The organism is Chromobacterium sp. FG89, from assembly GCF_057808735.1.
Genome location: NZ_JBMDIQ010000003.1, coordinates 170587 through 223931 on the forward strand (window position 1 = coordinate 170587; position 53345 = coordinate 223931).

62 protein-coding genes (2 of these 62 only partly in view) are annotated in these 53345 nt (G+C 64.2%); 42 read left to right on the plus strand and 20 right to left on the minus strand.

From position 1 onward, the window contains the following. The 9 genes from ACODRW_RS04275 to ACODRW_RS04315 form a co-directional block, all read left to right on the plus strand. Positions 1-201, plus strand: the 3' end of a protein-coding gene (locus ACODRW_RS04275) for a serine endopeptidase (RefSeq protein WP_488905238.1). The gene continues 915 nt to the left of window position 1, outside the view; 201 of the gene's 1116 nt are visible here — the last part of the coding sequence; the start codon falls outside the window, past its left edge; it ends in the stop codon at positions 199-201. Next, positions 188-1363 (plus strand): phosphoglycerate kinase, encoded by a 1176-nt coding sequence (locus tag ACODRW_RS04280; RefSeq protein ID WP_488905239.1) that lies wholly within the window; start codon positions 188-190, stop codon positions 1361-1363. Before ACODRW_RS04275 ends, ACODRW_RS04280 begins: the two co-directional genes overlap by 14 nt. Before the next feature lie 90 nt (positions 1364-1453). Continuing rightward, positions 1454-2083 carry a LysE family translocator gene (locus ACODRW_RS04285; protein WP_107801294.1) on the plus strand — a complete coding sequence of 210 codons (630 nt, stop codon included), beginning with the start codon at positions 1454-1456 and terminating at the stop codon, positions 2081-2083. 86 nt (positions 2084-2169) lie between these two features. Next, the gene (gene fba / locus ACODRW_RS04290) at positions 2170-3234 is read left to right on the plus strand and encodes a class II fructose-bisphosphate aldolase (protein WP_107801293.1); all 1065 of its coding nucleotides are present in this window, start codon (positions 2170-2172) and stop codon (positions 3232-3234) included. Between the two features lie 118 nt (positions 3235-3352). Continuing rightward, complete coding sequence (locus ACODRW_RS04295) at positions 3353-4177, plus strand: arginase family protein (protein WP_107801292.1); 825 nt, start codon at positions 3353-3355, stop codon at positions 4175-4177. Between the two features lie 74 nt (positions 4178-4251). Then, a complete protein-coding gene (moaD, locus tag ACODRW_RS04300; RefSeq protein ID WP_107801291.1) occupies positions 4252-4503 on the plus strand; it encodes a molybdopterin converting factor subunit 1 in 252 nt (83 codons plus the stop codon). 2 nt (positions 4504-4505) lie between these two features. Continuing rightward, a complete protein-coding gene (gene moaE, locus ACODRW_RS04305) occupies positions 4506-4964 on the plus strand; it encodes a molybdopterin synthase catalytic subunit MoaE (protein ID WP_107801290.1) in 459 nt (152 codons plus the stop codon). Further along, the gene (mobA, locus tag ACODRW_RS04310; RefSeq protein ID WP_488905240.1) at positions 4961-5545 is read left to right on the plus strand and encodes a molybdenum cofactor guanylyltransferase MobA; all 585 of its coding nucleotides are present in this window, start codon (positions 4961-4963) and stop codon (positions 5543-5545) included. Before moaE ends, mobA begins: the two co-directional genes overlap by 4 nt. Positions 5546-5724: 179 nt before the next feature. After that, entirely contained in the window at positions 5725-7416 is a 1692-nt protein-coding gene (locus ACODRW_RS04315; RefSeq protein WP_488905241.1) for a bifunctional metallophosphatase/5'-nucleotidase, read from the plus strand. Between the two features lie 15 nt (positions 7417-7431). On the opposite strand, the gene ACODRW_RS04320 is transcribed toward ACODRW_RS04315, so the two are convergent. Continuing rightward, on the minus strand, positions 7432-8046 hold the full coding sequence (locus ACODRW_RS04320; protein WP_227105838.1) for a 3'-5' exonuclease: 615 nt from the start codon (positions 8044-8046) through the stop codon (positions 7432-7434). Positions 8047-8184: 138 nt separating this feature from the next. On the opposite strand from ACODRW_RS04320, the gene ACODRW_RS04325 reads away from it, so the two are divergent. After that, complete coding sequence (locus ACODRW_RS04325; protein WP_107801286.1) at positions 8185-8796, plus strand: EAL and HDOD domain-containing protein; 612 nt, start codon at positions 8185-8187, stop codon at positions 8794-8796. Positions 8797-8809: 13 nt separating this feature from the next. Here ACODRW_RS04325 and ACODRW_RS04330 read toward each other — a convergent pair whose 3' ends face one another. Together ACODRW_RS04330 and ACODRW_RS04335 are read right to left on the minus strand one after the other, a co-directional pair. Further along, positions 8810-9610: a substrate-binding periplasmic protein gene (locus ACODRW_RS04330; RefSeq protein ID WP_199225955.1), complete on the minus strand. Its 801-nt coding sequence runs from the start codon at positions 9608-9610 to the stop codon at positions 8810-8812. A gap of 476 nt (positions 9611-10086) precedes the next feature. Next, entirely contained in the window at positions 10087-11520 is a 1434-nt protein-coding gene (locus tag ACODRW_RS04335) for a DEAD/DEAH box helicase (RefSeq protein WP_235085632.1), read from the minus strand. A gap of 378 nt (positions 11521-11898) precedes the next feature. Here ACODRW_RS04335 and ACODRW_RS04340 point away from each other — a divergent pair, with 378 nt between their 5' ends. Both ACODRW_RS04340 and ACODRW_RS04345 read left to right on the plus strand, forming a co-directional pair. Then, positions 11899-12585 carry an MliC family protein gene (locus ACODRW_RS04340; protein WP_488905242.1) on the plus strand — a complete coding sequence of 229 codons (687 nt, stop codon included), beginning with the start codon at positions 11899-11901 and terminating at the stop codon, positions 12583-12585. A gap of 237 nt (positions 12586-12822) precedes the next feature. Next, positions 12823-13359 (plus strand): YaeQ family protein, encoded by a 537-nt coding sequence (locus ACODRW_RS04345; RefSeq protein WP_107801283.1) that lies wholly within the window; start codon positions 12823-12825, stop codon positions 13357-13359. Here the strand turns inward: ACODRW_RS04345 and ACODRW_RS04350 are convergent. The 3 genes from ACODRW_RS04350 to ACODRW_RS04360 form a co-directional block, all read right to left on the minus strand. Next, positions 13352-13513 carry a hypothetical protein gene (locus ACODRW_RS04350; protein ID WP_158274390.1) on the minus strand — a complete coding sequence of 54 codons (162 nt, stop codon included), beginning with the start codon at positions 13511-13513 and terminating at the stop codon, positions 13352-13354. The two genes, ACODRW_RS04345 and ACODRW_RS04350, sit on opposite strands and share 8 nt — an antisense overlap. Then, the gene (locus tag ACODRW_RS04355; protein WP_488905243.1) at positions 13510-13713 is read right to left on the minus strand and encodes a hypothetical protein; all 204 of its coding nucleotides are present in this window, start codon (positions 13711-13713) and stop codon (positions 13510-13512) included. The genes ACODRW_RS04350 and ACODRW_RS04355 overlap by 4 nt, the downstream gene beginning before the upstream one ends. Before the next feature lie 143 nt (positions 13714-13856). Continuing rightward, positions 13857-14162, minus strand: coding sequence for an antibiotic biosynthesis monooxygenase family protein (locus ACODRW_RS04360; protein WP_227105831.1), 306 nt, complete (start codon positions 14160-14162; stop codon positions 13857-13859). Between the two features lie 114 nt (positions 14163-14276). Here ACODRW_RS04360 and ACODRW_RS04365 point away from each other — a divergent pair, with 114 nt between their 5' ends. Further along, positions 14277-14804, plus strand: a complete 528-nt coding sequence (locus tag ACODRW_RS04365; RefSeq protein ID WP_488905244.1) for a GNAT family N-acetyltransferase — start codon at positions 14277-14279, stop codon at positions 14802-14804. Positions 14805-14858: 54 nt separating this feature from the next. Further along, on the plus strand, positions 14859-15356 hold the full coding sequence (locus ACODRW_RS04370) for a M48 metallopeptidase family protein (protein ID WP_488905245.1): 498 nt from the start codon (positions 14859-14861) through the stop codon (positions 15354-15356). A gap of 61 nt (positions 15357-15417) precedes the next feature. Here ACODRW_RS04370 and ACODRW_RS04375 read toward each other — a convergent pair whose 3' ends face one another. Further along, complete coding sequence (locus ACODRW_RS04375) at positions 15418-16416, minus strand: sulfate ABC transporter substrate-binding protein (protein WP_235085634.1); 999 nt, start codon at positions 16414-16416, stop codon at positions 15418-15420. 210 nt (positions 16417-16626) lie between these two features. On the opposite strand from ACODRW_RS04375, the gene ACODRW_RS04380 reads away from it, so the two are divergent. From ACODRW_RS04380 to ACODRW_RS04390, 3 genes are all read left to right on the plus strand, one after another. Then, positions 16627-17199 carry an RBBP9/YdeN family alpha/beta hydrolase gene (locus ACODRW_RS04380; protein ID WP_107801277.1) on the plus strand — a complete coding sequence of 191 codons (573 nt, stop codon included), beginning with the start codon at positions 16627-16629 and terminating at the stop codon, positions 17197-17199. Positions 17200-17370: 171 nt separating this feature from the next. Next, positions 17371-18321, plus strand: a complete 951-nt coding sequence (locus tag ACODRW_RS04385; RefSeq protein ID WP_253314731.1) for a substrate-binding domain-containing protein — start codon at positions 17371-17373, stop codon at positions 18319-18321. A gap of 113 nt (positions 18322-18434) precedes the next feature. Then, a complete protein-coding gene (locus ACODRW_RS04390) occupies positions 18435-18977 on the plus strand; it encodes a DUF2059 domain-containing protein (protein WP_107801275.1) in 543 nt (180 codons plus the stop codon). A gap of 89 nt (positions 18978-19066) precedes the next feature. Here ACODRW_RS04390 and ACODRW_RS04395 read toward each other — a convergent pair whose 3' ends face one another. Then, positions 19067-19291, minus strand: a complete 225-nt coding sequence (locus tag ACODRW_RS04395; RefSeq protein WP_107801274.1) for a hypothetical protein — start codon at positions 19289-19291, stop codon at positions 19067-19069. Positions 19292-19403: 112 nt separating this feature from the next. On the opposite strand from ACODRW_RS04395, the gene ACODRW_RS04400 reads away from it, so the two are divergent. From ACODRW_RS04400 to ACODRW_RS04410, 3 genes are all read left to right on the plus strand, one after another. Continuing rightward, positions 19404-20207, plus strand: coding sequence for a substrate-binding periplasmic protein (locus ACODRW_RS04400; protein WP_488905246.1), 804 nt, complete (start codon positions 19404-19406; stop codon positions 20205-20207). An 88-nt stretch (positions 20208-20295) separates the two neighbouring features. Further along, a complete protein-coding gene (locus ACODRW_RS04405; RefSeq protein ID WP_107801272.1) occupies positions 20296-21162 on the plus strand; it encodes an NYN domain-containing protein in 867 nt (288 codons plus the stop codon). A 239-nt stretch (positions 21163-21401) separates the two neighbouring features. Beyond that, positions 21402-21920: a GNAT family N-acetyltransferase gene (locus ACODRW_RS04410; RefSeq protein ID WP_107801271.1), complete on the plus strand. Its 519-nt coding sequence runs from the start codon at positions 21402-21404 to the stop codon at positions 21918-21920. Positions 21921-22025: 105 nt separating this feature from the next. On the opposite strand, the gene pyrI is transcribed toward ACODRW_RS04410, so the two are convergent. The 4 genes from pyrI to ACODRW_RS04430 all read right to left on the minus strand — a co-directional run bounded on the left by pyrI (position 22026) and on the right by ACODRW_RS04430 (position 26597). Beyond that, positions 22026-22484, minus strand: a complete 459-nt coding sequence (pyrI, locus tag ACODRW_RS04415) for an aspartate carbamoyltransferase regulatory subunit (protein ID WP_107801270.1) — start codon at positions 22482-22484, stop codon at positions 22026-22028. 20 nt (positions 22485-22504) lie between these two features. Next, a complete protein-coding gene (gene pyrB, locus ACODRW_RS04420; RefSeq protein WP_107801269.1) occupies positions 22505-23425 on the minus strand; it encodes an aspartate carbamoyltransferase in 921 nt (306 codons plus the stop codon). Between the two features lie 453 nt (positions 23426-23878). Continuing rightward, complete coding sequence (locus ACODRW_RS04425) at positions 23879-24493, minus strand: LysE family transporter (RefSeq protein WP_488876730.1); 615 nt, start codon at positions 24491-24493, stop codon at positions 23879-23881. Between the two features lie 28 nt (positions 24494-24521). Further along, entirely contained in the window at positions 24522-26597 is a 2076-nt protein-coding gene (locus ACODRW_RS04430; RefSeq protein WP_488905247.1) for a methyl-accepting chemotaxis protein, read from the minus strand. Between the two features lie 493 nt (positions 26598-27090). On the opposite strand from ACODRW_RS04430, the gene ACODRW_RS04435 reads away from it, so the two are divergent. Beyond that, positions 27091-28305, plus strand: a complete 1215-nt coding sequence (locus ACODRW_RS04435; protein WP_107801266.1) for an HD-GYP domain-containing protein — start codon at positions 27091-27093, stop codon at positions 28303-28305. 28 nt (positions 28306-28333) lie between these two features. Here ACODRW_RS04435 and ACODRW_RS04440 read toward each other — a convergent pair whose 3' ends face one another. Further along, the gene (locus ACODRW_RS04440) at positions 28334-29059 is read right to left on the minus strand and encodes a 16S rRNA (uracil(1498)-N(3))-methyltransferase (protein WP_227105810.1); all 726 of its coding nucleotides are present in this window, start codon (positions 29057-29059) and stop codon (positions 28334-28336) included. 90 nt (positions 29060-29149) lie between these two features. On the opposite strand from ACODRW_RS04440, the gene ACODRW_RS04445 reads away from it, so the two are divergent. Next, positions 29150-29941: an inositol monophosphatase family protein gene (locus tag ACODRW_RS04445; RefSeq protein ID WP_048408466.1), complete on the plus strand. Its 792-nt coding sequence runs from the start codon at positions 29150-29152 to the stop codon at positions 29939-29941. 6 nt (positions 29942-29947) lie between these two features. Here ACODRW_RS04445 and ACODRW_RS04450 read toward each other — a convergent pair whose 3' ends face one another. The 5 genes from ACODRW_RS04450 to ACODRW_RS04470 all read right to left on the minus strand — a co-directional run bounded on the left by ACODRW_RS04450 (position 29948) and on the right by ACODRW_RS04470 (position 34784). Further along, complete coding sequence (locus tag ACODRW_RS04450) at positions 29948-30295, minus strand: DMT family protein (protein WP_107801265.1); 348 nt, start codon at positions 30293-30295, stop codon at positions 29948-29950. Between the two features lie 9 nt (positions 30296-30304). Continuing rightward, positions 30305-30496, minus strand: coding sequence for a Lar family restriction alleviation protein (locus ACODRW_RS04455; protein ID WP_227105808.1), 192 nt, complete (start codon positions 30494-30496; stop codon positions 30305-30307). 72 nt (positions 30497-30568) lie between these two features. Then, positions 30569-31903: an SGNH/GDSL hydrolase family protein gene (locus tag ACODRW_RS04460; protein ID WP_488905248.1), complete on the minus strand. Its 1335-nt coding sequence runs from the start codon at positions 31901-31903 to the stop codon at positions 30569-30571. A gap of 261 nt (positions 31904-32164) precedes the next feature. Continuing rightward, on the minus strand, positions 32165-33178 hold the full coding sequence (locus ACODRW_RS04465; RefSeq protein WP_107801262.1) for a class I SAM-dependent rRNA methyltransferase: 1014 nt from the start codon (positions 33176-33178) through the stop codon (positions 32165-32167). Positions 33179-33425: 247 nt separating this feature from the next. Next, a complete protein-coding gene (locus tag ACODRW_RS04470) occupies positions 33426-34784 on the minus strand; it encodes an SGNH/GDSL hydrolase family protein (protein WP_488905249.1) in 1359 nt (452 codons plus the stop codon). A gap of 283 nt (positions 34785-35067) precedes the next feature. Here ACODRW_RS04470 and ACODRW_RS04475 point away from each other — a divergent pair, with 283 nt between their 5' ends. Both ACODRW_RS04475 and ACODRW_RS04480 read left to right on the plus strand, forming a co-directional pair. Continuing rightward, on the plus strand, positions 35068-35943 hold the full coding sequence (locus ACODRW_RS04475; RefSeq protein ID WP_107801261.1) for an HD domain-containing phosphohydrolase: 876 nt from the start codon (positions 35068-35070) through the stop codon (positions 35941-35943). Positions 35944-36267: 324 nt separating this feature from the next. Continuing rightward, on the plus strand, positions 36268-37203 hold the full coding sequence (locus tag ACODRW_RS04480) for an alpha/beta hydrolase (protein WP_235085665.1): 936 nt from the start codon (positions 36268-36270) through the stop codon (positions 37201-37203). Positions 37204-37349: 146 nt separating this feature from the next. Here the strand turns inward: ACODRW_RS04480 and ACODRW_RS04485 are convergent, their stop codons facing one another. Continuing rightward, on the minus strand, positions 37350-37934 hold the full coding sequence (locus ACODRW_RS04485) for an SIS domain-containing protein (protein WP_107801259.1): 585 nt from the start codon (positions 37932-37934) through the stop codon (positions 37350-37352). Between the two features lie 61 nt (positions 37935-37995). Continuing rightward, positions 37996-38715, minus strand: coding sequence for a S24 family peptidase (locus ACODRW_RS04490; RefSeq protein ID WP_158274387.1), 720 nt, complete (start codon positions 38713-38715; stop codon positions 37996-37998). 329 nt (positions 38716-39044) lie between these two features. On the opposite strand from ACODRW_RS04490, the gene ACODRW_RS04495 reads away from it, so the two are divergent. The 18 genes from ACODRW_RS04495 to ACODRW_RS04580 form a co-directional block, all read left to right on the plus strand. Further along, positions 39045-39458 (plus strand): Mor transcription activator family protein, encoded by a 414-nt coding sequence (locus ACODRW_RS04495; protein ID WP_048415913.1) that lies wholly within the window; start codon positions 39045-39047, stop codon positions 39456-39458. Positions 39459-39608: 150 nt separating this feature from the next. Beyond that, on the plus strand, positions 39609-40031 hold the full coding sequence (locus ACODRW_RS04500) for a M15 family metallopeptidase (protein ID WP_107801257.1): 423 nt from the start codon (positions 39609-39611) through the stop codon (positions 40029-40031). Beyond that, positions 40028-40252: a hypothetical protein gene (locus tag ACODRW_RS04505; RefSeq protein ID WP_227105798.1), complete on the plus strand. Its 225-nt coding sequence runs from the start codon at positions 40028-40030 to the stop codon at positions 40250-40252. Before ACODRW_RS04500 ends, ACODRW_RS04505 begins: the two co-directional genes overlap by 4 nt. Continuing rightward, positions 40252-40830: a hypothetical protein gene (locus ACODRW_RS04510; RefSeq protein WP_488905250.1), complete on the plus strand. Its 579-nt coding sequence runs from the start codon at positions 40252-40254 to the stop codon at positions 40828-40830. Before ACODRW_RS04505 ends, ACODRW_RS04510 begins: the two co-directional genes overlap by 1 nt. Continuing rightward, positions 40827-41024, plus strand: a complete 198-nt coding sequence (locus tag ACODRW_RS04515) for a TraR/DksA family transcriptional regulator (protein ID WP_043589247.1) — start codon at positions 40827-40829, stop codon at positions 41022-41024. The genes ACODRW_RS04510 and ACODRW_RS04515 overlap by 4 nt, the downstream gene beginning before the upstream one ends. Before the next feature lie 14 nt (positions 41025-41038). Further along, entirely contained in the window at positions 41039-41254 is a 216-nt protein-coding gene (locus ACODRW_RS04520; RefSeq protein WP_019102036.1) for a hypothetical protein, read from the plus strand. Between the two features lie 81 nt (positions 41255-41335). Next, positions 41336-41980 carry a phage tail protein gene (locus ACODRW_RS04525; RefSeq protein ID WP_488905251.1) on the plus strand — a complete coding sequence of 215 codons (645 nt, stop codon included), beginning with the start codon at positions 41336-41338 and terminating at the stop codon, positions 41978-41980. 116 nt (positions 41981-42096) lie between these two features. Continuing rightward, positions 42097-42795 carry a DUF1834 family protein gene (locus ACODRW_RS04530; RefSeq protein WP_107801254.1) on the plus strand — a complete coding sequence of 233 codons (699 nt, stop codon included), beginning with the start codon at positions 42097-42099 and terminating at the stop codon, positions 42793-42795. A 75-nt stretch (positions 42796-42870) separates the two neighbouring features. Further along, complete coding sequence (locus ACODRW_RS04535; protein WP_227105788.1) at positions 42871-44292, plus strand: phage tail sheath C-terminal domain-containing protein; 1422 nt, start codon at positions 42871-42873, stop codon at positions 44290-44292. A gap of 154 nt (positions 44293-44446) precedes the next feature. Then, positions 44447-44821: a hypothetical protein gene (locus tag ACODRW_RS04540; RefSeq protein WP_019104097.1), complete on the plus strand. Its 375-nt coding sequence runs from the start codon at positions 44447-44449 to the stop codon at positions 44819-44821. A 236-nt stretch (positions 44822-45057) separates the two neighbouring features. Further along, positions 45058-46920 (plus strand): hypothetical protein, encoded by a 1863-nt coding sequence (locus ACODRW_RS04545; RefSeq protein WP_488905252.1) that lies wholly within the window; start codon positions 45058-45060, stop codon positions 46918-46920. Beyond that, the gene (locus ACODRW_RS04550) at positions 46920-48227 is read left to right on the plus strand and encodes a DNA circularization protein (protein WP_488905253.1); all 1308 of its coding nucleotides are present in this window, start codon (positions 46920-46922) and stop codon (positions 48225-48227) included. Before ACODRW_RS04545 ends, ACODRW_RS04550 begins: the two co-directional genes overlap by 1 nt. Beyond that, a complete protein-coding gene (locus ACODRW_RS04555; RefSeq protein ID WP_227105782.1) occupies positions 48211-49269 on the plus strand; it encodes a phage baseplate assembly protein in 1059 nt (352 codons plus the stop codon). Before ACODRW_RS04550 ends, ACODRW_RS04555 begins: the two co-directional genes overlap by 17 nt. A 20-nt stretch (positions 49270-49289) precedes the next feature. Next, positions 49290-49889, plus strand: a complete 600-nt coding sequence (locus ACODRW_RS04560; protein ID WP_107801250.1) for a phage baseplate assembly protein V — start codon at positions 49290-49292, stop codon at positions 49887-49889. 106 nt (positions 49890-49995) lie between these two features. After that, on the plus strand, positions 49996-50346 hold the full coding sequence (locus tag ACODRW_RS04565; protein ID WP_107801249.1) for a phage GP46 family protein: 351 nt from the start codon (positions 49996-49998) through the stop codon (positions 50344-50346). Further along, positions 50346-51410 (plus strand): baseplate J/gp47 family protein, encoded by a 1065-nt coding sequence (locus tag ACODRW_RS04570; RefSeq protein WP_488905254.1) that lies wholly within the window; start codon positions 50346-50348, stop codon positions 51408-51410. Before ACODRW_RS04565 ends, ACODRW_RS04570 begins: the two co-directional genes overlap by 1 nt. Beyond that, positions 51407-51985, plus strand: coding sequence for a YmfQ family protein (locus ACODRW_RS04575; RefSeq protein ID WP_235085684.1), 579 nt, complete (start codon positions 51407-51409; stop codon positions 51983-51985). The genes ACODRW_RS04570 and ACODRW_RS04575 overlap by 4 nt, the downstream gene beginning before the upstream one ends. Positions 51986-52090: 105 nt before the next feature. Beyond that, positions 52091-53345, plus strand: the 5' portion of a protein-coding gene (locus ACODRW_RS04580; RefSeq protein ID WP_253315717.1) for a tail fiber protein. It continues 494 nt past the right edge of the window; only the first 1255 of its 1749 coding nucleotides appear in the window; the start codon lies at positions 52091-52093; the stop codon falls past the right edge of the window.

Below are 53345 nucleotides of genomic sequence, written 5' to 3' on the forward strand. Positions count from 1 at the left end.
AATATTGCCGGCGACGACGCCGACTACTGCGTGCACTGCGGCCTGCAGCTGTTCCGCGGCTGCGACTGCGGCGCGCGCAATTTCGCCTTTTTTCCGTACTGCAAAAAATGCGGCCGCCCCGGCGCCAAGCCGGAGTCTGCGCCGATGAATCAATCGACAAGCGAATCCAAACCCGAGCGAGCGAACGATGAAATTCAATAAACTTTCCGAACAGGCCCTGGCCGGCAAGCGCGTGCTGATCCGCGTGGACATGAACGTGCCGGTGAAAAACGGCGTCATCGGCGACGATACCCGCATCCGCGCCAGCCTGCCGTCCATCGAGCTGTGCCTGAAAGCCGGCGCCGGCGTGATCCTGATGACCCATCTGGGCCGCCCCACCGAGGGCGAGCCCAAGCCGGAAGACAGCCTGGCGCCGGTGGTGGAGCGCCTGTCCGGCCTGCTGGGCCGGCCGGTGCGCCTGGTGGCGGACTGGCAGTCCGGCCTCAGCGTGGCGCCCGGCGAAGTGGCGATGCTGGAAAACGTGCGCCTGAACAAGGGCGAGAAAAAGAACAACGCCGACCTGGGCCGCGCCTACGCCGCCTTGTGCGACGTGTTCGTCAACGACGCTTTCGGCACCGCCCACCGCGCCGAAGCCTCCACCCACGCGGTGGCCCAGTTCGCGCCGGCCGCCTGCGCCGGCGTGCTGCTCTCCGCCGAGCTGGAAGCGCTGGGCAAGGCCTTGCAAGCGCCGGCGCGGCCGCTGGTGGCCATTGTCGCCGGCTCCAAGGTGTCCACCAAGCTGACCATTCTGGAATCGCTGGCCGACAAGGTGGACCAGTTGATCGTCGGCGGCGGCATCGCCAACACCTTCTTGCTGGCCGAGGGCAAGGCCATAGGCAAATCGCTGGCCGAGGCCGAGCTGGTGGACGAGGCCAAAAAAGTGATCGCCAAGATTCGCGCCCGCGGCGGCGATGTGCCGTTGCCGGCTGACGTGGTCTGCGCCAAGGAGTTCGCCGAAACCGCCGCCGCCGTGACCAAGAGCGCGGCGGAGGTGGAGGCCGACGACATGATTCTGGACATCGGCCCGGATTCCGCGCAGGCCTTGGCCGCCATCATCGCCCAGGCCGGCACCGTGGTGTGGAACGGCCCGGTGGGCGTGTTCGAGTTCGAGCAGTTCGGCGGCGGCACCAAGACCCTGGCCCAGGCCATCGCGGCCTCGCCGGCCTTCTCCATCGCCGGCGGCGGCGACACCCTGGCGGCGATCGCCAAGTACGGCATCACCGACGACATCAGCTACATCTCCACCGGCGGCGGCGCCTTCCTGGAGTTCCTGGAAGGCAAGGAGTTGCCGGCGGTGGCCATCCTGGCCGAGTGCGCGGGCTGAGGGGAAAAAGGCTATCGGGATGAATGGCTTGCGTTACACTGGCGTATTCGCCGCCGTTTCATTCTGATGGCCCACCCGCCGGAGATATCCATGTCGCTCAATACCTGGTTGCTGTTCGTCACCACCGTGTTTTTCGTCTCGGCCACGCCCGGCCCCAATATGCTGCTGGCGATGACCCACGGCATTCACTACGGGGTGCGGCGCACGCTGATGACTTGTCTTGGCCTGATGACGGCGCTGGGTTTGATCATGTTCGGCTCCGCCGCCGGACTGGGCGCGGTGCTGGCCACCTCCGAACTGCTGTTTTCCTTGGTAAAATACGCCGGCGCCGCGTATTTGATCTATCTGGGGATCAAGACCTGGCGCAGCCAGCCGCAGCCGGTGGAGGAAATCCGCGAGGCGGCGGCCGGCAAGCACACGCCCTGGGGCATGTTCCGCACCGGCTTTCTGGTGGCGATGAGCAATCCCAAGGCCTTTATCTTTTTTACCGCGCTGTTCCCGCAGTTCATGAACGCGCAGCAGCCGCAGGGGCCGCAGTTGGCGATCCTGGCGGCGACGTTTTACGTGATCGAGGCGTCCTGGCAGCTGGCTTACGCCGGCGGCGGCGCGCGTTTGGCCGGCTGGCTGAACAGCGCGCGGCGCCTCAAGCTGGTCAACAAAGTGTCCGGCGGCGCTTTCGTCGGCGCCGGCCTGTTGTTGTCCGGCGTGTCCAGACACTGAATTGATGAATTCGCCTCGGGCCGCCGCGCGGTCCGGGCGCCAACCATGCTCCGCCCCGGCGGAGCAGTTTGCGGAGATTGAACACCATGGCTCTCGTTTCCATGCGTCAGCTGCTGGACCACGCAGCGGAATTCGGCTACGGCCTGCCGGCCTTCAACGTCAACAACCTGGAGCAGATGCGCGCCATCATGGAGGCCGCCGACAAGGTGAACGCCCCGGTGATCGTGCAGGCCTCCGCTGGCGCGCGCAAATACGCCGGCGCGCCCTTCCTGCGCCACATGATCCTGGCCGCGGTGGAAGAGTTTCCGCACATCCCGGTGGTGATGCACCAGGACCACGGCACCAGCCCGGACGTGTGCCAGCGTTCTATCCAGCTCGGCTTCTCCTCGGTGATGATGGACGGCTCGCTGAAAAGCGACGGCAAGACCCCGGCCGATTACGCCTACAACGTGGACGTGACCCGCACCGTGGTTAATTTCGCCCACGCCTGCGGCGTGTCGGTGGAAGGCGAGATCGGCTGCCTGGGCAGCCTGGAAACCGGGATGGCCGGCGAAGAAGACGGCGTGGGCGCCGAAGGCGTGCTGGACCACAGCCAGCTGCTGACCGATCCGGAAGAGGCCGCCCAGTTCGTCAAGGACACCGGCGTGGACGCGTTGGCCATCGCCATCGGCACCAGCCACGGCGCTTACAAATTCAGCAAGAAGCCCACCGGCGACGTGCTGCGCATCGACCGCATCAAGGAAATCCACGCCCGCATCCCCAACACCCACCTGGTGATGCACGGCTCCTCCAGCGTGCCGCAGGAATGGCTGCAGATCATCAACGAGTTCGGCGGCGATCTGGGCGAAACCTACGGCGTGCCGGTGGAAGAGATCGTGGAAGGCATCAAGCACGGCGTGCGCAAGGTCAATATCGACACCGACCTGCGCCTGGCCTCCACCGGCGCCATCCGCCGCTTCCTGGCCCAGCATCCGGCCGAATTCGATCCGCGCAAATACCTGAAAGTGTCCACCGACGCGATGCGCGACATCTGTATCGCCCGCTACGAAGCCTTCGGCTCCGCCGGTCAGGCCAGCAAGATCAAGGCGATCAACCTGGACGCCATGGCCAATAAATACCTGAAGGGCGAGCTGGCGCAGATCGTTAAGTAAGCGTCGCCGCATCGTGCATTCCTAAAGCCGCTCGTCAGAGCGGCTTTTTGCATTGCGCCATGACTTGTCCCCACCGGCGCATTAGGCTGGTTCTTTACTCTGGCGTCAGGAGGGGGCAATGGGGTATTTGGAAATCGTGTTTCCACAGTGGCAGGGGACTGGAGCGTGTCAGGCATTGGCGGAAGGCGCGATCCATGCGCAGCAGGCGGCGGGCTTGATCTCTGCGCAACGGGTGGCATTGACGGCGACGCCGGCAACGGAACGACAGGATGGCATCGATCATCTAGAGGCTTTGCTGGCGCAGCAGCAATCTTGCTGGCGGTTGCTGCAACAACGGCAGCCGGAGCGGCTCCTGGTTTGCGGCGGGGATTGCGGTGTAGAGGTGGCGCCGCTGGCTTATCTGAACCATTGTTTGCAGGGCCGGCTCAATGTGGTCTGGCTGGACGCGCATGGAGATTTGAATACCCCGGCCAGTTCGCCCAGCGGACACTTTCATGGCATGCCCTTGCGCTTGCTGATGGGAGAAGGGCACCCGTTGATGCTGGCGCTGCTGAGCACGAAGCTAGCATCGGAGCAAGTGATCCTGGCCGGTCAACGCAATTTGGACACCGCGGAACGGGATTGGATAGACGCTACGCGGCTGCGTTTGTTCAGCGTGGAGGCGATGGCGGAGAACCCCGGCTGCGTTGCAGAGGCGTTGAATCCCGGCTGGCCTTGTTATATCCACCTGGATTTGGATGTGTTAGACCCGGAAAGCCATCCTTGGGTGTGCTGTCCAACACCCGGGGGACTGGCCTTGGAAAGACTGCATCAGGTGATCGACGCGATTACTGAGCGTGTCACTCTAGTGGGGGCTGGCGTGACCGAGTGTACGGCGGGGCGTGTGGAGGATGCGGCGACCGCTGGTGCCTTGCTGCGGCGCTTGCGTTCCAGTCTGGCCTAGCCACCTTGACGTATTGGAGGCCCGGCGCGGATTGCTTACACTGCGGTATCCGCTCAACTGCGCAGAGGCAGGCGATGAAACTGAATCTTTTGTATTTTGCCCGCTTGCGGGACGAGTTCGGCCTGGAGAGCGAACATTTGGACAGCGACGCGGCCACGGTGGAGGAACTGCTGGTGGAGTTGCGGCTGCGCGGCGAGGCCTGGTCGCGGGAACTGGCCGCCGACCGGGTGTTCCGCGTGGCGGTGAACCAGCAGATGGCGCGCCTGGACTCCGTTCTGAGCGACGGCGACGAAGTGGCGGTGTTTCCGCCGGTGACCGGAGGATGAGCATGGACGCGTTCACGGTGCGGGTGCAGCCGCAGCGTTTCAGCGCCGGCGTGGAAATCGACGCGCTGTCCGGCAACCCGGCCTGCGGCGCGGTGGTCAGCTTCAGCGGGCTGGTGCGCGATTACGGCGACAGCCGCGATGTGACGGCGCTGGAGCTGGAGCATTATCCGGGCATGACCGAAAAGGCCTTGGAGGCCATCGTGGAGGAAGCGCGCCGGCGTTGGCCGCTGCAGGCGGCCACCGTCATCCATCGCGTGGGGCGGCTGGCGCTGGGCGAGCCCATCGTGCTGGTGGCGGTGGCCAGCAGCCACCGCCGCGACGCCTTCGCCGCCGCGGAATTCCTGATGGACTATCTGAAGCAGGACGCGCCGTTCTGGAAGAAGGAAATCCTGGCGGACGGCCGCGAGCGCTGGGTGGAGGCCAAACACAGCGACGCCCAGGCGGCGGAACGCTGGCAATGAGCCACCAGGCGCTGATTCTGGCCGGCGGCCGCGCCACGCGCATGGGCGGCGTCGACAAGGGCCTGGCGATATTGTCCGGGCGGCCGCTGCTGGCGCACGCCTTGTCCGCCTTGTCCGCGCAGACGCCGCCGCCCGAACGGGTGTGGATCTCGGCCAATCGCAATCTGGACGTGTACGCCGGCTTTGGCTGCCCGCTGCTGCCGGACAGCCTGCCGGATTATCCGGGGCCGCTGGCCGGGGTGCTGGCGGCCTTGGAGCGCGAGGACGGCGCGGTCTGGCTGGTGATGCCTTGCGACGCGGTGCGGCTGCCGGCCGATTTCTCGCGCCGGCTGCTGGCGGAAGTGGCGAGCGGCCGCCAGGCCGCCAGCGCGCGCGACCGCGAAGGCTGGCATCCCAGCCTGCTGGCGCTGGGGCCCGGCCTCCGCGCCGGGCTGGCCGCCTATCTGGCCGGCGGCGGCCGTTCCATCCGTGGTTGGCTGGCCGGTCTTAACCATGTCGAAGTCGGCTTCGACCATCTCTTTCCCAATCTCAACACCGCGGACGCGCTGGCGGCGCTGGAGGCGGAGCCGCGCGCCGACTGAGGCCGCATGGCGATTTGTTTCGCATCATGAAAGTTTTAACTCTTTGTCATTTTGTTTTGCTATAGTGCGCGCGATCGGAGCGTCCATCGCGGTCCATGGCAGTGGACGGACGTCTCCTCATTCGGTCGCGGCCGGCGGCGCCGGCGCGCGCGACAACAAACAAGACAAGGATGCGTTTCGTGAAACTGAAAACCATGAGCTTGTGCCTGGCGGCGAGCCTGGCGCTGTTCGGCTGTTCCGCCGGCTCCGGCGGCTGGGGGCCGGGCGACCAGAACACCGGCGTCTCGCGCCAGCCGGTGGCGGTGAAGATGATCGCCTTCAACGATTTCCACGGCAATCTGGACATGCCTGGCCAACTGACGGTGCCGGATCCGGCCGACCCGAGCAAGACGATCAAGATCAACGCCGGCGGCGTTGATTACCTGGCGGCCTGGGTGCAGGCGCTGCGCGCCAAATCGCCCAACACCGTGGTGGTGTCGGCCGGCGATCTGATCGGCGCCAGCCCGCTGGTGTCCGGCCTGTTCCACGACGAGCCCACCATCGAGGCGATGAATCTGCTGGGCCTGGACCTCAACGCCGTCGGCAACCATGAGTTCGACGACGGCCAGCAGGAATTGCTGCGCATGCAGAACGGCGGCTGCAAGACGGGCGCGCCCACCACCTCCTGCCAGAACGGCAAGTTCGCCGGCGCCAAGTTCAAGTTTCTGGCGGCCAACGTCAAGAAAAGCGACGGCGGCACCTTGTTCCCCGCTTACGAGATCAAGAAGTTCGGCGGCATCCCGGTGGCCTTCATCGGCATGACGCTGAAAGGCACGCCGGAAATCGTGTCGCCGGACGGCATCAAGGGGCTGAGCTTCCAGGACGAGGCGGCCACGGTGAACCAGCTGATTCCGCAACTGAAACGTCAGGGCGTGTCCGCCGTGGTGGTGGTGGTGCACGAGGGCGGCTATCAAAGCGGCAATTTCAATGAATGCAACGGCGTGTCCGGCCCCATCGTCGACATCGTCAAGAAGCTGGACCCGGCGGTGAAGCTGGTGGTCACCGGCCACACCCATCAGGCCTACAACTGCGTGATCGACGGCCGCCGGGTGACCAGCGCCAAGAACTACGGTCAGTTGTTCACCGAGATCGACTTCGTGCTGGACCCGGCCACCCGCGACGTCAAGCCCGGCTCCATCCAGGCGCAGAACCGGGTGGTGGCGCGCGACATCGCGCCGCTGGCCTCGGTCAGCAATCTGGTTAAGCTGTACAAGGACTTGGTGGCCCCGGTGGCCAACCGCGTGGTGGGCCAGGCGGCGGGCGCCCTGGACCGCACTCCGTCCGCAGCCGGCGAAACCGCGCTGGGCGACGTGGTGGCCGACGCGCAATTGGCGGCCGGCGCCGCCCAGGGCGCGGTGGTGGCCTTCATGAATCCGGGCGGCGTGCGCGCCGACATCCTTCCCGGCGTCGGCGGCGCTGTGACGTACAACCAATTGTTCACCACCCAGCCCTTCGGCAATGTGATGACCACGCTGACCCTGAGCGGCGCGCAGATCGACCAGCTGCTGGAGCAGCAATGGAGCGATCCGTCCAAGGTCAAGATTCTGCAAGTGTCCAAGGGATTCAGCTATAGCTGGAGCCAGTCGGCGCCGGCGGGCGCCAAGGTGGACATCGCCAGCATCAAGATCAACGGCGTGGCCATTGATCCGCAGGCCAGCTACCGGGTGCAGGTCAACAACTTCATCGCCGGCGGCGGCGACGGCTTCACCGTGCTGACCCAGGGGAGCAACCGGGTGGGCGGCGGCGTGGACGTGGACGTGCTGGAGAGCTATTTCGCCGCGGCTTCGCCAGTGGCGGTGCCGGCGCTGAACCGCATCACGCGGCTGCCTTGATGTTCCGGCGCGGCTTCAGCCGCCGCGCCGCAAACCGCCGCGGGCGTCCAGCTCGCGGTACACCCGCAGCGCCACCCAGGCGTCGTTGCCGGCGTAGGCTTGTTGCGCCGGCGTCAGCGGCAGTTTGGACCAGTTGGTGGTGGACAGCTTCTTGGATTTGCGAAAGTACTGGCCGAACAGCCGCGCCACCGCCTGCACCGCGCCGACGGTGATGCGCGCATCGTCGCTGGAGAAGTGGTCCACCAGGTCCAGCACCCGGCCGCAGCGGATGCCCAGCCGCTGTTGCAGCAGCGTCTGGTCCGAACTGAGCTCGAAGCCCACCAAGAGCCGCTGAGGGTCTTCCAGCAGGGTTTTCAGCTCCGGCGCGCACTGGCCGTCCTGCACCGGGAACAGCCAGGCGCGGTCGTCGCAGGCCAGCTGGACCAGGTGCGGACCGGTCGGTTTTTCGCCCTTGTGGAAAGTGGGGCGGGATTCGGTGTCGAAGCCCAGCTCCGCGCAGCCGGCCAGGTCCCGCAACGCGGCGGCGGCCAGCTCCGGCGTGGCGGCCAGCCGCACCTGTTCCGGCGTCAGGCCGGCGAACAGCGGCAGCGCCTTGATCTCCTCGCGGGGAATTTGTCGGGTTGGCAACATGGCGGACTCGCTGACTTGAGGGTAATTTGCAACCTTACCGCATTTAATGACGATGGTCAGGCATAAGCTGTCATATTTTTTGACGGCACCAGCAGGAGATGCCCAACAGCGGCGGCAATATCCTGTAGTATCGTCGGCATGCCTAATTCTTCACGTTATCTTGGCCGGCAGGCAATCGTCGACCGCCAGCAGCAGCTGGTGGCCTATGAACTATTGTTCCGTTCCAGCCCGGCCAATTTCGCCTTGGTGCGCGACGATCTGCTCGCCAGCGCCGAGGTGCTGCGCAACGCCTTCGGAGAGCTGGGCTGCGCGGATGTGTTGGGCCAGTTCCCCGGTTTCATCAACGCCAGCGCCGATTTGTTGCAAGATCCCATCCTGGACCAATTGCCGGCGGAGCGGCTGGTGTTGGAAATCCTGGAAACGGTGACCGTCACCCAGGACTTGCTGCAACGCATGGCCTTGTTGCGCCAGCGCGGCTTTCGCCTGGCGTTGGACGACGTGATCCACCTGGGGCCGGATCAGGCGGCGATGCTGCCGCTGGTGGACATCGTCAAAGTGGACGTGGCGGCGGTGGAAGCGGAACGCTTGCCGGAGCTGATGGCGCAATTGAGCGATTTCGACGGCATCCTGTTGGCGGAAAAGGTGGACAGCCGCGAGCAGTTCGAACGTTGCCGCGCGCTGGGCTTCCATTGGTTCCAGGGCTATTTTCACGGCCGGCCGGTGGTGTTGAGCAGCGCGGACGCGCCTTAGCGCCGTTTTCGCTTCACTGGGCCTTGATCGGTTTGTGGTAGGCCAGGCTGGCGGCGCGGGTCTCCGCCACGATGCGCTCGAACTCCCCGCTGTCCTGCAAGGCCTTCAGGCCGCGATTGAAACGTTCCACCAACTCCGGGCCCTGGCGGTGCTTGCGCCAGATCACCACGTGCAGCGGCGCCACCCAGAACGATTTGCTCTGCGGCTCCAATTGCTGGGCCAGCCGCGGCTGGAAGTTGCGGGCGATCAGGTATTGGCCCACTTCCACGTCGATGGGGAATAAGTCGATGCGGCCGGCCAGCAGCTTGCGCAGATTGGTGACGTCGTCCGGCGCCATGTCCGGAATCAGGTGGCCGGCCTTGACCTGCCGGTTGAACTCGTCGGAATAGAAGTTGCCGACCGTGACGCCCACCCGCGCGTGGCGCAGATTGGACAGATCGTTCCAGGGAAAACTGGCGCTGCGGCGCTGGAAAAACACCATGCGCGCATGCAACACTGGTTGGGTGAACAGCAGGTCCTGCTTGCGTTCCGGCGTCGGCGCCCAGCCGAAGCTGCCGTCCACGGTGCCGTTGCGCGCCGATTGCAGCGTGCGGTTGTTGGGGTAGTAACGGAAGGCGACGTCGACGTTGGCGCGGGCGAAGGCCTCTTTGACCAAACGCGACAAAATGCCGTCGTACGGCAGTTCCTTGCCCATATAGGGCGGCCACTCCTGGTTGGACAGGGTGATTTTCAGACGTGGCGCGGCCTGCGGCTGAGCTGCCGCCAGCAGGACTACAGCCAGGCTGCCCAGCAGCCAGCTGCGAAGTCTCATCATTTCCCCGAATCCTTGCTCGATCTGTGCGCGCGGCATGCGTGCTGCCCGTGCGGAGCGCGGCGCGCGCCGTCTCCGCTCGATATTGTTGTCGGCCCCAAGGGCCTATTGCTGAATCGTAGGCAGGTTTGGCGTCCGGCGTAAAGCGCTTCCATCGCCGCGGGGTCGGCGAAGAAGCGCGTCGGCGGCCGCGCCGCAAGGGCGCGGCGCCGCTTGCGCGGGCTTAGAGCCGCTAACAAAACCTCGCAGAGAACCTGAGCCAAGGCGCACCGACGTAGGCAGTACTAGTCGTACGACAAGGAGGCGCAACGCTGGATCAGGGGTTTTGTTAGCGGGTCTTAGAGCCTGTTCAAAGTCTCGCGAGCAAAGGCGGGACAAGGCGAAAACAAGCGAAAAAGCGGAATGTACACGTGGTACATGAGCATCTTGAGCTTGTTTTCAACGCCGTATCGCCGAAGCACAGCAGACTGAACTGGTTCTTAGCGGCCTTTCGGCGGGCTGAACAGCGCCGAGCTCGGACGCGAGGAGGCGGGCTTGCCGCGCTGGCCCTGACCCTGGCCTTGCGACGAGCGCTGACCCGGCTGGCCGTTTGTGGCGTTTTTGGCCTGACCCTGTCCTTGACCCTGGCGCGGCTTGGACGCCGGCGAGCGATGGCCGTGGCCAGTGGGCTTGCTGTCCGGCTGGTGGCGCGGTTTGCCGCCGCCGCCCTGGCGTTGCGGCTGGCCGCGGCGGTTGCCGCCGCCCATCGGGATGGGTTCCGGCTTCACCGACAGATCGGCCTCGAAGCCCGGCACCGCGAAGCGCTCGATCGATTGCTTGGTGAGCTTCTCGATGTCTTTCAGGAAGCTGAACTCGTCCACGCAGACCAGCGATACCGCCTCGCCCCTGCTGCCGGCGCGGCCGGTGCGGCCGATGCGGTGCACGTAGTCTTCCGGCACATTGGGCAGTTCGAAGTTGACCACGTGCGGCAGTTGGTCGATGTCCAGGCCGCGCGCGGCGATGTCGGTGGCGACCAGCACTTGCAATTCGCCGCTCTTGAAGTCGGCCAGCGCGCGGGTACGCGCGTTCTGGCTCTTGTTGCCGTGAATCGCGGCGGCGGGGATGCCGGTCTTGTCCAGTTTTTCCGCCAGACGGTTGGCGCCGTGCTTGGTGCGGGTGAACACCAGCGCCTGGAACCAGTTGTGTTCCTTGATCAGATGGATCAGCAGATCGGTTTTGCGGTCGCGGTCCACCAGGTGGATCTTCTGATCCACCAGCTCGTTGGTGGTGTTGCGGCGCGCCACTTCCACCAGCTTGGGGCTGTCCAGCAGACGATCGGCCAGGCCCTTGATCTCGTCGGAGAAGGTGGCGGAGAACAGCAGGTTCTGGCGCTTGGCCGGCAGCAGCGCCAGCACTTTGCGGATGTCGTGGATGAAGCCCATGTCCAGCATGCGGTCGGCTTCGTCCAGCACCAGGATCTCAACGCCGGACAAATCGATGTTGCGCTGGCCGGCGTGGTCCAGCAGGCGGCCGGGGGTGGCCACCAGGATGTCCAGCGGCTTGCGCAGCTCGCGGGTTTGCGGGTTGATGTTGACGCCGCCGAACATCACCATGGATTTGAGCGGCAGGTATTTCCCGTAGGTTTGCACCGACTCCTCCACCTGAGCGGCCAGCTCGCGGGTGGGCGTCAGCACCAGCGCGCGCGGACGGCCCGGCTGGGTGGACGGCTTGCCCATCAGCAGCTGCAGCAAGGGCAGGGTGAAGCCGGCGGTTTTGCCGGTGCCGGTCTGGGCCGCGGCCAGCAGATCGCCGCCTTGCAGCACTTGCGGGATGGCTTGGGCCTGGATCGGGGTGGGGGTGGTGTAACCGGTTTCGCTGACGGCGCGCAACAGGGATTCGGCCAGACCGAGGTCGGCAAAGGTGAGTGTGGACATGTTTGCTCCTGCGACGGCCTATCGCAGTATGTGCGAACCAATCCAGGCTGACGGGAAAAAGTTAGGGATGCGATGGGCGCTTCGGGATGAAGCGCGCGCGACGCGCAAAGATTGGAATTGCGCGCGAGAGGCCGAAGTTTACCTTCAAATTGTCGGTTTGGGAACTTGTCGCGGCATTGTCATATCCATTCCAACGGAATCCTGAGCCGCGAAAAGCCTTTTTGACGGCCGATATTATTAATAAATGCGAATGGGCGAACTGGTATCATGCTGTCACGTCGCCGGGGTTGAGCGCATCGGCCCGCGGCGGAGAGATGCCCTGTTTTGATGTGTCCGCCCGGCATGGGCGGCGAATAACGCAGTTCAGAGGAAATCGGTATGCCTGGATCCGCCCATAGGCTGGTCGGCTTGATCATATTGTGTCCGGCCTTGGCGCTGGCCGCCGGCAAGGGCGGGTCGGAAGGCGGCCACGGCCGCGCGGCGGAGAGTGGCAGGACCGTCGAGGACACGGCGGAGGCCAATCCGCCGGCGGCGACCGATTTCAATTGCGAAAAGCCGGGCAATCCGGTAGAGGCCATGGTGTGCCAGGACGACAGCCTGACCCGCCAGGACAATCGGCTGGAAAAGGTCTATGCCCTGGCGCTGGAACAGGCGCAGCAAGGCCGGCCGGGGGCCGAGGCCAAGCTGATCGCCGAGCAGCGCCGCTGGGTCAAAAGTCTGAAGGACTGCGTCAAGACCGAGGACATGCATATGTGTCTGGGCGACGTCTACATCATGCGCATCACCCAATTGCAGGCGGCCTGGGGGCTGGCGCCGTCGCTGACGCCCTTGCGCTATGTCTGCAAGGGCAACGCCACCCGCACCGTGCTGGCCACCTTCTATCGCACCCACCCGCCCACGGTGAAGCTGGAGTACAACGGCTCCACCGCCATTCTGCATCAGGGCCTGAGCGGCAGCGGCGCGCGTTACGCGGCGCCGGGGCTGGAACTGTGGATCAAGGGCCGCGAGGCCAGCATCACCTGGCGCGGCGAACCTTTGGACTGCTCCAGCCAGCCTTCGCCTTAAGAACCTGTTTACGATCTGCTGCGCGTCGTCAGACGTCACATGGTGAGTACCGCTTCGTACCGTGTGTACCCTCCGCTTTCTCATCCGTTTTCGCCTTGTCTCGCTCTAGCTTGCGAGATCGTAAACGCGTTCTAAGAGGCCGTTCATGGCGGCGCGCCCCGCCGTCTAGCGATTGAACGGGCGCAATGGCCGGCGGCCCCGTACAATGGCTTCTTTTTTCGCAAAGCCGGTTTCCGCATGGCCCTGTCCGCCACCATTTATAAAGCCAATCTCGCCGTATCCGACATGGATCGCGGCTATTACGCCAGTCATCAGCTGACGCTGGCCCAGCATCCGTCCGAAACCGTGGAACGCATGATGCTGCGTCTGGCCGCCTTTGCGCTCAACGCCAGCGAAACCCTGCAATTCAGCCGCGGTCTGAGCGCCGACGACGAGCCCGAGTTGTGGCAGAAAAACTATGCCGACGAGATCGAGCTGTGGGTGGAACTGGGCGAGCCGGACGAAAAACGGCTGAAGAAAGCGTGCAGCCGCGCCGAGCGCGTGGTGTTGTACAGCTACGGCGGCCGCGCCAGCGAAGTGTGGTGGCCGCAGATGGAGAACAAGCTGGCCCGGCTGGACAAGCTCAGCGTGTTTCGCGTCGAGACGGCCACGCTGGCGGAGCTGGTCGCCATCTGCCAGCGCAGCATGCAGTTGAGCGCCACCATCCAGGACGGTCAGATGTGGCTGGCCGACGAGTCCAACAATGTGCTGGTGGAGCCGCTGCGGCTCAAATAAGGCGTAGCCAGGCGCGCAGCCGCTGCAGCAAGCCCGTTTGGGCCGCGCGCGGCAGCCGCGTCTTGCGTTTGAGCCAGGGCCTATCCTGATGACGGGCCTGGGCGTAGGCGTGCAATAGCCGGCGGTGGCGCAGGGCGAGATCGCCGCGCTTCATCGCCGCGCGCTCACCAAGCGCCACCAGGCGCGCAAGGACGCTCGCCAGCCGCCATCGGACGGGGTCCGGGCGGATGCGGCCGGAAAGCGGGCGTTGAGAATATAACGGCGCAGCGCCAAGGGCGCCGCGTCATCGTCCGGCAGATAGTCGGGAATGCCGCGCGTCGGCAGCGCGCGGCGGACGGGTTTGCTTGCGCTCATTGGCAAGGGCCTCGCAGTGGGATCTTGGCTGCATGCTAGGCTCCGGCGCGTAAAAAGCGGCTAAAGAAAGCGCGGGCGCGGATAAAAAGCGGCTAGTCGCGCCGCGGTCCGGTTCCACGTGAAACAGCGCCATGCCGCGGACCTCAGTCTGACGCGTCCAAGGTCCATTCATAGCTGCGTTCGATACAGGCCACCTCCACCCGGTATTGCCGATACCAGCGCTCCCGTCCCAGTTGCTGCGCCAGCACGTGGTCGGCATGCGCCTTCCAGGCGCGGATGCTGTCGGCGTCCGGCCAGTAGGACAAGGCGATTTCCTGGCCGTCTTCACAGGCGGAAACAAAGGCGAGGCAGCCGAAGTGCTCCATGGCCAGCCGGCGCATCTGCTGGGCGACCGCGGAGTATTCCGCATCCAGTTGCCGCGTGGCGGCGCGAAAAATCACGACATGCATGGAAAGTCTTCCTCGCATAAGGTAGGCGGTATCGGTATTGTCTCGATTGCCGGCGGCCTTGGCCAGAGCCAGTTGGACCGCCGGTGTGGAACCACCGCGGCAAGGGGAGCGAACATGAATCAGGGTTTGTTGTTGCGAGCGGCCGACGCTCGGGACGCCGAGCGGATCGCGGCGCTGCATGTCGCCAGTTGGCAAGAGCATTATCGCGGCATCTTGCCGGACGAATATCTGGATTTGCGCGCCGCGGACGAACGCCTGGCCATGTGGCGGGAGCGCTTCGCCGCGCCGGGCGCGCTGTGGGTGCGGCTGGCGCTGTGGCAGGATGAGCCGGCGGGTTTTGTTTGCCTATTGCCGGACGAGGCGCCGGAGCGGGGCGTGTATCTGGATAATCTGCATGTGAAGGCCGGGCAGCAGGGACGCGGCATCGGCCGCGCGCTGATGGCGGCGGCGGCGACGGAGGCCTTGCGCGTCGCGCCGGGACGGCCCTTGTTTCTGTGGGCCTACCAGGCCAATCGGGACGCCTGCGCCTTTTACCGGGCGCTGGGCGGCGAGGCGTCCGCGCCTTGCGAGGTGGACACCGTCGGCGGCCGGCGCGCGCTGGCGCTCAGTTATCAGTGGGACGATCCGTCCTGCTTGCTGTAATGCCGGTTTGCGCCGCGGCAACACCTGATCGCGCAGTCGTTTTACAATGGCGCGATGTCTACCCTCAACTATTTGCAGCATTATCCCGCCGCCTTGCTCGGCCAGGTGCAGGCGCTGCTGGATTCCGGCCAGCTGGGCGCCTGGCTGGCGCGCAAGTATCCGGAAAGCCACGATGTGCAGACGGACAAGGCGCTGTATCAGTACGTGTCCGAGATCAAGCTGCGTTATCTGAAGAACGCCGCCTTGCCGGCCAAGGTGAGGTACGACAGCCAGCAGCACCCGGTCAAGGGCACGCTGGGCACCAATACCTTTGTGTCGCGGGTGCAGGGCGGCAAGCTGAAGACCAAGAACGAAATCCGCGTCGCCGCGCTGTTTCGCGACGCGCCCTTGCCCTTCCTGCGCATGATCGTGGTGCATGAGCTGGCCCACCTGAAGGAGAAGGACCACAACAAGGCCTTCTACCAGCTGTGCTGCCACATGGAGCCGGACTACCACCAGCTGGAGTTCGACATGCGGGTGTGGCTGACCTGGAGAGAAAGCCAGACGGCCTGATCCGCGTTTCCCGCATTGACAACAGCCCGGCTTTGCCGGGCTGTTCGCGTTGAGGGGCGGGTTATTTCTTGGTGATGAGCTGATCAAACACGCCGCCGTCGGCGAAGTGTTTGTGCTGGGCGCCGCGCCAATCGCCGAAAGTGTCTTTCAGCGTGAACAGCTTGACCTTGGGGAACTGGCCCGCGTATTGCGCGGCGATCTTGGCGTCGCGCGGCCGGTAGTAGTTCTGCGCGGCGATGGTCTGTCCCTGCGGGGTGTACAGGAACTTCAGATAGGCTTCGGCCAGCTTGCGATTGCCTTTCTTGTCGGCCACCTTGTCCACCACCGCCACCGGCGGTTCGGCCAGGATGGACAGCGAAGGGGTGACGATGTCGAATTTGTCCGGACCCAGTTCCTTCACCGCCAGCACCGCCTCGTTTTCCCAGGCCAGCAACACGTCGCCCAAGCCGCGCTGGGCGAAGGTCAGCGTCGCGCCGCGCGCGCCGGTGTCCAGCACCGGCACATGCTTGTACAGTTCGCCGACATAGGCGCGGGCCTTGGCCTCGTTGCCGCCGGGCTGTTTCAGCGCGTAGCCCCAGGCCGCCAGATAATTCCAGCGCGCGCCGCCGGAGGTTTTGGGATTGGGCGTGATCACCTGGATGCCGGGCTTGATCAGATCGCCCCAGTCGCGGATGCCCTTGGGGTTGCCCTTGCGCACCAGGAACACGATGGTGGAGGTGTAGGGCGAGCTATTGTCCGGCAGCCGGCTTTGCCAGTTCTTGGGCAGCAGGCCCTGGTCCGCTAGCACGTCGATGTCGTAGGCCAGCGCCAGCGTGGCCACATCGGCTTCCAGGCCGTGCTGGATGGCCAGCGATTGCTTGCCGGAGCCGCCGTGCGATTGCTTGATGGCGACGTCGCCGCCCTGTTTCTTCCATTGTTCGGCGAAAGCCTTGTTGACGTCCTGATACAGCTCGCGAGTGGGGTCGTAAGAAACGTTGAGCAGCTCGGCGGCCAGCAGCGGCGCGGCGGCGCCGAACAGGGCGAGAGACAGCAGGGCGTGGCGGAAGGTATGACGTGGCATGGCGGTGTCCTGAGGAGGCAAGCGATGAATGCATCTAATCAGAAATGTTTTAGCGCCAGAAGTGATTGTTTTTTATCTTTAAATTCCAAATAAGTCTATGTAATGGCGCGATCTTTTAGAGGAATAGGGAATAAGTTTCTCGTTCAATATCATTTCCAAGAATATCAAAGTCATTCTACAGTGCGAGTTCCCCCTTTGAGGAGCTGAGCGATGGAACCTTCGCTGGCGGATTTCGACTTGATCATTCAGCCCGGCTGGCGCAACTCCGGCCCGCGGCACTGGCAAAGCCATTGGCAACGCCGCTTGAACGCCGCGCGGGTGGAGGTGGGCGATTGGGACGCGCCGCAGCTGGACGACTGGCTGCGGGGCTTGGATCAGGCGCTGGATCGGACGCGCAAGCCGGTCATCGTCATCGCCCACAGCCTGGGTTGCGTGGCGGTGGCGCATTACGCCCAGCGCCATCCGCGGCGGATCGCCGGCGCCTTGCTGGTGGCGCCGGCGGACGTGGAGCGGCCCTTCGTGCCGCGCGAGCTGATGGGCTTCGCGCCGACGCCGCGCCAAGCCCTGCCGTTTCCCGCCAGAATGGTGGCGAGCAGCAACGATCCCTTTTGCAAGACCCCGCGCGCGGCGCGGCTGGCCGGTTACTGGCGCGCGCCCATCGCCTGGCTGCGCCAGGCCGGCCACATCAATGTGGAGTCCGGCCACGGGCAGTGGGAGGAGGGCTGGCTGCAGCTGGATTTGCTGGCGCAAAGGGTGAGGGCCAGCTTGAACCAGGCGGCTTGAGAAGCGGTTGACTGTCTGCCGCCTTGCGGCGGGCGATAGCGGGCTCGCCTATCCGCGGCTTCGGCCGCAAGGCCTTGCCTCGGCCTGGCTCGGCGGCGCCGAGTCCGGTTTCGTAGCGGGGTCGGCGTGATCTAAACTGGGGTGACACGCATCTAACCATCCTGGGTGGCCATGAGATCGAGCCGATTCCTTGCCTGTTGCTGGCTGTCCCTGGCCGGAGCCGTTTACGCCGCGCCCTTGAGCCGCATCGGCATCTCCGTGGGAGCGCTGGACAACCCTTTCTACCAGATCGTCGCGCGCGGCGCGCTGAACGAGGCGCGCGCGGTCAATCCCAATGCGCAAGTCACTACCCTGTCCGCCAATTTCAGCCTGGAGCGGCAGGAGGAACAAGTGCGGCAGCTGCTGCGCCAGCAGGTGGAGCTGATCCTGCTGGTGGCCGCGGACAGCAAGGCGGTGGCGCCGCTGGTGCGGCTGGCGCATCAGGCCGGGGTGCGGGTGGTGGCGGTGGACGTGGACGCGCCCGGCGCCGACGGCACGGTCAAATCGGACAATGTCCAGGCCGGCGCGCTGGCTTGCCGTTATCTGGCGGAGCGGATGCGCGGCCGCGGCGCGCTGGTGATTCAGAGCGGTCCGCCGGTGTCTTCGGTCTGGGACCGGGTGGCCGGCTGTCGCCGCAGTCTGGCCGCTTTCCCCAAGATCCGGCTGCTCAGCCATCAGGAGAGCGGCTTGGCGTCCAGCTGGGGCGGCAAGCGGCTGATGGAGCGGCATCTGCGGCGCTACCCGGAGATCAACGGCGTGTTCGCCAGCAACGACCGCCAGGCGCTGGGGGCGGAGCAGGCGGTGAGGGAGGCGGGGCGCAAGGAGGTGATGATAGCCGGCGTGGACGGTTCGCCGGACATCGAGAAGGCGCTGCGCGGCGATAGCCAGATCGTGGCGTCCTCCAGCCAGGCCCCGTACGCCATCGGCGTGGAGGCGGTGAAGCTGGGCCGTCAATTGCTGGACAATCCCAAAGCCAAGCCGCGCACGGTGACGGTGCCGGTGCAGCTGATCACCCGCGCCAATATCGGCGCCTATCAGGGTTGGCAGAGTCAGCTGCCGCCGGCGCCCGCGGCGGCGCGCTAGGAGACGGCTCCCGGTCTTTTTTGACCTGCGGCGGCGGCGGTGTCACACTGCCGGTGTTTCCGCGTCGGCCTGGCCGACGCCAGCTGTTTCCAACTCAAGCCAAAGGATTCCACATGTTCGCATCACGCCCGCTCAAAGCCGGCCTGGCCGCCCTGGCGCTGACTTTGCCGCTGCTGGCGCACGCCGACGCCGCCCAGGACGCCGCCGTCAAAGAGTTGTCCGCCACGCTGAACCTGAACAATATGCTGCCGGAGCTGGCGCAGCGCACCACCGCCAGCGCCATGCCGCTGCTGCAGGAATACTTCGTCAAGAACAAGATCAAGCTGAGCGAAGCCCAGCAGAAAAAAGCGCAGGAAGGCTTCAAGACCTACGGCGAGAACGTGCACAAGCTGGCCAGCGATTACTTCGGTTCCAGCGCGGCCAAGCAGCAGTTCGAACAGACCGTGGCCAAGGCCTACAGCGCTCAGTTCAGCGCCGACGAACTCAAGCAGATCAACGTGTTCTACAAGACCGCCGCCGGTCAGAAGCTGCTGAAGCAGCAGCCGCAGATCATCAACACCATCGCCGGCGATACGCTGAAGGCCGCCGAGCCGGTGCTGCTGCCCAAGATGCGCGCCGCGGCGGAAAGCTTCGGCAAGAGCGTCGCCAAGAAATAAGCGAAGACGCGTAGCGCGATCCAAGCCGCCCAAGGGCGGCTTTTTGCTTGTCCGCGCGCCAGCTTGGTGCCGCGGCGCACCATTCCGGTTCAGTTCAGCATCAGGCTGAGCCGGCGCGCGGTGTCCACCGCGGCCTCCGCTTGGCTGGATTCTTCCTGCCATACCCAGACATTGTGGGTCGGGTCCAGCGCCTCGACCAGCCACAGGCGGCCGCCGCCGCCCAGCGCCACCTGGCGCGCGCGCACCGGCCGGCGATAATTGAACATCACCACCTCGCTGGCGGCGGCGGGCGTTTGGCGCGAAAACAGTTTCATGGCGGGCCTCGCGGCGGGAGTGGACGATGCCTGCGACGCTGCAAGACTCGTGCCAACGCCTGGACGGCGCAGCGGCTATAACGTGTTTATCGACACGGATTATGTCATTCAAATGATCAGATCGGGCTTGTTGTTATGGTTGCTGGCCGGACTGGCGGCGGGCGCCGCCGCCGCGTCGCCGCGCCAGGTGGTGGTCTTGGTCGACAACGGCTATCCGCCGTATTCCTACGAGAAGGACGGCCGGGCGGAGGGCGTTTACAACGAGGTGCTGCGCGCGGCCTCGCAGCGTTTGAGCGACTATCGCATCGATCTGCGGCCGGTGCCGTGGAAGCGCGGCCTGTCCGAGCTGGAAGCCGGCCGCGCGCCGGCGCTGTCGCCGCCGTATTACCGGCCGGAGCGCGACTACATGGGATATTCGGCGCCGTTCTGGCAGGAGCAGCTGGCGGTGTATTGCCGGGCGGAGATCATGCGCGCGCCGCGTCCGCACTGGCCGGCGGACTTCCTGGGCCTGCGCTTCGGCAACAACGCCGGTTTCCGTCCCGGCGGCAAGGCGTTCTGGCTGGCGGTGCAGCGCGGCGACATCCAGCTGGACGAGGCGCCGGACACCCAGGGCAATCTGCTGAAGCTGATCAATGGCCGCACCGACTGTTATTTGAACGACAAGCTGTCCATTCTCTACGTGCTGGAGCGCTTGCAGCGGCGCGGCGCGATCAGCCCGGAGCAGCGCGGCGAACTGGTGGCGGCGGCCAGCCTGAACGGCGAGCAGGCCTATGTCGGTTTCACCAAGCACGGCCAGCAGCGTTTTCCCTATCTGGACGATTTCATCCGGCAGCTGAACGCCGTCTTGGAGCAGATGAAGCGCGAGGGGCGGATTGCCGCCATTGTGGAGCAGACGCTGCGCGCCGCGCCGCCGTAGCCGCGGTTCATCGCCGCGTCCGGCCGCCGGTTTTGACAGCCGCGACGGCCGGTTTTAGCATGGCTCGGTTGCCTAAGGGAAAGCAAGCATGGAAAACCGCAAACTGGCGGTATTGATCGATGCGGACAACGCGCAGTCGGCGCTGATCGCCGAGTTGCTGGCCGAGGTGGCCAAATACGGCACCGCCGTGGTCAAGCGCGCCTACGGCGACTGGACCACCAGCCAGCTGAAGGGCTGGAAGGAAGTGCTGCACCAGTACGCGATTTCGCCGATCCAGCAGTTCGCCTACACCAAGGGCAAGAATTCCACCGACTCCGCGCTGATCATAGACGCGATGGATCTGCTCTACACCGGCAATTTCGACGGCTTCTGCCTGGTGTCCTCCGACAGCGATTTCACTCGGCTGGCCACCCGGCTGCGCGAATCCGGGCTGATGGTGATCGGCCTGGGCGAACAGTCCAAGACGCCGCGGCCCTTCATCGCCGCCTGCGACAAATTCGTGTTCACCGAGATTCTGCGGCCGGAGCCGGCGGCGGCCAAGAGCGTGGCCGACAAACCCAAGACGCGCAGCGCGCGCAGCCGCGCCAAACCGCAGCCGGAGAAGGAGCGCCATCCGCTGCAGGACATGTTCACCAATGCGATCGAGGCGGTGTCGCGCGACAGCGGCTGGGCCGAGCTGTCGGTGGTGGGCACTTATCTGGCCAAGAACGACCCCTCGTTCGACCCGCGGGTTTACGGTCATTCCCGGCTGTCGCAGATGGTGAAAAAGCTGGACTTCCTGACGGTGCAGGAAAGCCGAAACGGCTCCAAACTGCATTGCGAGATCCGGCTCAAACAGGACGGGGAATCCGTGCTCGCGGCGCCCGTGATAACGCCGCCCGCGGCGGAGCCGACGCCGGAGACGCCGGTGCGCAAGAAGCGCAGCCCGCGCAAAAAGCCGGCTGCTGCCGGCTGAACCGGCTGCTGGTACACTGTTTGCATTCCTAAAGAACGTGTTTACGATCTCGCAAGCTAAGGCGAGACAAGGCGAAAACAGCTGAGAAAGCGGAATGTACAGGTGGTATATGAGCATTTCGAAGTTGGTTTCAACGCGGTATCGCCGACGCGTAGCAGATCGTAAATAGGTTCTAAGGATCCGCGTCGGCGTCCGTGCCCGCGATCCAAAAAACAAGCCACATCAGCAAGGGACAGAACATGATTATCCGCGACGCCACGCTGGAAGACCTGGCGGCGATACTCGATATCTACAACGAGGTCATCGCCACCACCACCGCCATCTACAACGACGATCCGCTGTCCGCCGGCGAGTTCGCCGTCTGGTTCCAGGACCGCACCGCCGCCGGTTATCCGGTGCTGTTGGCCGAGGAAAACGGCAAGATCCTGGGCTTTTCCAGCTTTGGCGATTTCCGCGTCAAGCCGGGCTACCGCTTCACCGTGGAACACAGCGTGCATCTGTCCGCCGACGCGCGCGGCAAGGGCATAGGCACCGCCTTGGTGCAAGCGCTGTTCCCGCGCGCCAAGGCGCTGGGCAAACACACCATGGTGGGCGCGGTGGACGCCGCCAACGCGGGTTCTATCCGCTTCCATGAAAAATTGGGTTTCCAGCAGGTGGGCATGCTGCCGCAGGTGGGATTCAAGTTCGGCCGCTGGCTGGACCTGGTGTTCTTGCAGCGCTTCATCGACGGCGCCAGCGAGGGCCCGGCGGCGTCCTGAGCCTGAAATGAGAAGCGCCGCAGATGACTGCGGCGCTTGCTCGTGCTTTTTACCACTGTCGAACGCAGTGTTTTCTTGATATTTCTCTATTCACCCTTGTACGACTTAGCGCACCTCTGCAACGATATCCCTACTGAACACCTTTTCGCAATACTTGCATTTCATTTTTGTGTCGCGCGCCTGGGGTTTGACGTAGAAAAAGCTGGTCACCGGCTCATTGTGCGAGACGCAATTGGAGTTGGGGCAGGAGAAGATGCCTTCGATGGTGTCCGGCAGCGCCAGCTTGTGTTTCTTCACCACTTCGAAATTGTCGATCACGTTGACGGTGGCCTGCGGCGCGAACAGCGCCAGCTCGTTGGCCTGCTCCTCCGATAGCGCGATGTTCTCCACCTTGATGATGTCCTTGGCGCCCATGTGGCGGCTGGACAGGTTCAGGCCCACGGTGACGCGCTCGCCGGTTTCGCTGAGCTTGAACAGGCGCAGGATGATTAGGCCCTGGCCGGCCGGGATGTGGTCGATGACGGTGCCTTGCTTCAGCGCTTCTACGGTGCGGGTGTATTGCATGATGGTTTCCTTTTCCTGAATCAGACGGTCTCGTTCAACACCAGCGACAGCAGCGCCTGGCGCGCGTAGACCCCGTTCTTGGCCTGTTCGAAGTAATAAGCGTGCGGCGTGGCGTCCACGCTGGTTTCGATCTCGTCGACGCGCGGCAGCGGGTGCAGAATCTTCATATTGGTGCGGGCGCTGTGCAGCATGTCGGCGCGCAGCACGAACTTGCCCTGGATTTTCTTGAACTCGGCCTCGTCGAAGCGCTCGCGCTGCACCCGGGTCATGTACAGCACGTCCACTTGCGGGATCACGTCGTCCAGGCTGCCGACCACGGTGTACTGAATGCCTTTTTCGTCCAGCTCTTCGCAGATGTAGTCCGGCATCGCCAACTGCTCCGGCGACACGAAGTAGAAGCGCGCGCCGAACAGCGACAGCGCCTGGGTCAACGAATGCACGGTGCGGCCGTATTTGAGGTCGCCGACGAAGGCGACGGTGAGGTTTTCCAGCGTGCCCTGGGTTTCGCGGATGGTGAACAGGTCCAGCAGGGTCTGGGTCGGGTGCTGGTTGGAGCCGTCGCCGCCGTTGATGATGGGCACGTCGGAGAATTCGCTGGCCAGCCGCGCCGCGCCTTCCTTGGGATGGCGCATCACCACCGCGTCGGTGTAGGACGCGATGATCTTGATCGAATCCGCCAGGGTTTCGCCCTTCTTGGCGCTGGTGTTGCCGCCGTCGGCGAAGCCGATGACGCTGCCGCCCAGCCGTTGCACCGCGGTCTCAAAGGACAGCCGGGTGCGGGTGGACGGTTCGAAGAAACAGCTGCCCACCAGCTTGTCCTTCAGCAGGTCGTTGCGCGGCTGTTGTTTCAGGCGGGCTGCCGTGGCCACCACCAGCTCCAGTTCCTCGCGGCTGAAGTCCGGTATGGAAATGATGTGTTTGCGGTAGAGGGGGTTGGCCATGGTCGCGTCCTTTCAATATTGGCTTTATGAGTCGCGGGTAAAAAAAAAGCCCCTGGCATCAGGAGCTTGTTTTATTACTGCGTCGGGGTCCGGGAACGGCAAGGCCTCGCGCCAACGCCAGATCGCCGCCGTGGCGGGCGGTGCGTCGTGCGGGAAGCGTCGTTGCGTGGTTCATTGCCTGTGGTCCGAACAAAATTGCGGGATTGTAATCCCAATTCCGGATCGACGGTAAGACCCGTGTCGCATTTATCGAAATTGATGGCAGAAAAGGGACACTTCCGCGCGCGGGCAAGCTGGAGCCCAGAGCCTGTTCAAAGTCTAGCGAGCTAGAGCGAGATAAGGCCTTGCGGCTGAGCAAGCGGAATGTACTCGTGGCAGATGAGCATTTCGAAGCCGGTTTCAACGCCCTTTTCCATCCATCCTGCCGACGCGCAGCAGACTGTGAACAGGGTCTCAGCGCAGCGCGTATTTGATCCCCAGGCTGAGAAAGCAGACGCCCAGCAAGCGCTTGAGCAGCAGGCGGCCGCCGGGGGCGAACGCGCGGCGGCGCAGATGGCCGGCCAGCCACACCAGCAGCGCCAGATAGAGCATATTGATCAGGCAGAACACCGCGGCCAGCTGAGCGAAGCCGGCCGGGCCGGCGCGGCCGGCGTCCAGGAATTGCGGGAAGAAGGCCATGAAGAACAGGATGGCCTTGGGGTTGGCCAGGGTAATCAACAGCGAGCGGCGGAAGCAGGCGCCGGCGCTGCGTTGATCCGTGGCGGTCACGGCCGCGGCACCGCCGTCGCGGCGGAACAGCAGCTTGGCGCCCAGCCAGGCCAGGTACAGCGCGCCGGCGTAGCGCAGCAGCTCGAACCAGCCTGGGTGGGCGGCCAGCAGCGCCGCCACGCCGCCGCCGGCCAGCGCGATCAGGATCAGGTCGCCGGCCAGCAGGCCGGCCTGGGCCGCGTAGCCGGCGCGCAGCCCGCCGCCGCTCAGCGCGCCGAGGATGGACAGGGTGCCGGCGCCCGGCGTCACCACCAGCAGCAGCGAGGCGGCGACAAACGGCCACCAGTCGATTGCCGTCATCAGGATTTTCCTTTCGCGGTCCGGAGGTTCAAGTGCGGAAATCGCCCACCAGCGCCTCCAGCCGCGCCGACAATTCGCGCAGATGGCCGACCGAGGCGGCCACCTGGCGCACCACGTCGCTATTGCTCTGCGCCATGCTGCTGATGCGCTCCACGTTCTGGGCGATCTCCAGGCTGGCGGCGGATTGCTCGCGGGTGGAGGAGGCGATGTCGACGATGCTGCCCACCAGGCCGTGGCTGCGGTCCAGCACGGTTTGCATCGCCTGATTGGCGTCTTCGGCGATGGCCACGCTATTGCCCACCAGCTGGCTGCTCTTTTGCACATCGCTGACCGCGTCGCGGGTTTCCTGGCCGATGGCGTTGACGATGCGGCTGATTTCCACCGTGGCCTCGGCGGTGCGGCCGGCCAGATTGCGCACCTCGTCCGCCACCACGGCGAAGCCGCGGCCCATTTCCCCGGCGCGCGCCGCTTCGATCGCCGCGTTCAGCGCCAAGAGATTGGTCTGGTCCGCGATGTCCTTGATCACGTTGACGATGGTGCTGACCTCGGCCGAACGCGCGCCCAGGCCGTTCACCCGCTCCGCCAGCGCGTGCATATTGTCGGTCATGCGGCGGATTTCGGCGGTGACCTGGTTGACGGTGGCGACGCTCTGCTCGGTCAGGCTGCCGGTTTCCCGCGCGGTGCTCTCCGCCAGTTGGGCGGTGTTGGCGATGTGCTGCACGCTGACGGTGACTTCCTCCACGCCGGCGGCGGTGGCGCTGGCGGCGTCCGATTGCGAGGCGGAGGCGCTTTCCACTTGGCGCGCGGACTCCTGCAGGGACACCGCCGCCGCGGTGACCGCCAGGCTTTGTTCGCGCACTTCCACGAACATGTCGCGCAGGCTGGCGATGAAGCGGTTGAAGGCGTCGGCGGTGCGGCCGATTTCGTCGCGGTTGCGGATCGGGATGCGTATGGTCAGATCGCCCTTGCCGGACGCCAGCTGTTCCATGGTGGCGGCCAGATGGTTCAGCGGCCGGGTCAGCGCGCGCACCACGCCGGCCAGCACCAGCAGGATCAGCGCCAGCGCCACTGCGCCGATCAGCACCGCGGTTAGGCTTTGCCTGCGCGCGTCGGCGGTGATGGCGGCGGTGGGAATGCTGACGCCCAGCGTCCAGAACTGGCCGGTATTGGCCACTTTGACCGGGTGGAAGAAGTGGGTGAAGCCGCCGGCCTCGTAGACGAAGTCCTCGCCTTGCTTGATCTTGGCCAGATAGGGCGTCAGCGGGCTGTCCTTGGGCGCGGGTTTGCCCAGCAGGCCGGCTTCCGGGTTCACCACATAGAGGCCGCCTTCGGACAGCATGCTGACGTAGCCGGTTTCATACAGCCGGATCTGGCCGAATTTTTTTTGCAGATCGTCCAGCGCGATGTCGGTGGCGGACACGCCCAGCATCTTGCCGGCGGCGTCCTTGATCACCACGGCCAGCGAGCTTTCCAGGATCTTGCGGTTCTGCACCTCGTAGGGGTAGGGCTCGGTGATGGTGTCGCGGCCGCGTTGCTTGGGCACGTAGTAGAAATCGCCCCAGCCCGGTTTTTCGTAGTCCGGCTGATAGCTTTCCGGATGCTCCTTGAACTTGGGGAACTCCTTGACCCGGTCCGCCGACATCATCACGTCCATCTGCGCCTTGCCCTTGTCGTTCTTGGTGACATAGGGCTGATAGCGGCCGGTGGGGTCGTGGCGCGGCCAGTCCATGCGGAAGCCGTTGTCGTTGCCGTCGAAGGCGTTGGGCTCCCACAGCATCCACAGGCCCACGGATTGCGGCGCGTTGTCCAGCATCTGCTGGATGGTGTTGTCGGTGTGCTTGCGGTCCGGGTGCGCGACGCGCTGTATGCCCTGCACCGCGTCGGCCAGATGGCGCGGCAGGGTGAAGTTGCGGGCGAAGTCGCTTTCCGCGTCCTTGGCGTAGCTACTGGCCTGTTCCGAGGCCAGCTTGTAGCCCTGGTCCACCGCCGAGCGATAGCTCTGCCAGGCGATCAGGCCGATCATGACGGCGAAGCCGACGGCGATGGCGGCCGCGGCCACCAGAATGATGCGGGTGCTCAGGCGGCCCCATTTCTGCTGTTCCATTCTTCTTTCCCCAATACCTTGCGAAGCTTGTTCTATGGCGGTCTGCCGCGGCCGCGCGCGAGCGGAGGCGAAGCCCGGCGTCTTGCCCTTATTTATAGACATTAAAGCCAGAGCCACGCACCGGTCCATGCCGACGCGCTAAAAGCGGGCAGCGAAGCGGCCGAACGTGGGGAGCGCGCCACAGCGGACGCGGCGGCAATATTTACAGCCGCGTGACAAGCGGCGGCGCGCTGCGTTATTTAGCAGGCTTTGCGCGAGTTTGACGGTGAATTCGCACGTCATGCGAAGCCGCTTGCCTGACCGACGGGCTAATGGAATACCTTGCAAATGCCGATAGTGGAGTTGATGCTGAAAGAAGGCGCGCCCGGGCGGCAAGGGGCGGGCCGGTCCATTTTCGCCGGCGACATCGGCCGGCGGGGTCTGGGTGACAGGATGGCGGAGACGCATGCGCGCGGCCGGCGGCACAGGCGCGCGGCGGGATAAAGAGCACAGAATGATCAAGTGCATAGAAGTGGCCGATCTCAAGGTGGGCATGTACATCCACGATCTGAACTGCGATTGGATGTCGCACCCCTTTTTGCTTAAGCGTTTTTTGATCAAGCACGAGGAAGAGATCCACAAGATCGCCGACTCCGGCATTCACGAGGTGTACATCGATACGCGCAAGGGCTTGGATCTGCCTTCCGCGCCGACCGCCACCGAGGTGAAGAAGCTGCTGGAGGAGCAGATCCGCGAGTTCGGCAGCAGCGAAACCATTTTGGAGCGGCAGGTGGAGGCCGGCGCCGAGTTCGGCCGCGCCCAGCTGATCCACAGCGAAGCCAACCAGATCATCCAGGGCATTCTCAAGGACGTGCGTCTGGGCAAGCAGGTGGAGCTGGAGATGGTGGAGCCCTCGGTGAGCAAGATGACCTCGTCCATCCTGCGCAACGGCGGCGCGCTGCTGTCGCTGTGCCGGATCAAGGACAAGGACAATTACACCTTCCAGCATTCGGTCAGCGTCGGCGCCTTGATGGTCAGCTTCTGCAACGCGATGGGGATGAGCAAGGAGGTGATTCATCACGCCGGCATCGGCGGCATGCTGCACGATATCGGCAAGATGAAGATTCCGGACCGCATCCTCAACAAGCCGGGCAAATTGACCGAGCAGGAGTTCTCGGTGATGAAGTGCCATGTGGTGGAGAGCAAGCAGATCCTGCTGCAAACCACCGGCATTTCCGAAACCGCGGTGCTGGTGGCGGCCCAGCACCATGAGCGCCACGACGGCAGCGGCTATCCGGCCGGGCTCAAGGGCGAGGAGATTTCACAACTGGGGCAGATGGCGGCCATCGTCGACGTCTACGACGCGCTGACCTCGGACCGCTGCTATCACAAGGGCATGGCGCCCACCGACGCCTTGCGCAAGATCTACGAGTGGTCGAAGTTCCACTTCAATCCGCAGCTGGTGCAGGCCTTTATGCGCAGCATAGGCATTTATCCTATCGGCACCCTGGTGCGGCTGGAGAGCGGCCGGCTGGGCGTGGTGGTGGAGCAGAACGAGAGCAATCTGATCTCGCCCAAGGTGAAGGTGTTTTTCAGCACCAAGAGCAATGTCTACATCCCCCCGGAGCTGGTGGACCTGTCGCGCGGCATGGGTTTCGGCGGCGGCGACCGCATCGTCAAACATGAGTCGCCGGACAAGTGGAAGATAGATCCGCTGCGTTTCCTATAGCGGGGCAGAGCGCCCCGCGCCGCTCGGGCTAGCGGTAATCCCCCCACACGGTCTGTATCGCCGCCACCGCGGCCAGCGCCGCGGTTTCGGTGCGCAGGATGCGCGGACCCAGTTTCAGCGGCGTCCAGCCGGCGCTTAGCGCCGCGGCTTCTTCGCGCGCGGAGTAACCGCCTTCCGGGCCGGCCATCAGCCAGGCGCGCGCCGGCGCGGCGGCGATGTCGGCCAGGCGCCGGGTGCCGGCCGGAGACAGAATCAGCCGCGCGTCGGCGTCCGGAGCCTGTTTCAGCCATTGCTCCAGCGACAGGATGGGCAATACTTGAGGAATGGCGTTGCGGCCGCTTTGTTCGCAGGCGGAAATCACGATCTCCTGCCAGCGGGCCACGCGCTTGTCGGCGCGCTCGCCGGACAACTTGACGATGGAGCGCTCCGCGGCGATGGGCTGGAACGCGGATATGCCCATTTCCACGCCTTTTTGCAGGGTGAACTCCATTTTGTCGCCGCCGGAAATGGCTTGGGCCAGGCCCAGCCAGATCGGCGTTTCACGTGAAACGTCGTCGAAGCCTTCGATGAGGCAATGCGCGTCGCGCTTCATCACCGCGTCCAGCGTGGCGGCGTACTCGCCGCCGCGGCCGTTGAACAAGGTGACGGCGTCGCCGGCGCCTAGCCGCAACACCTGGACATGGCGCACCACGGTGTCCGGCAGGGCCAGCGTTTGGCCGACGCTGAGGTCGGCGTCAATGTAAAACCTGGGCATGACGTATTGAAAGTCGCTGTTGATACCGGTATTTTGCTTTGTTTGCTGCGATTGCAGCAAATAGATTGCAGCGGCCTTGGGGGAAAACGAATGCAGGTGCTGGAACAGGTGATGCAGGTGCTCAGGGAAGTGGCGCGCGACGAGGTGATGCCGCGCTTTTTGCGAGTGGGCAAAAGCCGCAAGGACGACGGCACGCTGTTCACCGAGGCCGATATGGCTTGCCAGCAGGCTTTGCAGGCCGCCTTGCCCCGCATCCTGCCGCATCCGGTGCTGGGCGAGGAGATGGAATTGGCCGAGCAGGACCGGCTGTGGGCGGAAAATCAGGACGGTTTGTGGGTGGTGGACCCGATAGACGGCACCACTAACTTCGTCAACGGCCTGCCGTATTTCGCCATCTCAGTCGGCCTGATGGTGGGCGGCAAGAGCCGGCTGGGCGTGATCTACAACCCCGTGTCCCAGGAAATGTTCTACGCCAGCCGCGGCGAGGGCGCTTATCTGAACGGTCAGCGCCTGCCCCTGAAAACCGTGGTCAACACCATGTGCGACGCCATCGCCAGCGTGGAGGTCAAATACCTGCGCTCCGGCAAGCTGGCCGCGCGCATCGGCAGCACCTGCCCCTGCGGCAGCCTGCGCAATCTGGGTTCCAGCACGCTGGATTGGTGTTATCTGGCGGCCGGCCGCTACGATCTTTATCTTCATGGCGGCCAGCGGCTGTGGGATTACGCCGCCGGCGCGGTGATCCTGGAAGAAGCCGGCGGCCAGATCGCCAGCCTCAACAGCGACGATTACTGGAGCGATGTGATCTGGAAGCGTTCCGCCATCGCCGCGCTCAATCCGGAGTTGTTCTCCCAATGGCATCGCTGGGTGCGTGCCAACCAGTAGCCGGCTTCAGCCGCGGAACATGAAGTAGACCGCGCCCACCAGACACAGCCCGGCCCAGACATAGTCCCAGCGGAAGGGCTGGTTCATATAGAACACCGCGAACGGTATGAACACCGACAGCGATATCACTTCCTGAATGATCTTCAGCTGCGACAGCGTCATCGCGCCGTAGCCGACGCGGTTGGCCGGCACCTGCAGCAAATACTCGAACAAGGCGATGCCCCAGCTGGCCAGCGCGGCCAGCCACCAGGGCTTGGAAGACATGTCCTTCAGGTGGGCGTACCAGGCGAAGGTCATGAACACATTGGACAACACCAGCAGCAGCGGCGTCAGCAGATAGGGCGAGAGATTCATGGTGCGCGCTCAGCGGCCGGCGTTCCAGTTGGCGACGGCTTCTTTCTTGTTGTCGGCCTGGGCGCCGATGGCGCTGCAATTGCCGTTGTCCGGATAGCGGCTGCATTGCACCCAGAAGCGGCGGGAGCCGGCCTTGACCAGCAAGGCGGGCGCGCCGCATTTGGGGCAGGGTCTGAGGACGGTTTGCGGTGTCTGGCTCATGGCGGAAAGTCCGGCTGAAACCGGCATCTTACCCCAAGCCGCCGCGTGATGGCGGCGGCTTGGGGTCAGTGCTTAGCGGCGCGCCTTCAGCGCCGCCGCGGCGGAGACCGCCGGATCCGCGGCCTTGACGAAGTTGGCTACGTAGCCGCCCAACAGCTTATGCGTGTGGGTGGTGGGGTGCAGCACGTCCCAGAACACGAAGGCGTCTGGATTGCCGCATTCCGCGCGCGGCTTCTGCTCCCAGATATAGGGCAGGCTGGCGTTGCCGGCGATGTCCAGGCAGGACTGGGTGGCGTTGCTGACCTGGTACTTGGCCGGATGGTCGAGCAGGTCGTCGAACAAGGTGTTGCTGTCGAACAGATTCAGCTTCAGCGTGCTGCCGTACTTCTGCTGCAATTGCGTGATCAGCAGCGCCAGCTTGGCGTTGTAGTCGCGCACTTGCGGCGCCAGCGCGGCGGCCTTGCCGCTGGCCTGGGCCGCCGGGGTGCGGGCCAGATTGGGCAGGTTAAGCACCACGATATGACGCGCGCCGGCGGCGATGATGCGTTCCAGCGCCTTGCCCTGATCGCTTATCACCTGGTCCACGGTGCGACCGTAGTTGAGCAAGTCGTTGCCGCCTATCAGCATGGTGAACAGGGTGTTTTCCGGCCGGTAATTGGCGGCTTTCTGCATGTATTGCGACCATGATTCCACCTGCTGCAGCAAGCCCGGCACCACCAGGTGCTGATCGCCGGCGGAGCCGCCTATCGCCCAGTTGTAGATCGGCAGCTTCAGCTGCTCGGCCAGATATTCCACCCAGACCCGGTCGTTGCTGAAGCGGCCGATGAACCAGCTCTTGGCGTTGGGCAGCCGCCATTGCGAGGCGCCGTACATGTTCTGAGTGTCGGACAGGCTGTCGCCGAACACGATCAGCTTGTTGACGCCGGCCGGCTGGCTGGCGCTGTCCTGGCTCCAGATGGTGTGGTTGTAGGACATCTGGTTGTTGGCGGCGGCGTACAGCGCCACCGGGCGGTTGAGGCCCTTGGCCGCCAGCGTCTTCTGGCAGACGGCGGCCAGGGTGTCCTGGGCCACGTCGCTGTAGAACATATTCTTCAGCGCGACGATGCTGCCGGACCACCAGTAGCCGTTGACGCGGTAGTAATCGCCGCTGCTGGGGTCCAGCGCCCAGTGGTAATTGGTTTGCGGCTTGCCGGGGCTCATGTCCAGCCGGTAATAGCAGCGCAGATAGGTGTAGGTGGCGGCTCCCATCGCCACGGCCGGTTTGGCCGCCGCGGCCTTGACCTGGGCTTCGCTGAGCGGGCCGCCCGGGGACAGATAGTCCAGTTGCGGGTCCAGCTGGGCGTGAACCTGGCTGGCGGCGAACAGGCCGGCCGCGGCCAGCAGGCCGCGTAGCAGTTGAGGTTTCATAGAGACTTTCCCGATACGTGATTTGAGTCAAGCTGTCTGTTGTATGCCGTCTAGCGCGGCTGTAGCGGCGTGATGCCGTACCGGGATCTTTAAGTATTTACAGGTGAAAATAAACGGTAATTTTAAATCATCCGTAAAAATGCCATATGGTTCAAACGGTGTGGTTTTTCATGCAAAAACGCCCGCGCAAGGCGGGCGTTTAGCCAGATTGGATCTGGTTGCGGCAACTGGGGCGTAGCCTCAAGCCGTCAAGAGCACAGATCAGACGCTGAGCGCGACAATCTTCAAGGGATGTTTGCCGTCCGGGCTGGGGAAGTCCGCGTCCGGGCTTATCCATTCCGCCGCGCGCACTTCGCGGCCGGCCTTGGCCGCGCTGCGCTGGAGCGCTTCCAGCCAGGCGTCGCCGTCCACTTGCGCGACGTTGTTGCAGCAGATCAGCGTGCCGCCGGGCGCGGTGGCCAGCAGTGCCGGCTTGAACAGCGCCTGGTAGTCGTTGATCAGGTCCACCACGCCGAAGGGGCTCTTGGAGTAGCGCGGCGGGTCCAGGAACACCAGGTCGAACTGGCGCGCTTCCAGTTTGGGGAAGGGCGGCATTTTCTTGCCGCGCACGCGTTCCGGCTGGCCGATGCCGGACAGCTGGCGGAGGGCGGCGAACACATCGCTCTGCACGCAGCGCGGGCGGGTGGCCAGCAGATTGAGCTTGGCGTTGGCGCGGCCGATGCTGAGGCTGGATTCGGCGAAGTCGACGTTCATCACGAAGCTGGCGCCGGCCTTGGCCGCGGCCACGCCGACGCCGCAAGTGTAGGCGAACAGATTGAGCACGCTCTTGCCGGCCGCCAGCTGCATCACATGGCGGCGCGCGGCGCGCAGGTCCAGGAACAGCCACGGGTCCTGGCCCTTGTGGCGCGCGCGGTAGTGGTAGTTGACGCCCAGCTCGCGAATGGTGTGGTCGGCTTCGGCCTCGGCCTGCTGTTCCAGGCTCAGCGCGTTACCGATGCGCGAATTGCCGGCGCTGCGGTCGTTGTACATCAGCGGCAGGCCGGGGTGGCTGGCCTGGTAATGGGCGCGGATCTCCGCCAGCTCGTCGTCGCTCAGCGGCTGGTGAAAGCTTTGTGCCAGCAGTTGCTCGCCGTAGCGGTCCACGGTCAGGCCGGGCATGCCTTCCACGCTGCCGTGAAACAGGCGGTAACAATTGGTGTCTTCGGCTTGCAGCCGGGCGATCAGTTCTGCGCGCGCCGCTTCGGCGCTGTGCAGCAATGGGGTCAGGGAGGACATCGGGGGCCTTCGCTTGCGGTTCCGGGCCGGCTCGCTGCGCGGAGGCGGGCGCGCCGGAAAATCCTTCATTGTATGCTTTGCCGCAGCCGCGCTCAAATGCGCGTCGGGAAAACCCTTTGCAAAACAATAGGCCAGGGGCGGGCCAAGCGCATCCGCGTGTCGCCCAAAGGCCCGGCAAAGCCGGGCCTCGTCCTCTCCGCGCGGGCTCAGGCCGCCTGTGGCGGCCTGTTGGAGAACGCGCGGCGGCTCAGCGGCGGGCCAGGGCGGCGGAGCCGTTCAGGAAGGCGTACACCTCGTCCGCCAGCACTTTATGCGTGCGGGTGGTGGGGTGCAGGGTGTCCCAGAACACGAAGCTGTCCGGATTGACGCAGTTGGCGCGCGGGCTCTGCGAACTCAGATAGTTGGTGCTGGAGTCCGCGTTGATGTTGAGGCAGGACTGGGTGGTGTTGTTGAACTGGTAGGCGGAGGGGTTGTTCAGCACCTTGTTGAACAGCGCGTAGCTGTCGAACACGCGCAGATTCAGGCCGCTGCCGTACTTGAGGCGCAGCTGGTCGGCCAGGGCGTTCAGACGCTGGTTGTAGTCGCGCACCTGGACGGCCACCTGGGCCGCGCCGGATTTGAACTGGAACACCGGCGCCCGCGACACGTCGGGCAGATTGAGCACCAGGATGTTGCGCGCGCCGGCGTCGATCAGGCTGGCCAGCGCCTGGCTCTGGCCGCTGATCACCTTGTCCACCGAGTTGTTGTAGTTCACGAAATCGTTGCCGCCGATCAGCATGGTGAACAAGGTGGTGGCCGGATCGTAGTCGCGGGCCTGCTTCATGTAATCCTTCCATGACTGCACCTGCTGCTGCACGCCGGGAATCACCAGTTTTTGCGTGTCCACGCCGGCGCCGCCTATCGCCCAGTTGTACACCGGCAGCTGCAGGCGGCCGGCCAGGTATTCCACCCACACCTGGCCATTGCTGAAGTGGCCTAGGAACCAGCTGTTGCGGTTGGGCAGCGTCCACATCGAGGCGTTGTAGACGTTCTGGTTGTCGGACAGGCTGTCGCCGAAGGCGACGATCTTGTTGACGGCGGCGCCCTGGCCGGCCTTGCCGTTGGTCCACACGGTGTAGTTGAAGGACAGCTGGTTGTCGGCGGCGAACACCATCGCCGGGTTCTGCTGAATGCCCTTTTTCTGCAAGGTGTTGCGGCAGACCGATTGCAGCGTGCTCTGCGTCACGTCGGTGTAATACATGTTTTTCCAGTCCAGCGCGCTGCTGGACCACCAGTAGCCGTTCAAGCGGTAGTAATCGCCGCTGCTAGGGTCCAGCCCCCACACGTAGTCGGTGGTGGGCTTGGCGGCGTCGCTGCCGGTGCGGTAATAGCAGCGCAAATAGGTGTAGGTGGCCGGGCCGGGCACCGACATCAGCTCGATATTGGCGTCGCCGCGCGCGGCGCGGCTCATCGGCGCCGGCGGAGCCGTCTTCAGCAGCTGTTCGCGGCTGAGCGGGCCGGACGAGGACAGCACATGGCTGTAGCGCGGATCGGGTTGAATCGGTTCGGCGGCGGCGGCATGGGCCAAGGGGCCCAGGGCAAGGCCCAGCAATAGCAGCGATTTCATTGTTGTCTCCTCGTGTGGAACGCCGTCAGACGACGGCGAAAACGCATGGACCGGCGCCGCGGGCGGCGCGCAATCCGCGTGCCGCCTAGGCTAGCCAAGAAAAATGAAAATTTCATGCAAATGGAATGATTGCTCTATTTCCGGGCGTTTGACTGTCGTATTGCTGCCAGCGCAGCAAAGCCGCATTGATATGCCATATTGAAATCATTCGGCCTGAGTCGCCGCCGGAGCGCTTGCAGATATCGCTCTCGCGGCCGGGCCTCATCGGCATGCGGGGATAGAGATGCGACAAGCGCGGGAGCTGCTGAAAACGCTGTATACGATGGCGATGATGGTGGAGGCGCGCGACGCTTACACCGGCGGGCATTTATGGCGGGTGTCGCGGCTGTGCTACGCCTTGGCCGATCATCTGGGCCTGCCGCAGTCCGAGGTGGAACGCATCGCGCTGGGCGGCTTCCTGCACGATCTGGGCAAGGTGGGCGTGCCGGACGCGGTGCTGAACAAGCCGGACAAGCTCAGCGACGCCGAATACGAGGTGATCAAGACCCATCCGCAGGTGGGCGCGGATTTGTTGAGCGATCATCCCTTGGCGGAACTGGCGCTGGACGCGGTGCTGCGCCATCACGAAACGCCGGACGGCCGCGGCTATCCGCAGGGGCTGAGGGACAAGGAGATACCGCTGGCGGCGCGCATCGTCGGCATCGCGGACGCCTTCGACGCGATGACCAGCACCCGGCCGTACCGGCAGGGCATGCCCAAGGAGCGCGCCTTGGCCATCATCCGGGAGAACCTGGGCAGCCAGTTCGACCGCGAACTGGGCGAGCGCTTCATCCAGCTGGGTGAGGCCGGCCGTTTCGATCACATCATCGGCCACAGCGAACCGGGCATTCCCTTGCAAAGCTGCCAGGGCTGCGGCCCCATCATCGCCGTGCCGCGCGGCACGGCCGACGGCGAGGAAATTTTCTGTCCCAGCTGCGCCGGCGGCTATAGGCTGACGCGGCGCGGGCCGAACCTGGAGCTGGCGCCGTCCGGCCGCTCCAATCCGGCGCAGGCGCGGCAACCGCGCGCCGACCCGGGGCTGATAGACGATTTGCTCTTGGGCGCCGAGCAGTTGTTGCAAACGCGCAAACCCAGCCTGCTGGAACGGCTGTTTGGCTGAGCGCCTAAAGAGCCTGTTCAAAATCTCGCGAGCAAGGGCGAGGCCAGGCGAAAACAGCCGAGGAAGCGGAATGGGCTCGTGCTGCATGAGCATTTCGAAGGTGTGCTCACCGTGTAACGCGTCCACGACGCGCAGCAGGCTTTGAACAAGTTCTAAGGGGGCGGGCATGCCAGGCGCGCGCGGCGGGCTTGCGCTGTAATACCAATGGTATAAGCTGGCTAAATCCGTAGACGGAATAGTCTGCCAGCGCGTTTCGCGTCCGGCTTCCCCTCTTCCCGCTTGCGCCCGAGCGCCGTCCTTCACGCTGGGCCGATAGGAGCTCGCATGCATCAGCTCGATCCCGCTCTGGCCGTCTGGCTGGAGGAATACAACCGCGAACTGGCCGAACTGGTGGCCAAAGGCTATAAGGCGACGTCGATCGGCGCGCGCGAAGCGCTGGCCAATCTGACCCGGCAGATGGTGACGCCGGGGCCGGACATCGCCTGGGTCAACGACGATCTGGTGCCGGGCCGCGACTTCACCGTGCCGGTGCGCATCTACCACCCGGACCCGAAGCGCGCGCTGCCGGTGCTGGCGTTTTTCCACGGCGGCGGACACATGGTGGGCAGCGTCAGCGTTTACGACCCGATCTGCCGGCGCCTGGCCGCCGCCAGCCAGCACGTGGTGGTGGCCGCCGACTACCGGCTGGCGCCGGAAAGCCCGTATCCGGCGGGCCTGCAGGACGCCGCTGTCGTGGCCAAGGGCTTGTGGCAGGCGCTGGACGCGCGCCAGCTGCCCTATGTGCGTCAGCTGTCGCTGGCCGGAGATTCCGCCGGCGGCGCGCTGACCTCCAGCCTCAGCGGCCTGGGCCAGTACGACGCCTCCTTGCGGATCAAGCGTCAGGTGCTGATCTATCCCAGCGTCGACTACACTTTGAGCCAGCCCTCGGTGGACGAGAACGGCGAGGGCTATTTGCTGACCAAGGCGCGGGTGGCCTGGTATTTCGACAATTACTTCCAGCATGCCGAAAACCGGCTGCAGGCTTCGCCGCTGCATGGCGGCTTCAGCCGCAAACTGCCGCCGACCCTGCTGGTGTCGGCCGGTTTCGATCCGCTGCGCGACGAAGCGTTTCTTTACGCGGACAAGCTGCGCGCGGCGGAGGTGGAGGCGGAGCACATGCACCTGGACGGCATGGTGCACGCCTTTCTCAATCTGGAGGCCATCGTGCCGGAGGCATGCCGAGCGGTGTATCAGCGCATCGGCGCCTTCCTCAACCGCTAGCGCCGCGCAGCCGGAAAGCAAAACCGCCGCCGGGTTGACCGGGCGGCGGTTTTTTACGCGGCGCCGTCATGCCGTTGTACTGACAGGCGTCGCATAGGGCGCGGCGCGCGTCTTCCGCACAATGGCAAGCGTGACGAAAGGGAAACTCAATAGTTTTCCGGGCAGAAGTGGCGTTCCACCAATTCAATCAGGATGTGCAGCACCTTGATGTGCAGTTCTTGCACCCGGTCCGCGAACTGACCGCCCGGCGTGTTGACGTAGACGTCGGCCAGCGGCTCTAGCCGCGTGCCGGCGCGGCCGGTGAGGATGATGACCTTGACGCCCATGTCGCGGGCCACCTCCGCGGCGTTGACGATGGTCTGGCTGTTGCCGCTGGTGCTGATGCCGATCAGCACGTCGCCGGCGCGGGCGTGGCTTTCCAGATAGCGCGAAAACACGAACTCGTAGCCGTAGTCGTTGGCCACGCAAGTCATGTGGCTGGGGTCGGAAATGGCGACCGCGGCCATGCCGCGGCGGTTCTTGCGATAGCGGCCGGTCAGTTCCTCGGCGAAATGCATGGCGTCGCACATCGAACCGCCATTGCCGCAGGAAAAGACGCGTCCGCCGGCCGTCAGGCTGGCGATCAGGGTTTGCGCCGCCGCGTCGATGCTGGCCAGCGCTTCCGGGTTGGCCAGCAGATTGGCCAAGGCGGTTTGCGCCTCGCTCAGGCTGGCTTCGATGTGTTGAATCATGGTGGTGTCTCGTTTCATGCGGTGCGGCAAAACAGCAGTTTACACCCGCGTCGGGTCCGGGTCAGCCGATCTGGCGGCCAAACCAGACCACGCGGCCGATGACCTCGAACTCGCCGGTATTGCGTTGCAGGTCCACGGTGAAGGTCTCGTACAAGGGATTGGCGCTGCGCACCTGCACCGCGCCGCCGGGCAAACGCTGCAACTGCTTGACGAAGATGTCCTCGCCCATGCGGATTACGTACAAGCCCTCGCCGGGGGAGTGCTCGGCGGTGTTGACCAGGATGGTGTCGCGATCCTCCAGCACGCCGCTCATGCTGTCGCCCTTGACGCTGATCACCGCCAAGTCCCGGGCGGAGGCGTTCAGATGGTTCTTGATCCAGTATTTGCGGAAGGCCATATAGAACATCGGCGCCTCTTCACTGGCATTGGAACCAAAGCCGGCCGAAGCCTTCAGGTTATAGCGCGGGATGAAACAGAACTCATCATGGACGTTGTCGGGTACAAAACAGTCCGAATCGCGTTCTAGTCTAATCGAGGCGCCTACCGGTGGCGCCGCGTCGTACTGCGGGCCGCTGCCGTGCAATAGCCATTCCAGCCTGCAACCGCTGGCCTCCGCGATCTTGCTGGCGGTGGCCGCGCGCGGCACGCCGCCGTGATACCACATATTGGTGAACGAGCCTTTGTTGATTCCAATGCGAGTGGCCCAGGCGTAGGGCTTCTCCGCGCCTATCAACGACTCCAGTCGCTGCTTGAAGTCACTCTGTTCCAAGTTTTTTTCCATATAGAACTCCATTTGGCGTGCGAGGCCGGCGCCACGGCCCGGTCAAATGCCCTGTACAAAAGGACAGGTAGTGACATCGTACTAATTGATCAGTTTTATGTTTTGAACTAAAATAGCACTCATGCACCTGGGTAAAGTTCAAAACAAATATGCCCCCAGCCATCCCCCCGCAGAAGAAGATGCTGCCGAGGCCGATTTCAATAGAATTCATGGGCTTGCCAGCGTTTAGAACACGAGTTCTAAATGCGAACGGCGTACATGGCCTTGATTAATTATAACTTATTTAGAACTTATCGTCTTTGTTCCGTGCTCACAAGGAGATTTCCGCGATGACCGTAGCCAATATTGCCCCGGCCCTGCCCGAAACCATGCGCCTGGTGGCTGAGCTGATCGGGCTGCCGCGCACCTTGCAACTGGTGCAGGCGCTGGGCGGCACCACCTTGCCCATCTCCAAAAACCAAAGCAAGGCGGGCCAGCTGCGCTTCGCCGCGTTGGTGGAGGTGATAGGGGAGGACGCCGCGGCCAGTCTGACCCATCATTTTGGCGGCGATATCCTGTACGTGCCGCGTTGCAGCCAAGCCTTGCGTCTGGCGCGCAATCAGCAGCTGTTGAGCGACTTCGATCAGCTGCTGGACCAAGGCCTGGGCGCCAACGAGGCGGTCAGCGTGCTGGCCATCCGCTTCCAACTGAGCGACCGCATGGTGTGGCGCGTGCTGAAAACGCCCAGTCAAGATCTGCATTAAGGCGGTACGCCGCTTCTCCTCTCTTCCGATTTCTCCTGTTTGTTTCCAGCCGGTTCCGCCTCTGCCTGGCAGGGCAGCGCGCGCGCCGCGCAAGGCGGCCGGCTTGCGGCCGGCCGATGAGCCACGTTTCGCCAACAACAAGGAGTTTTCATGGCCAGCAGAGCTATTTCCGACCTGCATCCGCAGTTGCAACCCCTGGCCGAGGCCTTTGTGCGGCGCTGCCGCGACGCCGGCGTGGAGGCTTTGATCACCTGCACCTGGCGCTCCGGCGCGGAACAGGACGCCTTGTACGCGCAGGGCCGCAGCCGGCCCGGTCTCAAGGTCACCAACGCCCGCGCGGGCCAGTCCGCGCACAACGCCATGTTGCACGGCAGTCCGGCCGCGCGGGCCTTCGACGTGGTGCCGCTGATCGGCGGCAAGCCGGTCTGGGACGCCCACCATCCGCACTGGCAGCTGATGGGCGAGATCGGCGCCGCGCTAGGCCTGAATTGGTATGGCCGACCGGACGCGCCGTTCCGCGAGTTTCCCCACTTTGAGTTGAATCCGACCGACCTCGACAAGGAGAAAAAATGATGCGTCTGTCCGACTTGCTGACCCGGCCCGGCGGCCGCCGGCTGAGCCATTCCCGGCTGTGGGCGAACATCGCCTGCGCGGCGGCCACGCTCTTGTTCGTGGTGGAAGGGCTGCGCGGCACCCTGGGCGCGGATATCTGGCTGATTTATCTCGGCATCGTCGGCGGCTACTCCGCCGGTTTGCGGCTGATCGCCGCCTGGCGCGATCGAGGCGGGCGCTGATGGGACCAGGCTTCGCATGGCTGAAATTGGGGGGCTGGCTGCTGCCGCCCTTGCTGGCGGCGGGCCTGGCCTACCCGCTGGGGCTGCGTCACGGCGCGGAGAACTGGCGCGCGCGCTTGGCCGAACAGCGGGCGGCGGATCAAGGCCGCCAGGCCGCGGAAGCGGAGCGCGCTCAATTGCAACTGCAGGAGGCCTTGCAGCAGCAGCAACGTCTGCGCGAACTGCTGGGCAGGCAGGAGGCGCGCTTGTTGAGTCAGCAACAGGATCTGCAGCAGCGGCTGCGAGACCAGAAACAAAGGATCGAATATGTCGTGCAACAGGATGGCGGCCGCTATGGCGGCCTTGGCCCTGACAGCCTGCGCCTCTACTGGCAAGTCCTCGGCTACTCCGCCGCCGCAGTGCCCGCAACCGACTCCGTATCTATTGCAAATCCCCATCAAGCCGCCTCCGCCGGCGCCGGGCTACCGGCAGCAGACCTCCTGGCCCACGCCGCCGATTACGGCGCCTGGTGCCAGCAGCTGGAACAAAGGCTGACGGCGCTCGGCGGGCTGTTTACTTCCGAAGGACCACAACCATGAGCGACTTTTTCGATCGGGCCAGCGAGCTGGAAACCGAGTTCCGCGAGCAAGCGATTGCCCGCCATTACCAGCAGTTCGACCAGACAGGCTACAGCCACTGCGAGGATTGCGGCGACCCCATTCCGTCCGCGCGACGGGCGATCATGCCCAGCTGCACCCGCTGCGTGATTTGCCAACAACTGGCCGAAGGCTGAAAGGCGGGTTTCACGTGGAACATGACAATCTGATGGCCCTGGGCCGCATAGAAGGCAAGCTGGACATGATCGTGGCCCACCTCGCCAAACAAGACAAAAAACTGGAAGAGCTGGACAGCCGCCTGCGCGACGTCGAAGTCCAGGCCGCGCGCAGCGGCGCCTTGTCCGGCGCGGTGTCCGCGCTGGCGGTGACGCTGCTGGGCGAGTTCCTCAAGCGCTTGATCCACTGAGCGGCGGCACGCCGTTTCATCCGCCCGCCTCCGGCGCGGCGTCGAATTTCCCCCTTCTCAAACCTAGTGAAAGGAATCCAGATGTCGCAAACGACGATCTGTATCAAGCCGCAGCTGCAGTTCAATTTAATTGGCCATGAAGACGCTGCAATGGCTGCGGATGGCAAGGGCGCGCAGTTCCTGATGAACGCGACTTGTTGCGGCCAAGAGGCAGGCAAGGGGCAAGGCGTGCCCAGCGGCGCTGTCATGCATTTTGCCGCGGAGAAAGCCCCGGAAGGCTGGTTGAAGGCAGATGGCAAGGCCTATGCCAAAAGCGCGTATCCCGCCTTGTTCAGCGTGATCGGCGACAGCTTCCGCGATGCGAAGAACAGCGACGAAGCCATGTTCAATGTCCCTGACCTGCGCGGCGAATTCATCCGTGGCTGGGACGACGGCCGCGGCGTGGACCCGGTGCGCAAGAACGGCAGCGCGCAGAAGGGCACGCTGGTCGCCGCCAACGAGTATTTCAGCGACAACGAGCTGTACAACATCAGCACCAATGTCGGCACCGGTCAGGCTGCAGCCGGCACCGCGGCCTTCGGCGCGGACGTTCCGGATTTGGCCGGCTACCCCGGTTTGGAAATGCACTACGTGACCGGCGTCAAGGGCGCGCTGAGCAACTACCTCAGTTCGGTCGGCGCCGCCCGTCCTCGCAACCTCGCCCTGCTGGCCTGCATCAAGGCCTGATCCACCTCGGCCGCGCCCGCGGCAGCAAGCCCCCACTGACATCGCTCAGCTAAGCCCAAAACCGCGGGCGCGAGACAATAGCCGTATCGATAAACCGCTGAATCATTGAGGAAATCATGTCCCAGCTGATCCAACTGCAAGACGCCATCGCCGACCGCCTGCGCCAAGGCCTGGGCCGCATGGTGCGCGAAGTGGCGGCCGATCTGGACGAAACCGGCCTCTGCGGGCTGGATCTGGCGCAAGGCCGTTACCAAAGCCGGCTGACGCCGGCGGCGGGCAGCCCGGGTCTGAATCCGCAGGCGTTGGCGCGCTTGCCGGCGTTGTGGACCGTGGCCGGCGGCGTTATCGCCTGCCAGCCTTCGGCCAGCCAACGCCAGCGCTACAAGGCGCAGGCCCGCTTCACCGTCATCGTCGGCGACCGCCTGCAGGCGGATCGGGGCTACGCCGGCGCCGGCGTCTGGCAGCTGGTTTACGCGGTGCGTCGCTTGCTGGCGGCCCAGGATTTCGGCCTGGCGGTGTCGCCGCTGATTCCCGAGCAAGTGCGACCGCTGGCTCAGGCGCAGCGGGACGGCGAGCCTTGGAGCCTGGTGGCTTGCGATTTCGCCACCCACTGGCTGGACGAGGCGCTGGACAACGGCCACTGGCCGTCGCCGCAAGGCGAGACGGATCCGGACCAGCTGTTCGCCCGCTTCGGCGGCAGGCTGGAAGGCCCCGCCGCCGAATGGCGCAGCACCCGGCTGGACTACAGCCTGGACGGCAAAACGGCCGTCAAGGCCCAGGATGTCGTGCTGCAGCCCAAGCCGCCCGCCGTTTGATTTTTCGCAGTATCCCGCCGCGCTGTCCGGCGCGGCGACTTTCCCCCAACCGCATCAATCAGGAGCCCATACTTTATGGCCAGCCCCAACATCAGCTTCGACCAGATTCCGGCGTCCATCCGCAAGCCGGGCAAATACTTCGAGTTCAACACCAAGCTGGCGGTGCGCACCCTGCCGGGCAATCCGCAGCGCGTGCTGGTGATCGGCCAGCGTTTCGCCGACTCCGCTCAGCCGGCTCTGGCCGCGCTGGACGTGTTCAGCGACGAGCAGGCCGCCCAGGCTTTCGGCCGCGGCTCCTACGCCCATCTGTTGGCCCGCGCCGCCATCAACGCCAACCCCTATCTGCAACTCAGCGTGATCGCGGTTGACGACGCGGACAGCGCCGCCGCCGCCGTCGGCACCTTCACCTTCACCGGCCCGGCCACCGGCGCCGGTGTGGCCAGCCTGTTCATCGGCGGCCGCCGCATCGACGTGGCCGTGGCCGCAGGCGACGACGCCGCCAAGATCGCCGCCGCCGCCAAGGCCGCCGTCGACAAGCTGGCGGATCTGCCGGTGACCGCCGCCGCCGCCAAGGAAGTGCTGACCCTGACCGCTCGCCACAAAGGCGCGGCCGGCAACGCCGTCGCCTTGAAAGCGCAGGAACAGATCGCCGGCCTCGGCATCACCGTGGGCGCGATGAAGGGCGGCGCCGCCGATCCGGACATCGCTCCGGCGCTGGCGGCCGTGGTCAGCGGCGGCCACCACATCGTGGTCAACCCCTTCAACAACGACACCGCCTTCACCGCGCTGCGCACCCATCTGGACTTCGTATCCGGTCCGATGGAGCAACGCGGCGCCATCGGCGTGGTCGGCGCCGTCGGCGCGCTGTCGGAAGTCAGCGCCGTCGCGTCCAAACTGGCCAGCGGCCGCGTCAGCGCCGCCTGGTATCGCGGCTCCGCCAAGTTGCCGGGTGAACTGGCCGCCGCTTACGCCGCGGTGATCGCCAGCGAGGAAGATCCGGCCCGTCCGCTCAACACCCTGGAGCTCAAAGGCCTGGATGTGGTGGAACTGGCCGCCCGCACCAGCCGCACCGAGCAGGAAAACGCCCTCTACAACGGCGTGACCCCGCTGGAAGTGGGCCCGGGCGAACGCGTGCAGATCGTGCGCTCCATCAGCACCTACACCAAGGACGCGCAGGGCGTGGACGACGTGTCGCTGCTGGATCTGACCACCATCCGCACCCTGGACTACGTGCGCCGCGCCTGCCGCGAGCGCGTGGCGCTGCGCTTCCCGCGCGAAAAACTGTCCGATCGCACCCCGTCCAAGGTCCGCTCCGAGCTGCTGGACGTGCTCTACAAGCTGGAAGAACTGGAAATCATCGAGGCGGTGGAGGCCAACAAGGACGGCCTGATCGTTGAGCGCGACGCGCAAGACGTGAACCGTCTGGACGCCAAGATCCCGGTGGACGTGGTCAACGGTCTGCACGTGTTCGCCGGCCGTATCGATCTGCTGCTGTAAGCGGCGCTGGGTAAACACGCGGGGTGCCGCGGCGCGCCGTCTTGCTCCCGCAGGTTTACCCGGGCGGACCTAGTTTTCCCCCGTTAACGCTTGATCCGGCGGCCCGCCGTCAAACCGGCCGGGCCGCCCACATGAAACCGAAAAGGACATTCACATGGCTTTGAAAGAATACGCAGGTTCGATCGTACTGGAAGTCAACGGCCAGGAAATCGACGTCATCGATCTGAACGTCAGCAGCAAGACCGGCCGCAAGCTGGTGAAAACCATGAACAGCAGCGGCCGCGCCCGCGGCTTCGCGCGTGGCATCTCGGAATATGAGCTGTCCGTCACCGTCTCCATCCCGCTGTCCGGCGAGCTGGACTGGGAAGCGATCGAAGGCGCCAAGCTCACCGAATTCCCGGTGGCGCCGGGCGGCAAGCGCACCAGCTACCTGGACTGCTTCACGCTGGAAGTGGGCGAGAAATACGGCGTGGAAAGCGAAGCGCGCCGCGATATCAAGCTGCTGTCGCTGCGTAAAGTTCAGGAGTGAGATCAAGCTTATTTAATCGGCTGATTAAATAATGAACGGCTGGATGTGGAGCGTTGGTTAACAGGAAGCATCTGGCCGTCTTCTCATATATTCCCGCCTTGTCGCCTCAGAAAATCATATGAGCGAATACGCAGTTTTAAGCTGCGGTAAAACATCAGTGCATTTTGACAGGTATAGAGTCTTATCTGATGAGTAGTTGATTTCACGGGGCGGTGAAGTATTGACCTGGAGCAGTTATGCTTAAATTAAGCCCGGAGCAGTTGAAGAAGCTAGAAGAAATGGCCGCCAGGAAAAGAGGGAATTATGCGGATATTTACTCTTTTCTGAAGGGTGCGGTTGCAGAAAAGATGAAGCAAGAAGCGCATCAAAGCGCAGTGCTGCCGCATGAAAAAGCCAAGGCAATCAAGCGTTCGCAGGAGCTGGATGGGCTGTATCTATGGCTGTCCGTGGCGGAGTCGACCAATGGCGGGACTGGCGATGTTTATGACTCTTTTCTCCGTGCATCAACCAAGAATTTAATGAAGAAGCATGGGAAAAAGCCATATTCCGATGCGATTTACAATCAGGCCTCAAATAAGCTTGCCAAAGAAATGATCCCCCAGATCCTCAAGGATCAGGGGATGGATATCAAAAAAATAGTGCAAGCGGACGCCAAAAATTTTACTGAGGCTTTTGACTTGCCGGAGGGCAGCTGGCCTGGAACCGCTTTCGATACCTTTGCTTTGGGCGGAGACCATGTATCCCTGCCCAAGGATGGCAAGATCGGCCTTACCGACACATTGTTGAATGCAGCCGAAAGCTCGATGGATGTGGTTGGCAGCAAAGTCAGCGAAATAACCGACCCACTCGAAAATAAAATAACAGGATCGCTCGCGGACACGGGGCTGGGACTGTACGAAAAACTATTTGGCGACAAGAAAAAACAGGAGCCTGCACGGCCGAAAAAACAAGCGCCTAAAAAACTTCCCAGCCCAGCCAAGACTCTTGAGGACCTGCCCGAAGGGCAGAAGAAAATCAAGCTGGAGCAATTAAGAAAGAAGGTGGCCAGCAAGCAGGCGATTCCCGATGCCGCGACATTGGCGGCATCAATTTTGGGGAAAGAGGCGGTGCCGGGCGCATTGGCAAAATTAATTCCCAAGCTTCCCGACATGATGCCTGGTGCGGCAATGGCCTTGAGCGCGACAAACGATGTTATCGCGTTTGGCGACCATGTCATTAATGGCCGATTCCATGAGGCAATGACCGAGGGTCTTGGAGTTGCGGCTTCAATGAGTGTCGGGGGTAAAGCTGGAAAACTGGTGAAAGGCGCTGCTGCGCAACGCGCGGCGGAAGCCATTGTGGGCAAGGCTGCGGGGGATAGTGTCAAATTGTTCGCCCAAGGCATGACCGGCGGAGATTATGTTAATAAGTGGGGACCTCCTCGCACGCTGCCTAATGATGTCGATTTGAAAAAAACCTTAGTGGATAAAAACGGCCAAGCCTATTCCGCGGTGGATGTCGATGGCACGGGAGTATTCTCTTGGTTTGCGCATAATGATCGTAGCGATCTGATGGGCGCGAGATATACGGAAGTGATGACTGGAGAGAAAATAGCCGAGCTGAACAGAAATTATATTAAGTCCGTTGAAAAAGAATATGCGGCAAGGGCAAAGCAGGAAAAGCAGGAACAGCGAAAGGCTGTCAATTTGACTCCAAAAACCAGCGCGCAGACCACGCCTAAAGAGGCTGCGAAAAAAACGGCGACGGATAAGCCGCGTACCACGCCCAAAAATGCGCAGCCCGCGCAAAAGCCAACCAAGAAAACGGCGGCTGCGGCAGGCATGGCGCAGCCTGGGGCAGAGGATGCCCTGTCTACTCCTGTCGCGATGGCCGCATTGGCTTCGGCATCTCCGGCGCTCTCCAATACCGGCATGCTCGACAGTCCAAGCGCTAATGCTTCAAACGAGCAGTTGCTGATGGTCATGTCGCAGATCCAGGCCAGCTTGAGCCAGTTGGTCAGTCATCTAGCGCAGCCCACCAATATCACCGTCGACGTCCAAAACGGCAATATCGTCGCCGCCGTCAACGCCGCCAATAGCCAACAACAAAGGAGAAGCTGATGTTCAATCTCAGTCTGTTTGCCGGTTCCGCCGCCGGCGCGCTGGTGGACGCCAGTTTCCGCGGGGTGCGCTTTGAATGCCTGCGCAGCGTGGACAGCGCCCAGCGCGACCAGGCGATGCACGAATACCCCTATCTGGACGGCGCCGACGTAGAAGACCTGGGCCGCAAGGCGCGCAAGGTTTCGCTCAGCGTCTTCTTCTGGGGCCGCGATTATCAGCAGCGGCTGCGCGACTTCGTCGCCGCGCTGGACCAGGCCGGTCCGGGCGAGTTGATTCACCCGGTATTCGGCAGCATGCCCAAGGCGCAATTGCTGGATTACCAGATCAGTCACGAGGCCGACGCGCCGGATTCCTGCACCGTGGAAGTGAACTGGGTGGAGGCCACGCCGGGCAATCCCTTTTTCGCCAGCCAGCAGCCCTTGCAGCAGGTGGAGGCCATCAGCGCTTTGGCGGCCAAGGCGCGCAGCCTGGGCGGCGAGGCCTTCGCCAAGGCTCAGGGCCTGCTGCAAAACGCCAATACCGCGCTGACCCGGCTGGGCGCGCTGCGCGTGCGCTTGAGCGATACCGTGCGGCAGCTTGCCGGCATGGCGCAGCAAGGCATTGCCCAGGTGGTGGACTTGCTGGCCTATCCGCAAGCCTTCATCGGCCAGGTGACGTCCTTGGTGGACGAGGTCGCCAACTGGCGTTTTGGCGTCAAGCTGGAAATCTGGCCGGGCCTGAAGTGGGAGGCGGAAGCCAAGCTGCCGCAGGCCACTCTGGCCGATTGGAACGCGATGAAGGACAGGCTCAACGGCGTGTCCAAGAAAATCGGTCGCGCGTCGGACAGCTTGAGCCAGGCCGGCAAGGCGCTGGAGGTCTGGACCGAGGACGAGATCCGCATCGACGCCTTGCTCAAGCTGACCGTGTCCACCTCGATGGCGAACGCCGCCGCCGATCTGTTCCGCTCGGAAGCCGCGCAGCCGACATTGACGCCGCCGGCGCTGGAGCAAGTGGCCGGCGACGTGCGCGCCACCTTGCAGCAGACCATAGAGCAATGGCGCAAGGCGCTGCCGGGCGAGGACGCGCGCCAGGTGATTGAAAGCCTGCGCGATCTGGGCCTGCAGGTGCAGCGCAGCTCCGCCGGCCTGGTGGCCGCCAAGCCGCCCTTGATTACCCGCAAGGTGGAGTCCGCCGCCAATCTGCGTCAGCTGGCCCACCTGTGGTACGGCGACAGCGGCCGCGCCGCCGAACTGCTGCGCCTGAATCCGCAGCTGGCGCATCCCAACCATCTGCAAGCAGGAGAGCTGATCCATGGTTACGCCCGCTAAAAGCGCCTCGGCCAAGAACGAAGTCAGCCTGGAGATCGCCGGCAAGGCTCATCGTTACTGGACCCAGTACAGCATCGACTCCGATCTGACCGTGGCCGCCGACGCCTGGCAGGTGTCGCTGGGCCTGCCCGGCGGCGAGGTGCCGCCGGCGGTGGAGCCGGGCGCCGAGGTCAAGGTGCTGGTGGGCGCGGACGTGGTGCTGCAGGGGAGGGTGGACGACATCAGTCACAGCATAGGCGCCGGCAGCCACCAGCTGACGCTGTCGGGCCGGGATCTGGCCGGCATGTTGCTGGACTGCAGCGCGCCGTTGCTCACCGGCAAGGGCATGACGCTGAGCGACGTGCTGGAGAACGTGATCAAGCCGCTGGGCGTCAGCCGGGTGCGCGTGGACGGCAAGGCCAAGGGCCAGATCGAGAAAATCAGCGTGGACCCGGGCAACAGCGCCTGGGACGTGCTCACCCGCGCCGCCGCGGCCAACGGCCTGGCCGCCTGGTTCGATCCGGACGGCACCCTGGTGGTGGGCGGACCGGACTACAGCGCGCCGGCCAAGGCCAAGCTGATCCTGCGCCGCGACGGCAAGGGCAACAATGTGCTCAGCCTGGCGGAAACCCGTTCCCACGCGCCGCGTTACTCGCAGCTGACCCTGCTGGGCCAGGGCCATCGTCAAGCCTTGACCCCGGGCAGACACGATCTCAAGCACCAGTCCGCGGACCCGGATGTTCGTTATCACAAACCGCGCATCGTGGTGGAGCCGGACGCCGCCAACCCGGCGGAACTGGCGGCGCGCGCGGACAAGATGCTGGCCGACGCGCGGCTGGCCGGCTACACCCTTAGCGCCACCGTGGCCGGACATCGCAACAGCGCCGGCGAACTGTGGACCCCCGGCCAGCGCATCCAGGTGGAAAGCGAGCCGCACGGCATCAAGGGCGGCACTTATTTCCTGATGGCGCGCACCTTCAGCGGCGGGCGCGGGCAGGGCAGCACTACCCGGCTGACGTTGAAAGAGGACGGCCGCTGGCTGCCGGTCATGCGCAAACGCTGAGACAAAGAAAGGTTGAAACGATGTGGAATGACGTAGACCAGAGAATTCGCCGCGCCTTCAGCAATGTGCGGCAGGGCTTTCGCGCGGTGCTGACCCGGGTGGACAGCGCCGGCGACGTGCAAACCGTGCAGGCCGACGCCTTGGCCGGCGAGCAATTGCAGGACGCCGAGCTGTTCCAGCATTACGGCTACAGCGCCAATCCGCCGCCGGGCAGCATGGCGGTGGTGCTGCCCTTGGGCGGGCGCAGCAGCCACGGCGTGGTGATCGCCACCGAGCACGGCAACTACCGGTTGAAGCAGCTCAAACCCGGCGAAGTGGCGCTGTACAGCGACGAAGGCAGCAAGATCGTGCTTAAACGCGGCCGCTTGATCGAGGTGGAGTGCGACACTTTCAGCCTGCGCTGCAAGAACTGGCAGGTCAACGCCAGCGAGCAGGCCAGCTTTACCACGCCCACGCTCAGCACCAGCGCGCAGCTGGTGGCGCAAGGTCAGATCAAAGGCAATGGCGGCATGGCCATTCAGGGCGGCGTCACCGTCAGCGGCGACGTGGTGGCCGGCGGCAAGAGCCTGGTGGGCCACCAGCATAACGGCGTGCACGGTACGACCAGTCCACCGTTGTAAAACACGATTTTCACCAAGCGTGCTGTTGATATCGCTTGTTTGAATGTTCGCCGGCACTGACCCGCGTCCCTTATCCCCAACCCCTGCAAACCCGGAAAATAACGCCATGGACCCTCTATTGGACCCCATCACCGGCGATTACGCCGGCGGCACCACCGACACCCTGGCCAATGCCGTCTACCTGAGGCTGATGACCCCGCTGGGCGGCTGGTGGGCCGATCCCGAACTCGGCTCCCGCCTGCATCTATTGTCTCGCAGCAAGGACAGCAACCAGATCGACCTGCTGGCCTGCCAATACGCCGAACAAGCCTTGCAACCCTTGTTGCGCGACGGACGCGCCCGCCGCGTCGGCGTAGAGGCGCAACGCCCCGGCAGCGGCCGTTTGCTGCTGTTGGTCGAAGTGGAAGAGGCCGGCGGCCAGACCCGACATTTCCAACACCATGTGAGGATAGCCTGATGCCTTTGTCCACCCCGGATTTTGAAACCATACGTGGCGCGCTGCTGCGCGATCTGCAAAACCTGCGCGCCGACGCCGACGTCGGTCCCGACAGCGACTTTTACGTGCGCGCCAGCTCGGTCGCCAGCGCGGTGGAAGGCTTGTACCAGCATCAAAGCTGGATCGCCCGCCAGATCTTCCCGGACAGCGCCGACCGCGACTATCTGGAACAGCACGCCCGGGTGCGCGGTCTCAGCCGCAAGCCGCCGGTGGCGGCCAAAGGCCTGTTGCAACTGAGCGGCAATCCCGGCGCCGGCTTCGCCGCCGGTCTGAAAGTGCGCTTGGGCGAACAGCTCTACACCACTCAGGCCGGCGGCCAGCTGGATGTGGACGGCCAGGCCCGCGCGGTGGTGGCCGCCGATCTGCCCGGTCTGGCCGGCAATGTGCCGGCCGGCACGGTGGCGGAACTGATGGCCGCGCCCAGCGGCCTGGCCAGCCGCGTCAGCTTCGCCAGCATGGACGGCGGCGTGGACGAAGAGGACGACGCCGCCTTGTTGGCGCGGCTGCTGGAGCTCATCCGTCGCCCGCCGGCCGGCGGCAACCGCCACGATTATCGACGCTGGGCGCTGGAAGTGCCGGGCGTGTCCGCCGCCTACGTCTACCCGTTGCGCCGCGGCCTCGGCACCGTGGACGTGGTGATCACCGCCCAGGACAGCCTGCCCTCGGCCGACACCCTGGCCGCGGTGCAAGCCCATATCGAAGACCTGCGCCCGGTCACCGCCAAGAACTGCCTGGTGTTGGCGCCCACGCCGCGTCCGGTGGACATCGAGGTGGCGCTGACGGTGGACGGCACCACCGTGCAAGCCGTCACCGAGCCGCTGCGTCAGGTGCTGGCCGCTCATTTCTCCAGCCTGGCCCCCGGCAGCAAGCTGTACAAGAGCCGGCTGGAAGCCTTGATCTCCGACCTGCCCGGCGTGGTGGACCGTCAATTGCTGTCGCCCGCCGACAATATCGCGCCGGCGGTGAATGAGAAAACAGTGGAATGGCTGCGCCTGGGCAAACTCACGGTGAGGGGGATGCAATGAGTCCGCAAACCCCGCATAGCGAACTGCTGACGCGCTTGCTGCCGCCGGTCAGCTACAGTTCGGACGGACCGCGGCTGCAAGCCGAGCTGGGCAGCGAAGGCGCGGCGCTGGACCGGGTGCAGAACGGTGCCCGGCAGCTGGTGGGCGCCACCACGCCGCTGCTGGCCGAAGGCCTGTTGCCGGATTGGGAGCGCGTCTGCGGCCTGACCCCGCCGACGGACGCGCCCTACCAGCAGCGCCAGCAGGCGGTGCTGGCCAAGCTGGCGGAAACCGGCGGTCTGTCCATTCCCTACTTCACCCGGCTGGCGTCAGGCATGGGCTACCGCATCGCCATCAGCGAGCCGCAGCCGTTCCGCGCCGGTCTCAACCGCGCCGGCCAGCAGCTGTGGACGGCGGACATCCCTTGGGTGTGGCAAGTCACCGTGTTCGGCGCCAAGACCCGGCCGTACTTCTTCCGCGCCGGCCAGTCGCTGGCCGGAGAACGCCTGACCACCTTCGGCGATCCGCGACTGGAAGATCTGTTCAAGGATCTGAAGCCGGCCCACACCTACGTCTACTTCGCCTACCAGCCTTAAACCGCGCCTCACGCGGACCTTCCCGTCCTTTCTCCCTTCCCCTCACAGCCCCGTCCTCAGTGGGCGGGAGTCTGTGCTCTTTACTCTTTTCCTCAGGAGCGCCTCATGCAAGAACCCATCAAGCCCATTCCCACGCCTGACAAGCTGTTCCACGACGGCAACCCGGTCAGTGGCGAACTTGGCACCATCGTCAGCGCTGAATGGCTGAACGGTATGCAGTCTGCCGCTCAGGCCACTCAGGAAGAAGTGCTGGCCGTGATCAAGGACAGTGGCCAGGGTACCGACCCCAAGCGCAAGGACCAACTGCTGCAGGCAGTCAAGCAGATTGCCTGGGGCGGCAATAGCAAGCCAACCACGTTGGCAGGCTATGGTATTGGCGACGCTTTGCCGTTGAAACCGGCGTTGGGTGTGGTGGATCTGAACGATATTAACGTCACGGGTCTTTATAGCCAGCGGGGGGACGCACAAGCGGCCAGTGGCAAGAACTACCCGACACCCTATGCCGGCAAGCTGCAAGTCTATGCCGACGAGAATATGGTGTATCAGAACTATCAGGCTTACAACGATGCTGGTATCTGGTATCGCTGTTGTTATCGGGGACATTGGGCGCAGTGGCAGAAACTGGCTGACGCAGCCTCCACGTTGGCCGGCTACGGCATCGCTGATGGCGTGACTAAGTCCGAGTTGAAGGCCGCTGTCGATGGCGTGGTCAACGGTGCGCCGGGCGCGCTGGATACGCTGCAGGAACTGGCGGCGGCGCTGGGCAATGACAAGGACTTCGCGGCCACCATCACCAACAAGCTGGCAGGCAAGGCGGATAAGGCCGATTCGCTGGCGGGCTACGGCATTAATACTTTGGCGCTGTCTACCGCGCAGACTGTGCATGTCCTGAAGACCACGCCGAATAACTACGACGCCACTATGTACAGCAGAGGGACTATGGAACTGTGCTCCACCGGCGTGGATTTCCCATCCTTAGGCCTACATCGGCCGGGATATAGCGCGGTAGCCTTGGTGCACAAAGGCTATGGCGATGAAACACTGGTGTTGAAAGAGGCAGGCGGCGGTGAATTCCGAGTATGGCACTCCGGCAATGACACGTCTTTGATCAAGAAACGTCGCTATCGTATTGACCCGCAGGATGGCACCTCGTTGGATACTTCCATCACCGGCGGGGAAATGGGATTCAACTATGGCACCTCCAGCGGCGTGACTGGCCCGTTCATCGCCTTTGGTGGATTGGGAGGCCAGATTGACTACTCCTGCCAACTGACGGCCGACTATCAGCGCGGAAACACCATGCGTTTTCGTACTCGCAACGACGACGCCAAGCGTTGGAACCCCTGGCATACCTTGATGC

Excerpts from the sequence above, each read along its gene's own strand:
- ACODRW_RS04280 (WP_488905239.1), top strand. The coding sequence starts at position 188 with ATGAAATTCAATAAACTTTCCGAACAGGCCCTGGCCGGCAAGCGCGTG.
- ACODRW_RS04285 (WP_107801294.1), top strand. The coding sequence starts at position 1,454 with ATGTCGCTCAATACCTGGTTGCTGTTCGTCACCACCGTGTTTTTCGTC.
- fba (WP_107801293.1), top strand. The coding sequence starts at position 2,170 with ATGGCTCTCGTTTCCATGCGTCAGCTGCTGGACCACGCAGCGGAATTC.
- ACODRW_RS04295 (WP_107801292.1), top strand. The coding sequence starts at position 3,353 with ATGGGGTATTTGGAAATCGTGTTTCCACAGTGGCAGGGGACTGGAGCG.
- moaD (WP_107801291.1), top strand. The coding sequence starts at position 4,252 with ATGAAACTGAATCTTTTGTATTTTGCCCGCTTGCGGGACGAGTTCGGC.
- moaE (WP_107801290.1), top strand. The coding sequence starts at position 4,506 with ATGGACGCGTTCACGGTGCGGGTGCAGCCGCAGCGTTTCAGCGCCGGC.
- mobA (WP_488905240.1), top strand. The coding sequence starts at position 4,961 with ATGAGCCACCAGGCGCTGATTCTGGCCGGCGGCCGCGCCACGCGCATG.
- ACODRW_RS04320 (WP_227105838.1), bottom strand. The coding sequence starts at position 8,046 with ATGTTGCCAACCCGACAAATTCCCCGCGAGGAGATCAAGGCGCTGCCG.
- ACODRW_RS04325 (WP_107801286.1), top strand. The coding sequence starts at position 8,185 with ATGCCTAATTCTTCACGTTATCTTGGCCGGCAGGCAATCGTCGACCGC.
- ACODRW_RS04330 (WP_199225955.1), bottom strand. The coding sequence starts at position 9,610 with ATGATGAGACTTCGCAGCTGGCTGCTGGGCAGCCTGGCTGTAGTCCTG.
- ACODRW_RS04335 (WP_235085632.1), bottom strand. The coding sequence starts at position 11,520 with ATGTCCACACTCACCTTTGCCGACCTCGGTCTGGCCGAATCCCTGTTG.
- ACODRW_RS04340 (WP_488905242.1), top strand. The coding sequence starts at position 11,899 with ATGCCTGGATCCGCCCATAGGCTGGTCGGCTTGATCATATTGTGTCCG.
- ACODRW_RS04345 (WP_107801283.1), top strand. The coding sequence starts at position 12,823 with ATGGCCCTGTCCGCCACCATTTATAAAGCCAATCTCGCCGTATCCGAC.
- ACODRW_RS04350 (WP_158274390.1), bottom strand. The coding sequence starts at position 13,513 with ATGAAGCGCGGCGATCTCGCCCTGCGCCACCGCCGGCTATTGCACGCC.
- ACODRW_RS04355 (WP_488905243.1), bottom strand. The coding sequence starts at position 13,713 with ATGAGCGCAAGCAAACCCGTCCGCCGCGCGCTGCCGACGCGCGGCATT.
- ACODRW_RS04360 (WP_227105831.1), bottom strand. The coding sequence starts at position 14,162 with ATGCATGTCGTGATTTTTCGCGCCGCCACGCGGCAACTGGATGCGGAA.
- ACODRW_RS04365 (WP_488905244.1), top strand. The coding sequence starts at position 14,277 with ATGAATCAGGGTTTGTTGTTGCGAGCGGCCGACGCTCGGGACGCCGAG.
- ACODRW_RS04370 (WP_488905245.1), top strand. The coding sequence starts at position 14,859 with ATGTCTACCCTCAACTATTTGCAGCATTATCCCGCCGCCTTGCTCGGC.
- ACODRW_RS04375 (WP_235085634.1), bottom strand. The coding sequence starts at position 16,416 with ATGCCACGTCATACCTTCCGCCACGCCCTGCTGTCTCTCGCCCTGTTC.
- ACODRW_RS04380 (WP_107801277.1), top strand. The coding sequence starts at position 16,627 with ATGGAACCTTCGCTGGCGGATTTCGACTTGATCATTCAGCCCGGCTGG.
- ACODRW_RS04385 (WP_253314731.1), top strand. The coding sequence starts at position 17,371 with ATGAGATCGAGCCGATTCCTTGCCTGTTGCTGGCTGTCCCTGGCCGGA.
- ACODRW_RS04390 (WP_107801275.1), top strand. The coding sequence starts at position 18,435 with ATGTTCGCATCACGCCCGCTCAAAGCCGGCCTGGCCGCCCTGGCGCTG.
- ACODRW_RS04395 (WP_107801274.1), bottom strand. The coding sequence starts at position 19,291 with ATGAAACTGTTTTCGCGCCAAACGCCCGCCGCCGCCAGCGAGGTGGTG.
- ACODRW_RS04400 (WP_488905246.1), top strand. The coding sequence starts at position 19,404 with ATGATCAGATCGGGCTTGTTGTTATGGTTGCTGGCCGGACTGGCGGCG.
- ACODRW_RS04405 (WP_107801272.1), top strand. The coding sequence starts at position 20,296 with ATGGAAAACCGCAAACTGGCGGTATTGATCGATGCGGACAACGCGCAG.
- ACODRW_RS04410 (WP_107801271.1), top strand. The coding sequence starts at position 21,402 with ATGATTATCCGCGACGCCACGCTGGAAGACCTGGCGGCGATACTCGAT.
- pyrI (WP_107801270.1), bottom strand. The coding sequence starts at position 22,484 with ATGCAATACACCCGCACCGTAGAAGCGCTGAAGCAAGGCACCGTCATC.
- pyrB (WP_107801269.1), bottom strand. The coding sequence starts at position 23,425 with ATGGCCAACCCCCTCTACCGCAAACACATCATTTCCATACCGGACTTC.
- ACODRW_RS04425 (WP_488876730.1), bottom strand. The coding sequence starts at position 24,493 with ATGACGGCAATCGACTGGTGGCCGTTTGTCGCCGCCTCGCTGCTGCTG.
- ACODRW_RS04430 (WP_488905247.1), bottom strand. The coding sequence starts at position 26,597 with ATGGAACAGCAGAAATGGGGCCGCCTGAGCACCCGCATCATTCTGGTG.
- ACODRW_RS04435 (WP_107801266.1), top strand. The coding sequence starts at position 27,091 with ATGATCAAGTGCATAGAAGTGGCCGATCTCAAGGTGGGCATGTACATC.
- ACODRW_RS04440 (WP_227105810.1), bottom strand. The coding sequence starts at position 29,059 with ATGCCCAGGTTTTACATTGACGCCGACCTCAGCGTCGGCCAAACGCTG.
- ACODRW_RS04445 (WP_048408466.1), top strand. The coding sequence starts at position 29,150 with ATGCAGGTGCTGGAACAGGTGATGCAGGTGCTCAGGGAAGTGGCGCGC.
- ACODRW_RS04450 (WP_107801265.1), bottom strand. The coding sequence starts at position 30,295 with ATGAATCTCTCGCCCTATCTGCTGACGCCGCTGCTGCTGGTGTTGTCC.
- ACODRW_RS04455 (WP_227105808.1), bottom strand. The coding sequence starts at position 30,496 with ATGAGCCAGACACCGCAAACCGTCCTCAGACCCTGCCCCAAATGCGGC.
- ACODRW_RS04460 (WP_488905248.1), bottom strand. The coding sequence starts at position 31,903 with ATGAAACCTCAACTGCTACGCGGCCTGCTGGCCGCGGCCGGCCTGTTC.
- ACODRW_RS04465 (WP_107801262.1), bottom strand. The coding sequence starts at position 33,178 with ATGTCCTCCCTGACCCCATTGCTGCACAGCGCCGAAGCGGCGCGCGCA.
- ACODRW_RS04470 (WP_488905249.1), bottom strand. The coding sequence starts at position 34,784 with ATGAAATCGCTGCTATTGCTGGGCCTTGCCCTGGGCCCCTTGGCCCAT.
- ACODRW_RS04475 (WP_107801261.1), top strand. The coding sequence starts at position 35,068 with ATGCGACAAGCGCGGGAGCTGCTGAAAACGCTGTATACGATGGCGATG.
- ACODRW_RS04480 (WP_235085665.1), top strand. The coding sequence starts at position 36,268 with ATGCATCAGCTCGATCCCGCTCTGGCCGTCTGGCTGGAGGAATACAAC.
- ACODRW_RS04485 (WP_107801259.1), bottom strand. The coding sequence starts at position 37,934 with ATGATTCAACACATCGAAGCCAGCCTGAGCGAGGCGCAAACCGCCTTG.
- ACODRW_RS04490 (WP_158274387.1), bottom strand. The coding sequence starts at position 38,715 with ATGGAAAAAAACTTGGAACAGAGTGACTTCAAGCAGCGACTGGAGTCG.
- ACODRW_RS04495 (WP_048415913.1), top strand. The coding sequence starts at position 39,045 with ATGACCGTAGCCAATATTGCCCCGGCCCTGCCCGAAACCATGCGCCTG.
- ACODRW_RS04500 (WP_107801257.1), top strand. The coding sequence starts at position 39,609 with ATGGCCAGCAGAGCTATTTCCGACCTGCATCCGCAGTTGCAACCCCTG.
- ACODRW_RS04505 (WP_227105798.1), top strand. The coding sequence starts at position 40,028 with ATGATGCGTCTGTCCGACTTGCTGACCCGGCCCGGCGGCCGCCGGCTG.
- ACODRW_RS04510 (WP_488905250.1), top strand. The coding sequence starts at position 40,252 with ATGGGACCAGGCTTCGCATGGCTGAAATTGGGGGGCTGGCTGCTGCCG.
- ACODRW_RS04515 (WP_043589247.1), top strand. The coding sequence starts at position 40,827 with ATGAGCGACTTTTTCGATCGGGCCAGCGAGCTGGAAACCGAGTTCCGC.
- ACODRW_RS04525 (WP_488905251.1), top strand. The coding sequence starts at position 41,336 with ATGTCGCAAACGACGATCTGTATCAAGCCGCAGCTGCAGTTCAATTTA.
- ACODRW_RS04530 (WP_107801254.1), top strand. The coding sequence starts at position 42,097 with ATGTCCCAGCTGATCCAACTGCAAGACGCCATCGCCGACCGCCTGCGC.
- ACODRW_RS04535 (WP_227105788.1), top strand. The coding sequence starts at position 42,871 with ATGGCCAGCCCCAACATCAGCTTCGACCAGATTCCGGCGTCCATCCGC.
- ACODRW_RS04540 (WP_019104097.1), top strand. The coding sequence starts at position 44,447 with ATGGCTTTGAAAGAATACGCAGGTTCGATCGTACTGGAAGTCAACGGC.
- ACODRW_RS04545 (WP_488905252.1), top strand. The coding sequence starts at position 45,058 with ATGCTTAAATTAAGCCCGGAGCAGTTGAAGAAGCTAGAAGAAATGGCC.
- ACODRW_RS04550 (WP_488905253.1), top strand. The coding sequence starts at position 46,920 with ATGTTCAATCTCAGTCTGTTTGCCGGTTCCGCCGCCGGCGCGCTGGTG.
- ACODRW_RS04555 (WP_227105782.1), top strand. The coding sequence starts at position 48,211 with ATGGTTACGCCCGCTAAAAGCGCCTCGGCCAAGAACGAAGTCAGCCTG.
- ACODRW_RS04560 (WP_107801250.1), top strand. The coding sequence starts at position 49,290 with ATGTGGAATGACGTAGACCAGAGAATTCGCCGCGCCTTCAGCAATGTG.
- ACODRW_RS04565 (WP_107801249.1), top strand. The coding sequence starts at position 49,996 with ATGGACCCTCTATTGGACCCCATCACCGGCGATTACGCCGGCGGCACC.
- ACODRW_RS04570 (WP_488905254.1), top strand. The coding sequence starts at position 50,346 with ATGCCTTTGTCCACCCCGGATTTTGAAACCATACGTGGCGCGCTGCTG.
- ACODRW_RS04575 (WP_235085684.1), top strand. The coding sequence starts at position 51,407 with ATGAGTCCGCAAACCCCGCATAGCGAACTGCTGACGCGCTTGCTGCCG.